The organism is Dactylosporangium sp. NPDC049742 (assembly GCF_040674675.1).
In the GTDB taxonomy this organism is placed as follows: Bacteria; Actinomycetota; Actinomycetes; order Mycobacteriales; family Micromonosporaceae; genus Dactylosporangium; species Dactylosporangium maewongense.
This window is the reverse complement of the sequence record NZ_JBFANF010000009.1, coordinates 186,107-242,639: the sequence shown is the minus strand read 5'-3', so window position 1 is coordinate 242,639 and position 56,533 is coordinate 186,107. Positions and strand designations below refer to the sequence as shown.

Annotated in this window: 53 protein-coding genes (2 of these 53 cut by a window edge); 35 read left to right on the top strand and 18 right to left on the bottom strand. The window is 74.2% G+C overall.

What is annotated here, in order from left to right:
- Positions 1-1,195: the 5' portion of an ATP-binding protein gene (locus AB0J72_RS15150; RefSeq protein ID WP_363398937.1), read on the bottom strand. 83 nt of this gene lie to the left of the window's left edge; 1,195 of the gene's 1,278 nt are visible here — the first part of the coding sequence; the start codon lies at positions 1,193-1,195; its stop codon lies off the left edge, out of view.
- 140 nt (positions 1,196-1,335) lie between these two features.
- On the opposite strand from AB0J72_RS15150, the gene uraD reads away from it, so the two are divergent.
- The 11 genes from uraD (at position 1,336) to AB0J72_RS15095 (ending at position 11,983) form a co-directional block, all read left to right on the top strand.
- Complete coding sequence (gene uraD / locus AB0J72_RS15145) at positions 1,336-1,812, top strand: 2-oxo-4-hydroxy-4-carboxy-5-ureidoimidazoline decarboxylase (RefSeq protein WP_363398935.1); 477 nt, start codon at positions 1,336-1,338, stop codon at positions 1,810-1,812.
- Positions 1,809-2,099, top strand: a complete 291-nt coding sequence (locus AB0J72_RS15140) for a hydroxyisourate hydrolase (RefSeq protein WP_363398933.1) — start codon at positions 1,809-1,811, stop codon at positions 2,097-2,099. Before uraD ends, AB0J72_RS15140 begins: the two co-directional genes overlap by 4 nt.
- A gap of 3 nt (positions 2,100-2,102) precedes the next feature.
- The gene (gene pucL, locus AB0J72_RS15135; RefSeq protein WP_363398931.1) at positions 2,103-2,954 is read left to right on the top strand and encodes a factor-independent urate hydroxylase; all 852 of its coding nucleotides are present in this window, start codon (positions 2,103-2,105) and stop codon (positions 2,952-2,954) included.
- The gene (locus AB0J72_RS15130) at positions 2,942-3,793 is read left to right on the top strand and encodes a xanthine dehydrogenase family protein subunit M (protein ID WP_363398929.1); all 852 of its coding nucleotides are present in this window, start codon (positions 2,942-2,944) and stop codon (positions 3,791-3,793) included. The genes pucL and AB0J72_RS15130 overlap by 13 nt, the downstream gene beginning before the upstream one ends.
- Positions 3,784-4,242, top strand: a complete 459-nt coding sequence (locus tag AB0J72_RS15125; RefSeq protein ID WP_363398927.1) for a (2Fe-2S)-binding protein — start codon at positions 3,784-3,786, stop codon at positions 4,240-4,242. Before AB0J72_RS15130 ends, AB0J72_RS15125 begins: the two co-directional genes overlap by 10 nt.
- The gene (locus AB0J72_RS15120; protein WP_363398926.1) at positions 4,239-5,585 is read left to right on the top strand and encodes an 8-oxoguanine deaminase; all 1,347 of its coding nucleotides are present in this window, start codon (positions 4,239-4,241) and stop codon (positions 5,583-5,585) included. Before AB0J72_RS15125 ends, AB0J72_RS15120 begins: the two co-directional genes overlap by 4 nt.
- Before the next feature lie 126 nt (positions 5,586-5,711).
- Positions 5,712-7,964, top strand: coding sequence for a xanthine dehydrogenase subunit D (gene pucD, locus AB0J72_RS15115; RefSeq protein ID WP_363398924.1), 2,253 nt, complete (start codon positions 5,712-5,714; stop codon positions 7,962-7,964).
- Between the two features lie 2 nt (positions 7,965-7,966).
- Positions 7,967-9,118: a hypothetical protein gene (locus tag AB0J72_RS15110; protein WP_363398922.1), complete on the top strand. Its 1,152-nt coding sequence runs from the start codon at positions 7,967-7,969 to the stop codon at positions 9,116-9,118.
- Complete coding sequence (allB, locus tag AB0J72_RS15105) at positions 9,115-10,413, top strand: allantoinase AllB (protein WP_363398920.1); 1,299 nt, start codon at positions 9,115-9,117, stop codon at positions 10,411-10,413. The genes AB0J72_RS15110 and allB overlap by 4 nt, the downstream gene beginning before the upstream one ends.
- Positions 10,410-11,378 carry an allantoicase gene (alc, locus tag AB0J72_RS15100; protein ID WP_363398918.1) on the top strand — a complete coding sequence of 323 codons (969 nt, stop codon included), beginning with the start codon at positions 10,410-10,412 and terminating at the stop codon, positions 11,376-11,378. The genes allB and alc overlap by 4 nt, the downstream gene beginning before the upstream one ends.
- A gap of 101 nt (positions 11,379-11,479) precedes the next feature.
- On the top strand, positions 11,480-11,983 hold the full coding sequence (locus AB0J72_RS15095; RefSeq protein WP_363398916.1) for a flavin reductase family protein: 504 nt from the start codon (positions 11,480-11,482) through the stop codon (positions 11,981-11,983).
- A 55-nt stretch (positions 11,984-12,038) separates the two neighbouring features.
- Here AB0J72_RS15095 and AB0J72_RS15090 read toward each other — a convergent pair whose 3' ends face one another.
- Entirely contained in the window at positions 12,039-13,004 is a 966-nt protein-coding gene (locus AB0J72_RS15090; RefSeq protein WP_363398914.1) for a membrane dipeptidase, read from the bottom strand.
- Positions 13,005-13,062: 58 nt separating this feature from the next.
- Between AB0J72_RS15090 and AB0J72_RS15085 the strand changes: the two genes are divergently transcribed.
- Positions 13,063-13,725 (top strand): SDR family NAD(P)-dependent oxidoreductase, encoded by a 663-nt coding sequence (locus AB0J72_RS15085; RefSeq protein ID WP_363398912.1) that lies wholly within the window; start codon positions 13,063-13,065, stop codon positions 13,723-13,725.
- 38 nt (positions 13,726-13,763) lie between these two features.
- Here AB0J72_RS15085 and AB0J72_RS15080 read toward each other — a convergent pair whose 3' ends face one another.
- Both AB0J72_RS15080 and AB0J72_RS15075 read right to left on the bottom strand, forming a co-directional pair.
- Positions 13,764-14,807, bottom strand: a complete 1,044-nt coding sequence (locus AB0J72_RS15080; protein ID WP_363398910.1) for a hypothetical protein — start codon at positions 14,805-14,807, stop codon at positions 13,764-13,766.
- 244 nt (positions 14,808-15,051) lie between these two features.
- Positions 15,052-15,570 (bottom strand): type 1 glutamine amidotransferase domain-containing protein, encoded by a 519-nt coding sequence (locus tag AB0J72_RS15075; protein WP_363398908.1) that lies wholly within the window; start codon positions 15,568-15,570, stop codon positions 15,052-15,054.
- Between the two features lie 128 nt (positions 15,571-15,698).
- Here AB0J72_RS15075 and AB0J72_RS15070 point away from each other — a divergent pair, with 128 nt between their 5' ends.
- Positions 15,699-17,630, top strand: coding sequence for an ABC transporter ATP-binding protein (locus tag AB0J72_RS15070; protein ID WP_363398906.1), 1,932 nt, complete (start codon positions 15,699-15,701; stop codon positions 17,628-17,630).
- A gap of 12 nt (positions 17,631-17,642) precedes the next feature.
- On the top strand, positions 17,643-18,122 hold the full coding sequence (locus AB0J72_RS15065) for a GNAT family N-acetyltransferase (RefSeq protein WP_363398904.1): 480 nt from the start codon (positions 17,643-17,645) through the stop codon (positions 18,120-18,122).
- Positions 18,123-18,126: 4 nt separating this feature from the next.
- Here the strand turns inward: AB0J72_RS15065 and AB0J72_RS15060 are convergent, their stop codons facing one another.
- The 3 genes from AB0J72_RS15060 to AB0J72_RS15050 form a co-directional block, all read right to left on the bottom strand.
- Entirely contained in the window at positions 18,127-18,612 is a 486-nt protein-coding gene (locus tag AB0J72_RS15060) for an FMN-binding protein (RefSeq protein ID WP_363398902.1), read from the bottom strand.
- The gene (locus AB0J72_RS15055) at positions 18,612-19,988 is read right to left on the bottom strand and encodes a ferric reductase-like transmembrane domain-containing protein (protein WP_363398900.1); all 1,377 of its coding nucleotides are present in this window, start codon (positions 19,986-19,988) and stop codon (positions 18,612-18,614) included. The genes AB0J72_RS15060 and AB0J72_RS15055 overlap by 1 nt, the downstream gene beginning before the upstream one ends.
- Positions 19,989-20,109: 121 nt before the next feature.
- A complete protein-coding gene (locus AB0J72_RS15050) occupies positions 20,110-21,174 on the bottom strand; it encodes a class I SAM-dependent methyltransferase (protein WP_363398898.1) in 1,065 nt (354 codons plus the stop codon).
- A gap of 126 nt (positions 21,175-21,300) precedes the next feature.
- Here AB0J72_RS15050 and AB0J72_RS15045 point away from each other — a divergent pair, with 126 nt between their 5' ends.
- Positions 21,301-24,099, top strand: coding sequence for a BTAD domain-containing putative transcriptional regulator (locus tag AB0J72_RS15045; protein WP_363398896.1), 2,799 nt, complete (start codon positions 21,301-21,303; stop codon positions 24,097-24,099).
- Positions 24,100-24,159: 60 nt separating this feature from the next.
- Here the strand turns inward: AB0J72_RS15045 and secA2 are convergent, their stop codons facing one another.
- Complete coding sequence (gene secA2, locus AB0J72_RS15040) at positions 24,160-26,487, bottom strand: accessory Sec system translocase SecA2 (RefSeq protein ID WP_363398895.1); 2,328 nt, start codon at positions 26,485-26,487, stop codon at positions 24,160-24,162.
- A gap of 91 nt (positions 26,488-26,578) precedes the next feature.
- Between secA2 and AB0J72_RS15035 the strand changes: the two genes are divergently transcribed.
- Positions 26,579-27,388: an NAD-dependent protein deacetylase gene (locus AB0J72_RS15035; protein ID WP_363398893.1), complete on the top strand. Its 810-nt coding sequence runs from the start codon at positions 26,579-26,581 to the stop codon at positions 27,386-27,388.
- 24 nt (positions 27,389-27,412) lie between these two features.
- Here the strand turns inward: AB0J72_RS15035 and AB0J72_RS15030 are convergent, their stop codons facing one another.
- Both AB0J72_RS15030 and AB0J72_RS15025 read right to left on the bottom strand, forming a co-directional pair.
- Positions 27,413-28,141: a 3-keto-5-aminohexanoate cleavage protein gene (locus AB0J72_RS15030; RefSeq protein WP_363398891.1), complete on the bottom strand. Its 729-nt coding sequence runs from the start codon at positions 28,139-28,141 to the stop codon at positions 27,413-27,415.
- A 79-nt stretch (positions 28,142-28,220) separates the two neighbouring features.
- Entirely contained in the window at positions 28,221-28,502 is a 282-nt protein-coding gene (locus tag AB0J72_RS15025) for a DUF3040 domain-containing protein (protein ID WP_363398889.1), read from the bottom strand.
- A gap of 237 nt (positions 28,503-28,739) precedes the next feature.
- On the opposite strand from AB0J72_RS15025, the gene AB0J72_RS15020 reads away from it, so the two are divergent.
- From AB0J72_RS15020 to AB0J72_RS15005, 4 genes are read left to right on the top strand one after another with little or no spacing between them, the layout of a single operon-like run.
- Complete coding sequence (locus AB0J72_RS15020; protein ID WP_363398887.1) at positions 28,740-29,669, top strand: hypothetical protein; 930 nt, start codon at positions 28,740-28,742, stop codon at positions 29,667-29,669.
- A gap of 59 nt (positions 29,670-29,728) precedes the next feature.
- On the top strand, positions 29,729-31,060 hold the full coding sequence (locus tag AB0J72_RS15015) for an AI-2E family transporter (protein ID WP_363398885.1): 1,332 nt from the start codon (positions 29,729-29,731) through the stop codon (positions 31,058-31,060).
- Positions 31,061-31,095: 35 nt separating this feature from the next.
- Entirely contained in the window at positions 31,096-31,533 is a 438-nt protein-coding gene (locus AB0J72_RS15010; protein ID WP_363398883.1) for a nitroreductase family deazaflavin-dependent oxidoreductase, read from the top strand.
- A gap of 1 nt (position 31,534) precedes the next feature.
- Positions 31,535-32,566 (top strand): glycoside hydrolase family 88 protein, encoded by a 1,032-nt coding sequence (locus tag AB0J72_RS15005; protein ID WP_363398881.1) that lies wholly within the window; start codon positions 31,535-31,537, stop codon positions 32,564-32,566.
- A gap of 22 nt (positions 32,567-32,588) precedes the next feature.
- Here AB0J72_RS15005 and AB0J72_RS15000 read toward each other — a convergent pair whose 3' ends face one another.
- Positions 32,589-33,086, bottom strand: a complete 498-nt coding sequence (locus AB0J72_RS15000; protein ID WP_363398879.1) for a MarR family transcriptional regulator — start codon at positions 33,084-33,086, stop codon at positions 32,589-32,591.
- 81 nt (positions 33,087-33,167) lie between these two features.
- Between AB0J72_RS15000 and AB0J72_RS14995 the strand changes: the two genes are divergently transcribed.
- Together AB0J72_RS14995 and AB0J72_RS14990 are read left to right on the top strand one after the other, a co-directional pair.
- Entirely contained in the window at positions 33,168-33,986 is an 819-nt protein-coding gene (locus tag AB0J72_RS14995) for an NAD(P)H-binding protein (protein WP_363398877.1), read from the top strand.
- A 1-nt stretch (position 33,987) separates the two neighbouring features.
- On the top strand, positions 33,988-34,353 hold the full coding sequence (locus AB0J72_RS14990; protein ID WP_363398875.1) for a DoxX family protein: 366 nt from the start codon (positions 33,988-33,990) through the stop codon (positions 34,351-34,353).
- Between the two features lie 137 nt (positions 34,354-34,490).
- Here the strand turns inward: AB0J72_RS14990 and AB0J72_RS14985 are convergent, their stop codons facing one another.
- Positions 34,491-34,730: a hypothetical protein gene (locus tag AB0J72_RS14985; protein ID WP_344502670.1), complete on the bottom strand. Its 240-nt coding sequence runs from the start codon at positions 34,728-34,730 to the stop codon at positions 34,491-34,493.
- A 52-nt stretch (positions 34,731-34,782) separates the two neighbouring features.
- Complete coding sequence (locus AB0J72_RS14980) at positions 34,783-36,570, bottom strand: ABC transporter ATP-binding protein (protein ID WP_363398873.1); 1,788 nt, start codon at positions 36,568-36,570, stop codon at positions 34,783-34,785.
- A 154-nt stretch (positions 36,571-36,724) separates the two neighbouring features.
- On the opposite strand from AB0J72_RS14980, the gene AB0J72_RS14975 reads away from it, so the two are divergent.
- Positions 36,725-37,075: a MarR family transcriptional regulator gene (locus AB0J72_RS14975; protein WP_344502806.1), complete on the top strand. Its 351-nt coding sequence runs from the start codon at positions 36,725-36,727 to the stop codon at positions 37,073-37,075.
- On the opposite strand, the gene AB0J72_RS14970 is transcribed toward AB0J72_RS14975, so the two are convergent.
- Together AB0J72_RS14970 and AB0J72_RS14965 are read right to left on the bottom strand one after the other, a co-directional pair.
- On the bottom strand, positions 37,056-38,270 hold the full coding sequence (locus tag AB0J72_RS14970) for a sigma-70 family RNA polymerase sigma factor (protein WP_363398871.1): 1,215 nt from the start codon (positions 38,268-38,270) through the stop codon (positions 37,056-37,058). The two genes, AB0J72_RS14975 and AB0J72_RS14970, sit on opposite strands and share 20 nt — an antisense overlap.
- A gap of 9 nt (positions 38,271-38,279) precedes the next feature.
- Positions 38,280-39,764 carry a GGDEF domain-containing protein gene (locus AB0J72_RS14965; protein ID WP_363398869.1) on the bottom strand — a complete coding sequence of 495 codons (1,485 nt, stop codon included), beginning with the start codon at positions 39,762-39,764 and terminating at the stop codon, positions 38,280-38,282.
- 253 nt (positions 39,765-40,017) lie between these two features.
- On the opposite strand from AB0J72_RS14965, the gene AB0J72_RS14960 reads away from it, so the two are divergent.
- The 3 genes from AB0J72_RS14960 to AB0J72_RS14950 are packed head-to-tail and all read left to right on the top strand — an operon-like array spanning position 40,018 to position 43,421.
- The gene (locus AB0J72_RS14960; protein WP_363398867.1) at positions 40,018-41,280 is read left to right on the top strand and encodes a glycosyltransferase 87 family protein; all 1,263 of its coding nucleotides are present in this window, start codon (positions 40,018-40,020) and stop codon (positions 41,278-41,280) included.
- Positions 41,277-42,101 carry a methyltransferase gene (locus tag AB0J72_RS14955; RefSeq protein ID WP_363398865.1) on the top strand — a complete coding sequence of 275 codons (825 nt, stop codon included), beginning with the start codon at positions 41,277-41,279 and terminating at the stop codon, positions 42,099-42,101. The genes AB0J72_RS14960 and AB0J72_RS14955 overlap by 4 nt, the downstream gene beginning before the upstream one ends.
- A 48-nt stretch (positions 42,102-42,149) precedes the next feature.
- Positions 42,150-43,421, top strand: a complete 1,272-nt coding sequence (locus AB0J72_RS14950; protein ID WP_363398863.1) for an aldehyde dehydrogenase family protein — start codon at positions 42,150-42,152, stop codon at positions 43,419-43,421.
- Positions 43,422-43,470: 49 nt separating this feature from the next.
- Here the strand turns inward: AB0J72_RS14950 and AB0J72_RS14945 are convergent, their stop codons facing one another.
- Entirely contained in the window at positions 43,471-44,337 is an 867-nt protein-coding gene (locus tag AB0J72_RS14945; protein ID WP_363398861.1) for an aldo/keto reductase, read from the bottom strand.
- Positions 44,338-44,488: 151 nt separating this feature from the next.
- Here AB0J72_RS14945 and AB0J72_RS14940 point away from each other — a divergent pair, with 151 nt between their 5' ends.
- Positions 44,489-44,692, top strand: a complete 204-nt coding sequence (locus AB0J72_RS14940; protein ID WP_363398859.1) for a hypothetical protein — start codon at positions 44,489-44,491, stop codon at positions 44,690-44,692.
- Here the strand turns inward: AB0J72_RS14940 and AB0J72_RS14935 are convergent.
- Together AB0J72_RS14935 and AB0J72_RS14930 are read right to left on the bottom strand one after the other, a co-directional pair.
- Entirely contained in the window at positions 44,671-46,503 is a 1,833-nt protein-coding gene (locus AB0J72_RS14935) for a diguanylate cyclase (RefSeq protein ID WP_363398857.1), read from the bottom strand. The genes AB0J72_RS14940 and AB0J72_RS14935 overlap by 22 nt on opposite strands.
- The gene (locus AB0J72_RS14930; RefSeq protein WP_363398854.1) at positions 46,500-48,830 is read right to left on the bottom strand and encodes a bifunctional diguanylate cyclase/phosphodiesterase; all 2,331 of its coding nucleotides are present in this window, start codon (positions 48,828-48,830) and stop codon (positions 46,500-46,502) included. Before AB0J72_RS14930 ends, AB0J72_RS14935 begins: the two co-directional genes overlap by 4 nt.
- 122 nt (positions 48,831-48,952) lie before the next feature.
- Here AB0J72_RS14930 and AB0J72_RS14925 point away from each other — a divergent pair, with 122 nt between their 5' ends.
- The 8 genes from AB0J72_RS14925 to AB0J72_RS14890 all read left to right on the top strand — a co-directional run.
- Positions 48,953-49,837, top strand: a complete 885-nt coding sequence (locus AB0J72_RS14925) for a serine/threonine-protein kinase (protein WP_363398852.1) — start codon at positions 48,953-48,955, stop codon at positions 49,835-49,837.
- A 75-nt stretch (positions 49,838-49,912) separates the two neighbouring features.
- Entirely contained in the window at positions 49,913-50,668 is a 756-nt protein-coding gene (locus tag AB0J72_RS14920) for an SDR family oxidoreductase (protein WP_363398850.1), read from the top strand.
- Positions 50,665-51,591 carry an aldo/keto reductase gene (locus tag AB0J72_RS14915; protein WP_363398848.1) on the top strand — a complete coding sequence of 309 codons (927 nt, stop codon included), beginning with the start codon at positions 50,665-50,667 and terminating at the stop codon, positions 51,589-51,591. The genes AB0J72_RS14920 and AB0J72_RS14915 overlap by 4 nt, the downstream gene beginning before the upstream one ends.
- Positions 51,588-52,457 carry an amidohydrolase family protein gene (locus AB0J72_RS14910; RefSeq protein ID WP_363398846.1) on the top strand — a complete coding sequence of 290 codons (870 nt, stop codon included), beginning with the start codon at positions 51,588-51,590 and terminating at the stop codon, positions 52,455-52,457. The genes AB0J72_RS14915 and AB0J72_RS14910 overlap by 4 nt, the downstream gene beginning before the upstream one ends.
- A 7-nt stretch (positions 52,458-52,464) precedes the next feature.
- Positions 52,465-53,136 (top strand): FadR/GntR family transcriptional regulator, encoded by a 672-nt coding sequence (locus tag AB0J72_RS14905; RefSeq protein WP_344502654.1) that lies wholly within the window; start codon positions 52,465-52,467, stop codon positions 53,134-53,136.
- 72 nt (positions 53,137-53,208) lie between these two features.
- Positions 53,209-54,828, top strand: a complete 1,620-nt coding sequence (locus AB0J72_RS14900; protein ID WP_363398844.1) for a methyl-accepting chemotaxis protein — start codon at positions 53,209-53,211, stop codon at positions 54,826-54,828.
- Between the two features lie 7 nt (positions 54,829-54,835).
- The gene (locus AB0J72_RS14895) at positions 54,836-55,912 is read left to right on the top strand and encodes a substrate-binding domain-containing protein (RefSeq protein WP_363398842.1); all 1,077 of its coding nucleotides are present in this window, start codon (positions 54,836-54,838) and stop codon (positions 55,910-55,912) included.
- 47 nt (positions 55,913-55,959) lie between these two features.
- Positions 55,960-56,533, top strand: partial view of an alpha/beta hydrolase gene (locus AB0J72_RS14890; RefSeq protein WP_363398840.1) — the 5' portion only. Its footprint extends 230 nt past the window's final position; only the first 574 of its 804 coding nucleotides appear in the window; its start codon is at positions 55,960-55,962; its stop codon lies off the right edge, out of view.

The window sequence follows — 56,533 nt, the reverse complement described above, 5'->3', positions numbered from 1 at the left end:
CGTCCATGGCCTTGTCGAGCTGGGCGCGGCGCAGGGCCTCCTTGAAGTCCGCGCCGGTCAGTCCGGTCGCCGCGGCGGCCAGAGCCGGCACGTCGACGTCGTCGGCGAAGAGGCGGAAGCCGCCGACCTCGTGCCGGGCGATGAGGCGGCGCAGCAGCTTCCCGAGGATGTCGGCGCGGGCGGCGGGGCCGGGCGGCGGCACCGCGAGCTTCAGGTCGAAGCGGCCCGAGCGGATCAGCGAGGCGTCGACGCGGTCGGGGAAGTTGGTGGTGGCCACGACGATGACGTTGGGGTTGTGCTCGATGAGGGTGTTCATCTCCTGCTTGAAGATGCCGGCCACCGCGTTGATCATCTGGCCGGCGGCGTCGAAGGCGGCCCCGGTGTAGCTGATGATCGAGTCGAACTCGTCGAAGAGCAGGACGGTCGGGTGGTCGAGGCGGCGGGCGTCGGCGAAGATCCGCTGGATGTTCTTCTCGGAGTTGCCGACCCACTTGTCGAGGATCTCCGGGGTGCGGATCTCGCGCAGCTCGCCGCCGATCTCGTTGGCCAGGGCGCGGGCGAGCATCGTCTTGCCGGTGCCGGGCGGGCCGTAGAGCAGGATGCCCTGCGGCCTGGTCGCGCCCCAGCGGGCCATGACCTCGGGGTGGCGGAAGGACACGGCCACGTCGCGGAACTGCGCCACGACCTCGTCGAGCCCGCCGACGTCGTCGAGGCGCACGGCCTCGGAGTCGGTCAGCGAGAGCTGCTGCAACGCGGGGCTCACGGTCACGGGGCCGGTCGCGCCGGTCAGCTCCATCACGGCGAACACCAGCGACGCCAGGTCGGCCGAGCGCAGCACCAGGTCGGGGCCCTCCTCGACGACGGTGACGGTCGGGTCGGGCACCGTCGTGGGGCGCTCCCTGGCGGTGCGGGCCAGGCCGACCGCGATGACCGCCCCGAGCACCGCGCCGGGCAGGCCGAGCAGCCGGAAGAGGGCCCCGCCCGTGGCGCCGCCGACGAAGGCCCGGGCCAGGCCGGGCAGGTTCACGAAGCCGCGGGACCAGCGGGCCGTGTACCCGTCGGGGCCGGCGGTCAGGACGATGCCGCGGTCCGGCAGGTCGTGCCCGATCGGGCCGTCGGTGATCAGGTGCGCGTCGACGATGCGCAGCGACCGGCCCGACACCTCGACGAGCTCGATCTCCGGCCGCAACTGCATTCTTCGAGTCTGCCACGCAGCCGGACAGGCGGCACCGCGACGGAGAAGGCGTGGCTTGGGCAGACAAAAAGGGGATACTGGACAGGCCTAGACATGAAACATCTCCGGAGTATGGTGCCGGAGATAGTGAGAGGGGGGCCATGCTCGCCCACTTCAACGATCTGCCGCCGGCCGCGGCGCAGGAGGCCCTGCTGGCCTGCTGCGCGTCGCCCGGCTGGGCCGCCAGGGTGGCCGGCCACCGCCCGTACCCGACCTCCGCCGACCTCATCGTCACCGGCGTCGCCGAGTTCGACACGCTGAGCTGGCCGGACCTCGCCAACGCCCTCGCCGCCCACCCCCGCATCGGCGAACGCCCCGAGGGCGACAGCGAGGAGGCCGCCTGGTCACGCCGCGAGCAGTCCGAGGTCCAGGGTTCCGCCGAGCTCGCCGAGGCCAACCGGGCCTACGAGGAGCGCTTCGGCTACCTGTTCCTGATCTTCGCCAGCGGCAAGAGCGGGCCGGAGATCCTCGCCGAGGCCCGCGGCCGGCTCGGCAACGACGAGGAGACCGAGCGCCGGGTCGTCCGGGGCGAGCTGCGCAAGATTGTGGAGCTGCGCCTGGAACGGCTCGTGGCATGAGCTTCTCGACCCACGTGCTGGACACCTCCAGAGGGCTTCCGGTGGCCGGTGTACCGGTGTGCCTCGAAACTCCTTCGGGACCGCACGACGGGGTGACCGACACGGACGGTCGATGGCGGCTGGACGCGCCGCTCGAGGCGGGCCGGCACCGGCTCGTCCTGCGGACGGAGTTCGCGTCCGACTTCTTCCCCGAGGTCACGATCGTCTTCACGGTCGCCGACGAGCGGCACCACCACGTGCCGCTGCTGCTGAGCCCGTACGGGTACTCGACCTATCGGGGGAGCTGAGCCGTGCCGACCTTCGCCCTCGGACCCAACCAGTACGGCAAGGCCGAGACCCGCATCGTGCGCGTCGCCCGCAGGCCCGGCGGCGACGAGCTCATGGACCTCAACGTCAGCGTCTCCCTGCGCGGCGACCTCGCCGCCAGCCACCTCACCGGCGACAACGGCGCCGTGCTGCCGACCGACACGCAGAAGAACACCGTCTACGCGTTCGCCCGCCAGCACGGCATCGACGACATCGAATCATTCGCGGCGCGGCTGGCCCGGCACTTCGTCGGCTCCCAGCCGAGCATCAACGGCGCGCGGGTCCACGTCGAGCAGTACCCGTGGCGGCCCGTCGACGGCAAGCACACGTTCCGCCGCGACGGCGGCGAGGTGCGCACCGCCACCGTCCACCACGACGCGGAGCACACCCAGGTCGTGTCCGGCGTCCGCGACCTGGTGCTGCTCAAGACGACCGACTCCGAGTTCCACGGCTTCGTCAAGGACGCCTGGACCACCCTGCCCGAGACCCGCGACCGGATCCTCGCCACCAGCGTGAACGCCACCTGGCGGCACACCGGCTCGGCGGACCACGGCGCTGCCCGGGCCGCGCTGGTCGAGGCGTTCGCCGCCACCTACAGCCTGGCGCTGCAGCAGACCCTGTTCGCGATGGGTTCGTCGGTACTGGCGGCGTGCCCGGACGTCGTGGAGGTGAAGCTGTCGCTGCCCAACCGGCACCACTTCCTCGTCGACCTGGCCCCGTTCGGGCTCGACAACCCCGACGAGGTGTACTACGCCGCCGACCGGCCGTACGGGCTGATCGAAGGGACCGTCAGGCGCGACGACGATGTCGCCGAGGAGGTCACGTGGAGTTTCTGAGACCGTCCACCTGGGACGAGGCGCTGGCCGCGAAGGCCGAGCACCCCGGCGCGGTGCCGATCGCCGGCGGCACCGACGTCATGGTCGAGCTCAACTTCGACCGCCGCCGGCCGCCCGCGCTGCTCGACCTGACCCGGGTCGCGGCGCTCACCGACTGGGCCACCGACGGCGACCGGCTGCGGATCGGCGCCGGCGTCACGTACCGGCGCATCATCGACGAGCTCGGCCCGCGCCTGCCCGGGCTGGCCATGGCGGCCAGGACCGTCGGCTCACCCCAGATCCGCAACCGCGGCACCGTCGGCGGCAACCTCGGCTCCGCCTCACCCGCCGGCGACGCGCACCCGCCGCTGCTCGCGGCCGGCGCCGAGGTCGAGGTCGCCTCGGTCCGCGGCGCCCGCACCGTCGCCGTCACCGACTTCTTCCAGGGCCCCAAACGCAGCGTCCTGGCCCCCGACGAGCTGATCGCCGCGTTCCTCGTGCCGGCGGCGAAGGGGCCGCAGCAGTTCGCGAAGGTCGGCACCCGCAACGCGATGGTCATCGCGGTCTGCTCGTTCGCCCTCGCGCTCGACCCGTCCCGGCGCAGCGTCGGCACGGGCATCGGCTCCGCCGGGCCGACCCCGCTGCGTGCCACGGACGCCGAGGCCCTGTCCGCCGAGCTGCCCTGGGAGGACCGCGCGCCGCTGCCGGAGTCGCTCGCGCGGCGGTTCGGCGAGCTCGTCGGCGCCGCCGCCCGGCCGATCGACGACGTGCGCGGCAGCGCGGCGTACCGGCGGCACGCGCTGGCCGTCCTCGGCCGCCGCACCCTGCGCTGGGCCTGGGAGGAGCACCGATGCGCGTGAACCTGACCGTCAACGGGGAGGACCGGCAGGCCGACGACGTCTGGCCGGGGGAGAGCCTGCTGTACGTGCTGCGCGAACGCCTCGGGCTGCCCGGCGCGAAGAACGCCTGCGAGCAGGGCGAGTGCGGGTCGTGCACCGTCTACCTCGACGGGACCCCGGTCTGCGCCTGCCTCGTCGCCGCCGGCCAGGCCGAGCACCGCGACGTCCGCACCGTCGAAGGGCTGCCGGACGCGGACGGTCTCGACCCGGTCCAGAAGGCGTTCCTCACCGCCGGCGCGGTCCAATGTGGATTCTGTACCCCCGGCCTCGTCGTCGCCGTCCACGACCTGCTCGCGCGCAACCCGGTGCCCAGCGACCCCGACATCCGCGAGGCCCTCGCCGGGAACCTGTGCCGCTGCACCGGCTACGAGAACATCGTCGCCGCGGTGAAGCTGGCGGCCGGCGCATGATCGTGATCGAGCACTGCGCGGTGTCCACGGTGGACGGCGCCGGCACCGAGCACGCCGACGGCCACGTCGCCGTCGAGGGCGACCGGATCGTCGCCGTGGGTCCCGGCCGCTACGAGGGCGCGCCGGACGCGACCCGGGTCGACGGCACCGGCTGCCTCGCCACGCCCGGGCTCGTCAACACCCACCACCACCTGTACCAGTCGGCGACCCGCGGCTACGCCCAGCAGGAGATCCTCTTCGGCTGGCTCAAGGAGCTGTACCCGGTGTGGGCCCGCATCGACGCGGGGACCGTGCACGCCGCCGCCACCGCCGGCCTCGCCCAGCTGGCGCTGTCCGGGTGCACCACCAGCACCGACCACCACTACGTGTTCCCCCGCGACGGCGGCGACGTCCTCGCCGCGGAGATCGAGGCGGCCGCGGCCGTCGGCCTGCGCTTCCACCCGTGCCGGGGGTCGATGGACCTGTCCGTCAAGGACGGCGGCCTGCCACCGGACAGCGTCGTGGAGGACACCGACGCGGCCCTCGCCGCGACCAAGGACGCGATCGACCGCTTCCACGACCCGTCGCCGGGCGCGATGGTGCGGATCGCGGTCGCGCCCTGCAGCCCGTTCTCCGTCACGCCGCGGCTCATGCGCGAGGCCGCGGACCTGGCCCGCTCCGAAGGGGTCCGGCTGCACACGCACCTCGCCGAGACCGTGGAGGAGGAGGCGTACTGCCGGGAGGTCCACGGCTGCACGCCCGTCGACCACGCCGAGTCGCTCGGCTGGCTCGGCGACGACGTGTGGCTGGCCCACGCCGTGCACCTGGATCCCGGCGCGATCGCGAAGCTCGGCGCCACCGGCACCGGCGTCGCGCACTGCCCGAGCTCCAACGGGCGGCTCGGCGCCGGCCTCGCCCCCGTCCGCGACCTGCTCGACGCGCGGGTGCCGGTCGGTCTCGGCGTCGACGGCGCCGCGTCGCAGGAGGCCGGGCAGCTCGGCCCGGAGCTGCGCCAGGCCCTGTACCTGGCCCGCCTGCGGGGCGGGCCGGCCGCGCTCACCGCCCGCGAGTCCCTGGCGCTGGGCACGATCGGCGGCGCCCGCTGCCTCGGCCGCGCCGACGAGCTCGGCTCCCTGGAGGTCGGCAAGCTCGCCGACGTCGCCCTGTGGCGGCTCGACGGAATCGGCCACGCCGGCATCGACGACCCGGTCGCCGCGCTCGTGTTCGGCCCGCCGGCGCCGCTGCGCCTGCTGCTCGTCGGCGGCCGCGCCGTCGTCCAGGACGGCGCGCTGTCCACGGTGGACGAGGCCATGGCGGCCGCGGCGCTCACCCGGGCGGCCCGCAAGCTCCGGGAGGCGCGATGACCACACCTCCAGCGCCCGGCCCACGCACAGGTGCCGGCGCTCGCACGGTCTTGGAGGCGCGATGACCACACCTCCAGCGCCCGGCCCACGCACGGGCGCCGGCGCTCGCACGGTCTTGGAGGCGCGATGACGACCGCGGCGCTGGGCACGCAGCAGGGCATCGGCACCTCGCCGCAGCGGCCCGACGGCACCCTGAAGGTGACCGGCGAGTTCGCGTTCTCCTCCGACCTGTGGGCCGACCGCATGCTGTGGGGCGCCACGCTCCGCAGCCCCCACCCGCGCGCCAGGATCGTCCGCGTCGACATCACGGGCGCCGTCGCCACCACGGGCGTGCACGCGGTGCTCACCGCCGCCGACGTGCCGGGCGCCAAGCGGTACGGCCTCGAGGACCGCGACCAGCCCGTCCTCGCCATCGACCAGGTCCGCTACGCGGGCGAGCCGGTCGCCATCGTCGCCGCCGACCACCCCGAGACCGCCCGCCGCGCGTGCGCCGCGATCGTCGTGGAGTACGAGCCGCTCCCGCCGATCACCGATCCGGTCGCCGCCATCGACTCCGCGGACACCGTCCACGACCGGGGAAACCTGCTGCGGCACGTGCCGATCCGCAAGGGCGACCCGTCCGTCACCGCCCCGGTCGTCGTCACCGGCGAGTACGAGGTCGGCATGCAGGACCAGGCGTTCCTCGGCCCGGAGTCGGGTCTCGCGATCCCCGCCGAGGACGGCGGCGTCGACCTCTTCATCGCCACCCAGTGGCTGCACGGCGACCTCGACCAGGTCGCCGACTGCCTCGGCCTGCCGGCTTCGAAGGTGCGGCTCAGCCTCGCCGGCGTCGGCGGGGCGTTCGGCGGCCGCGAGGACGTCAGCATGCAGGTCCACGCGTGCATGCTCGCGCTGCACACCGGCCGCCCCGTGAAGATGGTCTACTCGCGCGAGGAGTCCTTCCACGGGCACGTCCACCGGCATCCGGCGCGCATGTGGTACGAGCACGGCGCCGACACCGACGGCAGGCTCGTCTACGTGAAGGCGCGCATCGTGCTCGACGGCGGCGCGTACGCCTCCACGTCCAAGGCCGTCGTCGCGAACGCGACCACGCTGGGCATCGGACCGTACACAGTGGACAACGTGCTCGTCGACGGATACGCCGTCTACACGAACAACCCGCCGTGCGGCGCCATGCGGGGGTTCGGCGCCGTGCAGGCGTGCTTCGCCTACGAGTCGCAGATGGACAAGCTCGCCGCCGCGCTCGGCATGGACCCCGTCGACGTCAGGACCCGCAACGCCATCGCGCCCGGCGACACCATGCCGACCGGCCAGGTGGTGCGTGGGCCCGCCCCCGTCGCCGACCTCCTCGACCGGGTCCGTGCCGCGCCGCCGCCCCCGGACCGCGGCGGCGACCTGCGCGAGCTGCCCGGCGGCGTCGCCAACACCACCCACGGCGAAGGCGTCCGCCGCGGCGTCGGGTACGGCGTCGGCATCAAGAACGTCGGCTTCTCCGAAGGGTTCGACGACTACTCCACCGCCCGCGTCCGGCTCGAAGTCGTCGGCGGGGAGCCGGCCGCCGTCGTGCACACCGCCGCCGCCGAGGTCGGCCAGGGGCTCGTCACCGTCCAGGCCCAGATCGTGCGCACCGAGCTCGGCGTCGACCAGGTCACCGTCGCCACCGCCGACACCACCATCGGCAGCGCCGGCTCCAGCTCGGCGTCGCGGCAGACGTACGTCACCGGCGGCGCCGTCAAGGCCGCCTGCGCCGCCGTCCACCGGGAGCTCGGCCGCCGCATCGGCAGGGACGACTTCGTCCTGCAGGGCGGCAAGCTCGTCACCGGGGAAGGGGAGCTGATCGCGGACCTCGCCGAGGTGCTCGGCGACACGCCCGTCGAGGAGACGGTCGAGTGGCGGCACCGGCCGACGGCGCCCCTCGACCCGCTGACCGGCCAGGGCGACGCGCACGTGCAGTACGCGTTCGCCGCGCACCGCGCGACCGTCGACGTCGACGTCGAGCTCGGCCTCGTGCGGGTCGTCGAGATCGTCACCGCGCAGGACGTCGGCCGGGCCCTGCACCCGCAGTCGGTGCGCGGCCAGATCGCCGGCGGCACCGCGCAGGGCCTCGGCCTCGCCGTGATGGAGGAGATCCAGGTCGCCGGCGGACTCATCCGCAACCCGTCGTTCACCGACTACCTGATCCCCACCATCCTCGACGTCCCGCCGATGCGCATCGACGTGCTCGAGCTCGGCGACCCCGACGCGCCCTACGGCCTGCGCGGCATCGGCGAGCCGCCGACGATCTCGTCCACCCCGGCGATCGTCGCCGCGATCCGCGCCGCGACCGGGCTCGCGCTCAACCGCGTCCCGGTCCGGCCCGAACATCTCACCGGGACCTGAGCATGGGACTCACCGACCTCGATCTCGAAGAGCTGCTCGCGAGCGCCGAGCACGCCGGCGACACACCGCCGCCCGCGCCGGTCGCCCGCCGCCCCGTGCACACCTGCTACGTGCCCGCCGACCGGTTCGGCTCCACCACGGTCCGCGACTGGGGAGCGCTCGCGCTGGCCGCCCTGGACGAGCACGGGCTCCCCGGCTTCTCCGAGTCCATTGTGGACATGGTACGGACGAAGCTCGCCGGCGAACCGGTCGAGGACCTGCGCGTCGACTTCGAGGACGGCTACGGCGTGCGCCCATCCGCCGTCGAGGACGAGCACGCCCTCGCGGCGGGCGCCGCCCTGCGCGCCTGTGCCGTGCCGTTCAGCGGGCTGCGGGTGAAGAGCCTCGAACCGGCGACCGTCCGGCGCGCCGCCCGCACCCTGGACCTGTTCCTGTCCGCGCTCGGCCCGCCGCCGCCGGAGTTCGTCGTCACCGTCCCGAAACCCACCTCGGTCGCGAACGTCGACACCGCGGTCCTGCTGTGCCGCCAGCTGGAGCACGCGCACGGGCTGGAGGAGGGGCGGCTGCGCTTCGAGCTGCAGGTCGAGACCCCGCAGGCGGTCCTCGGCCCGGACGGCACGTCGCCACTGCCGCGGATGATCCTCGCCGCGCGCGGGCGGCTCACCGGGCTGCACTACGGCACGTACGACTACAGCACCGCCCTCGGTGTCGCGCCCGCGCAGCAGGCTCTCGACCACCCGGTCGCCGACCACGCGAAGGCGGTCATGCAGGTGGCGGCGGCCGCTGCCGGCGTCCACGTCGCCGACGGCTCCACCAACATCCTCCCCGTCGGCGACACCGCCGCCGTGCACGCCGCGTGGCAGGTGCACGCCCGTCTGGTGCGCCGCGGCCTCGAACGCGGCATCCACCAGGGCTGGGACCTGCACCCGGCGCAGCTGCCGACCCGCTACGCGGCCACGTTCGCCTTCTACCTCGACGGCCTGCCCGAGGCCCGCCGGCGCCTCGACGCCTACCTGTCCCGCCGGGACAGCGGCATCCTCGACGAGCCCGCCACGGCCCGGGCCATCGCCCGTTTCCTGCTCCGCGGTGTCCACTGCGGAGCCCTGTCGGCGCCCTCCGTCGGGCGGACGATCGAGGAGTTGGTGGCCCTGTGACGTTCACGCTGCGCTCGCGGCAGGTGTATCTCCCGGACGGCCCGCGCCCGGCGACCGTCACCGTCCACGACGGACGGATCGCCGCCCTCGGCCCCGTGGACGCCGACTGCGACGAGGACCTCGGCGACCTCGTCCTCCTGCCGGGCCTCGTCGACACCCACGTGCACGTCAACGAGCCCGGCCGCACCGAATGGGAAGGGTTCGCCACCGCCACCCGCGCCGCGGCCGCCGGCGGCGTCACCACCATCATCGACATGCCCCTCAACTCGCTGCCCCCGACGACGACCGTCGCCGCGCTGCGCGAGAAGCAGGCCGCCGCGACCGGCAAGTGCTGGGTCGACGTCGGCTTCTGGGGCGGCGCGATCCCCGGCAACGCCGGCGACCTGCCCGCGCTGCACGACGCCGGGGTCTTCGGCTTCAAGAGCTTCCTCGCCGACTCGGGCGTCCCCGAGTTCCCGCCCCTGGACCGCGACGGCCTCGCCGCCGCGTTCGCGAGCGTCGACGCGCTCTTCGTCGTGCACGCCGAGGACCCCGGGCACCTGCGTGACACCCTCGCATCCCGCGCCTACCCCGACTTCCTCGCCTCCCGGCCACCGGCGGCCGAGGTCGCCGCCGTCGGCACCGCCCTGTCCGCCGCTGCCGCCGCGGGCGTGCGGGTGCACATCCTGCACCTGTCGGCCGCCGACGCGCTGCCGCTGCTGCGCGAGGCCGCCGCCGGCGGGGTCCGGGTCACCGCCGAGACCTGCCCGCACTACCTCACCCTCGACGCGCACGCCGTCCCCGACGGGGCGACCGAGTTCAAGTGCTGCCCGCCGATCCGCGACGCCATGAACCAGGACGGGCTGTGGGCGGGCCTCGCGGACGGCACCATCACGGTCGTCGTGTCCGACCACTCACCCAGTACACCGGACCTCAAACGCCGGGAGAGCGGTGACTTCGCGGCCGCCTGGGGCGGTATCGCCTCGCTGCAGGTCGGCCTCAGCGCCGTCTGGACAGAGGCGCAGGACCGCGGCTTCACCCTCGCCGACGTGGTGCGCTGGATGGCGCTGGGGCCGGCCGACCTCGTGGGCCTGACCCGCAAGGGACGCATCGAGGTGGGCGCCGACGCCGACCTGGTCGCCTTCGCCCCCGACGAGCCGTTCGTCGTCGACGCGACCGCCCTGCACCACCGGCACCCCGTGACGCCCTACGCCGGCGCCGCGCTGCGCGGGGTCGTCCGCACGACCTGGCTGCGCGGCGTGCCGGTCGGCGACACCCCACACGGAACGCTGCTGCGGCGCTCGGAGGATCGATGACCTTCACGGACCTGCCGGACCTGGCGTCCCGGCCGCTCGGCGGCGGCGTGGTCGACGCCAACGACGAGTTCTTCGCCGCCCGCGACAACCTCGTCAACCCGGAGCCGTCCACGTTCGAGACGTGGACGTTCGGCCCCAAAGGGAAGGTCTACGACGGCTGGGAGACCCGCCGGCGCCGCACCCTGGGGCCGGACCTGCACGACTGGGCCGTGGTGCGGCTCGGCGCCCCCGGCGCGGTGCACGGCGTCGTCGTCGACACCGCCCACTTCACCGGCAACTACCCGCCGCACGTCTCGGTCGAGGGCTGCGACGTCCCCGGGCATCCCGCGCCCGCCGCGCTGACCGGCTGGTTCCCCCTCGTCGGCCGATCGGCCGTGCGGGGCGACACGCGCAACCTCTTCGAGGTCACCGACCACCGCCGGGTCACCCACGTGCGGCTCAACATCTTCCCCGACGGCGGCGTCGCCCGCCTCCGCGTGCACGGCGTCGTCGACCCCGACCCGGCGCTGCTGCACGGCATGACCGTCGACCTCGCGGCCCTGGAGCTCGGCGGTCTCGTCGTGGACTGCAGCAACCGCTTCTACGGCTCCGCCAACAACCTCATCCTGCCGGGCCACGCGCGTGTCATGGGGGACGGCTGGGAGACCGCCCGCCGCCGCGACGACGGCAACGACTGGGTCCTCGTCCGCCTGGCCGCGCGGGGCACCATCCGTCTGGCCGAGCTCGACACCACCCACTTCAAGGGCAACGCCCCCGCCGCCGCCACGCTCCGCGGCACCCTGGACCCCTCGTCGGACCCCTCATCGGACTCGGCCTGGTTCGACCTGCTGCCCCGGGTCGACCTGCAACCCGACACCAGGCACCGGTTCCGCCTCGACAGCACCGTCCCCGCCACCCACGTCCGCCTCGACGTCTTCCCCGACGGCGGCATGGCCCGCCTCCGCCTGTTCGGCGAGGCCCTCTGACGCCCGATGGTTGCATCTGGTACCCACGGGTAAGGTTCCCCTGACTTCCGGGCAGCGCCTTCGGGGCAGCCTTCCGGGCGGCGGATGTGACAGGGGGACGGGTGACCGCTACCGCGATCGACTCCGGGCTGTTCCGCCGTGTCCTGCGCCGCCACGCGGCCGCGGTGGTCGTCGTCACCGCGCCGGGCTCCCCGCCGACCGGTTTCACGGCGACGTCCTTCACGTCCGTCTCGCTGGACCCGCCGCTGGTCTCCTTCTGCGTCGCCAAGGCCGCCTCGGCGTGGCCGATCGTCCGGGGCGCGGGTCTGGTCGGCGTGCACGTCCTCACCGCCGGGCAGGAGCCCGTGGCCCGCACGTTCGCCGCCAGGGGCGTCGACCGCTACGCGACGTACGCCACGGCCGGCGGCACCTGGACCTCAGGCCCCGACGGCGTCCCCCTGCTGGACGGCGTGCTGGCGGTCCTCATCTGCGAGGTCGTCAACCACGTCGAGGCCGGCGACCACGTGATCGTCGTGGCGTCCCCGGTCCACGCCGCCCACCACTCCGACGCCACCGCGACGCCGCTCGTGTACCACGACGGCAGCTACCTGGCCCTCGACCGCTGACCCGTGGCGCGGTCGCCCGCCTGACCTCACCCTTCCGACCCAGCCGGCCGGCTGGTCACGGTGCGGACCAGACCTCGGTGGCGACGCGGCGGAAGTTGCCGCCCAGGATGGCGGTCACGGCGTCCGCCGGGTAGCCCCTCGCCTCCAGGGCCGCCTCGACCTGGAGCAGGCCCTCCGGCGGCATGAGCTCGATCGGGCCCCATCGCGTGTAGCTCTCCGGGAACAGCTCCGGGTTGGTCGTCATCTCCTGGACGAGGTCCTCGTGATCGAACGCGAAGTCGCTCGCGACGCCGACGTGGTCGGGTCCCACCAGCTCCACGGCGTAGTCGATGTGCCGGACGAGCGCTTCGACGGACGCGTCGTTCGGTCCGAGGAAGATCCCGACGCCGGTGATGCCGATGACCCCGCCGGTCGCGGCGCACGCCCTGGCCTGCTCGTCGGTCACGTTGCGGGGGTGGTCCCACACAGCCCGCATGGACGAGTGGCTGTACACCATCGGCCGCTGCGTCACCTCCGCCAGGTCGAGGCCCGTCCGGGTGCTGCAGTGCGACCCGTCCACGACCATGCCGACGGCGTTCATCTCCCGGACGAGGTCGCGGCCGTACGCGGTCAGCCCCTCGTCCACCTCGTCGAGACAGCCCGACCCGGCCGCGTTGCGCAGGTTGTAGGTCGGCAGCATGGTCCGCACGCCCAGGTCGAAGAACTCCCGGACGCGCCCGAGGTCCCCTTCGAGCGGCCCCGAGTCCTCCAGGTCGAACGCGACGGCGATCCCGCCGTCCCGGTGTACCAGGTCGATGTCGGCGACCGACTCGCCCAGCACCATGTCCTCCTCGAGTGCCACCCCGGCCCGGAACGCCGCAAGGAACGTGCGGACCTCGTCGGCGCTGTGCGGTGCGTACCCGACGTTGACCGACGCGAACGTCCCGCCCGGCCTCCGGTAGCGCCGCAGGTCGCCGACCCGCGCCCGCACCGACAGCGGCAGGCAGGTGTGCTGCTCCCACAGCAGCCGATCAACCGTCATACGGGGCACGCTACCTGCACGTCTGGTCGCCGGCGAGGGGCGTCGCTACGCTCGTCGGGTGAAGCGTGCCCTCGTGGTCGGCAACAGTGACGGGATCGGACTCGCGCTCACGCAGCGCCTCGTCGCCGAGGGGTGGAGCGTCACCGGCGTGTCACGCAGCCCGCGGGACGGCGTCGTGCAGCACGTCGTGGACGTCACCTCGGACGGGTTCCCCGCGGTGCTCGCCGGGATCGGCCCGGTGGACCTGTGCGTGTACGCGGCAGGCGTCGGCGAGATGTTCGACCCCGCCGACCTCGCGGCGCAGACGAGGGCGCTGCAGGTGAACCTGATCGGCGCGGCCCGGACCGTCGAGGCGGTCGTGCCGGGCATGCTCGCCGCCGGGCGCGGTCACGTCATCGGGCTGTCGAGCCTCGCCGACGTGCTCATCTCCGCCGACGCGCCCGGGTACGCCGCCTCGAAGGCCGGCCTGACCTCCTACCTGCTCGGCCTGTCGGCGGCGCTGCGCCCGCGCGGCGTGGCGGTCACCGCGGTCAGGTTCGGGTTCGTCGACACGAAGATGGCCAAGGGCGCCGCGAAGCCGATGCTGGTCAGCGTCGACCGTGCGGTGGACGTGCTCATGCAGGCCGTTCGCACCCGCCGGCCCGTGGTGTCCTACCCGAGGAGGATGTCCGTCGCCGCCCGGGCCCTGCGGATGATCACGCGGAGCACCCTGAAGCGATGACCGTGCCGCACCGCCCATGACGGCGCCGCGCGGTGGCGTCAGGGGGTCCGGGTCCGGGCGTCGAGGTCCGCCTCGTGGTGGACGGCGTCTTCGAGGCGGCGGCGCAGGTCGTACACCTGCCGCAGGACGAACTGGAGCGGCAGTCCCGGCTCGACCTCGGTGCGGCCGCCGCCCCGGGCCTCGTCGACCAGCCGCTCGGCGAGGCGGTCCAGCGCCGGTCCGCCCTCGAACAGCAGCCGGAACGCCTGTTCCCACGTCTCCGGCGGTTCCACGGCCGCGCGCAGGCCGGTCCACTCGCCGTCGAGCCAGCGGTCCAGGACGCCGGTGAGGACGAGGACGGCGTTGGTGCGGTCGGCGGGGTCGGTCGCGGCGGTGACGTGCGCGTCGAAGCGGGACCGCAGTCCGGCGACGCCCCACCCGGCGGCGAGGACGCCGCGCGCCGCCCAGCGGACCGTCCCCGTCGAGCCCGACCACGTCTCCCACGCGGGGCTCCACAGCGCCAGGTCGAACGCGTCCCGGCCGGCGGCGCCGAGCAGCGCCAGGCCGAGGAGCAGCCCGCCGTTGCAGTCGGTCGAGGCGCCGGTCGTCCCCCAGCCGAGGAGCCGCCGCGCCCACGACGGGTCGCCGGTCTTCACGGCGAGGGCGGGCAGCAGCTCGGGGAACAGCCCGCGGCCCTCGTGCCGGCGCAGCTCCGCGGCCACGTCGATGCCGTCGCACCCGAGGTGGAGGAGGCCGAGCACCGCGCTGCACTGCGCTTCCCAGTCCCCGTGCAGCGCGTGGTCCCAGAGGATGAGGGTCGCCGGCTCGTGGCCGAGCCAGCCGACCACGTGCAGCACCTCGGGGTTGCGGTCGTGCACGGCGAGCAGCGCCGCCGCGGTGGAGCGGTCGCCATGGCACGCGAGCACCGGCAGCAGCGCGCCGCGCGCCTCGGGGTCGTCGAGGAAGCAGGGCAGCAACGCCGCGGCGTCGTGGGCGTCGCCGGCCCGCCTGATCGCCCGCGCCGCGGCGCGGACCCAGACGTCGTGCCGGACGGCGGCCCCGCGCTCGTGCCGGCGGATCAGTTCCCGGGTGAGGTCCAGCATCGCCCGCCGACTCTAGTACCCGGGGCGGGCACGACCGGGCCGCGCGGTCGCGCGGACCCGGCCCGGTCGTGGTCGTTTCAGAGCCCCGGCCCGGTCGTGGTCGTGCCAGAACCCCGGCCCGGTCGTGGTCGTGCCAGAGCCCCGGCCCGGTGGTGGCCATGCCAAGGCCCGGTCGGTGGCGGTCATGCCGATGCGCGGTCGGGTGGTGGTCATGCCCACGGCCAGCACGGCTCGCCGGTGGGGGTCAGGCCAGGGCCTCGACCAGTTCCTTGCAGAACGCCGGCAGGTCGTTGGGCTTGCGGCTGCTGATGAGCGGGCCGTCCACGACGACCTCCTCGTCGACCCACGTGGCGCCGGCGTTGCGGAAGTCGGTCTGCATCGACGGCCACGACGTCACGCGGCGGCCGCCGACGCCGCCGGCCTCGATGAGGACCCAGCCACCGTGGCAGATCACGGCGACGGGCTTGCCCGAGGCGACGAAGTCCTTCACGAGGTTGACGGCGGGCCGCTGCCAGCGCAACAGATCACCGTTGCCGACGCCGCCGGGTAGGACGAGGGCGGCGTAGTCGTCGGCGCGGGCGTCGGCGGCGGTCACGTCGACGTCGAACGCGTCGGCCTTGTCCAGGTGGTGGTATGCCTGCACCCGGCCCGGCTCGGGCGAGACCAGGCGCGGCGTGTGACCCGCGTGTTCGACGGCCTTCCACGGCTCCGTGAGCTCGACCTGCTCGATGCCCTCCTTGGCAACCAGAAATGCGACATTCATCGTCGATGTCCTCCTTCTGTGTCGCGTTCCCCTGTTGCCTACCCGCTGCGCGACCACCCAAGCGTGTGACGGCTCACCCGCGGTGCCGGGACGCCGCTATCCTCGAACCGCGACGTCGAGGAGGGTCTATGGCCAAGGCGGCGGTCACCGGGGCTTCACGCCCTTCCGGCAGCTCCCGGGTGTCACGCCCTTCCGGCACCTCCCAGCTGCCGGAGCTCAAGGCATCGTGGTGGGAGTCGCACAGCGTGGCCCTGGCCAGCGTGCGGTTCAGCGCGATGGCGCGGCGTCTTCCGGCGGTCCTCCGGCAGGCGGTCGCGATCGCGTGGCAGGCCAGCCGCCGCGACACCGTGGCCGCGCTGGCGCTCAACCTGCTCGCCGGGGTCGCGACCGCGTTCGGGCTGCTCGCGACGAGAGGGGTCCTGCAGGCGCTGTTCGCCGCGGGTCCGACCCTGGACCGGGTCCGGGCGGCGGTGCCGTCGCTGGTCGTCGTCGCCGCCGCGACCTTCGTGCGGAGCGGACTGTCGATCATCGCCGGCTGGGCGCAGGCGCGCCTCGAGCCGCAGGTGCTCACGACCGCGGAGCGGCGGCTGTTCGAGCTGACGACACAGGTCAAGCTGGCCGCGTTCGACGACGCCGGGTTCTCCGACGAGATGGAGCGCGCCCGCAACCGCGGGTCGCTCGCGGTGCAGTTCCTGACCCGCGGTGCGATCGACCTCACCGCCGGCCTCGCCGGGCTCGCCGCGACCGCGGTCACCCTCGCGCTGCTGCACCCCGTGCTGCTCGGCGCGCTGCTGCTGGCCAGCGTCCCGGCCGCGTGGGCGGCGGTGCGGGCGGCCCGCCTCGCCTACCTCAGCAACCACGCGCGCACCAGCCGCCGGCGCCGGCTGTGGATGCTGTCCGACCTGATGGCGAACCGGGCCACGGCCGCGGAGCTGCGCGCGTTCACGATGCGGCCGTTCCTCCTGCGCGAGTACGACATCATGGTCGGCGCGGAGACGAGGACGGAGCTGGAGGTCGTCCGGCGCCAGACGATGACCCGGCTCGTCGGCGGCGTGTTCTCCGGAGTCGCGACGTTCGGGGTGTACGTGGCGCTCGGCGTGCTCCTCGTCGACCACCGGCTGCCGCTCGCCGCGGCAGGCACCGCGGTGCTCGCGCTGCAGGCGGCCCGCAACGCGCTCGCGCTCGCCGTCACCAACGTCAACCGCGTCTACGAGGAAGGGCTGTACTTCAACGACTACACCGACTTCCTGGCCCGCGCCGGCGAGCGGATGCCGCCCGTGACCAGGGAGGCGACGGTGCGGGCACCGGCGAGCATCGAGGTCCGCGACGCCACCCTGCACTACGCGGAGACCGACGCGGCCGCGGTCCTCGGCGCGAACCTGACCGTCCACCGCGGGCAGACGATCGCGCTCGTCGGGGAGAACGGCTCCGGCAAGACCAGCCTCGCACGGCTGATCGCCGGGCTGTACCACCCGGACAGCGGCACCGTGTCGTGGGACGGCACGCCACTGTCCACCGTGGACCCCGAGGACGTGTGGCGGCACGTGGCGATGGTCAGCCAGGAGTACTGGCACTGGCCGTTCACCGCGGAACGCAACATCCTGCTCGGCACGAACGACGGCCCGCGCGACGGGCTGGTCGAGGCCGCCGCGCGCAAGGCCGGCGCCCACGACATGATCGCCGGGCTGCCGGCCGGCTACGACACGCTGCTGTCGCGCAACTTCGCCGGCGGGCAGGACCTGTCCGGCGGCCAGTGGCAGCGCCTCGCCGCCGCGCGGGCGTTCTACCGCGACGCCCCGGTGCTCATCTGCGACGAGCCGTCCGCGGCGCTGGACGCGAGAGCCGAGCATGCGCTGTTCGCGGCGCTGCGGGCCGGCGCGCCCGACCGGATCACGGTGCTCATCACGCACCGCCTCGCCAACGTCCGCCACGCCGACCACATCTACGTCCTGCACGAGGGGCGCGTCGTCGAGCACGGCGCCCACCTCGACCTGCTTGCCGCCGGCGGCACGTACGCGGAGCTGTTCGCATTGCAGGCGACGGGGTACACGGCCGCTTGATACCTTCGCGGCGTGATCGAGGTGCAGGCCCGCAGGGCCACCGCGGCCGACGCCGGTGAGCTGGTCCGGCTGCGGATGGTGATGTTCCAGGCGATGGACGGTGTGGTGCCCGAGGCGGGGGAGTGGGCCGAGCAGGCCGCAAGCTCGTTGCGGCGGCGGCTGCCGGGGGACGACGCCCGGACCGCGGCGTTCGTGGTCGACCGGCCCGGCGAGCCGGGACGGCTGGCGGCGTGCGCGGTCGGCGTCATCGACGAGCGGCTCGGCTCCCCGTCGAACCCGGCCGGCCTGAGCGGCTACGTCTTCAACGTCTCCACCGACGACGGGTACCGGCGCCGCGGCTTCTCCAAGGCGTGCGTGGCGGCCCTGCTCGGCTGGTTCCGGGACAACGGGGTCGTCCGGGCGCAGCTGCACGCCTCCGAGGAGGGCTACGACCTCTACCGCGGGTTCGGCTTCCGCGACGTGGACCACCCGTCGATGGTGATCGCCCTCTGACCGGTCAGGCGGCGGGCCGGCCGGTGCGGGCGGCGTCGAGGGCGGACTGCAGGGAGCGCCGGTAGCCGTCGCTGGTGTAGGTGGCGCCCGAGACCGTGTCGAGGTCGGCGCTCTGGCGTTCGAGGGCCTGCTCACGCAGTACCGGTGCCGCGCGCATGCCGATCTCGATCCCGCGGGCCGCGGCCGTCGGGAGGCGCACCGTGACCACGTCGACGAGGCGGCCGCCGCGGACGTCGGCGCGGACCTGGACAGGCCCGAACGGGTTGGTGAAGACCGCGCCGAGGTGGGAGCCGTCCATCATCCGGGACGGGTCCACGACGCGGACCCCCGGCGCGGGCTGGGAGGCGACGGCGGGGGCGTGGGCCGTGGAAGGGCCGGACGGGCGGGTGGCGGCGGACGGCGGGACCGCGGCCGGGAGCTGGGACTTCACCGCGACCAGGAGCGCGGTGACCACGCCCGTGCCGAGGACGGCGATGCCGATGCGTCGCATCAGAACTCGAACGGGTCGAGGTGGATCTGGCGGGCCGGCACCCCGGCCCGGCGCAGCGCCACCACGGACGCGTCGACGAGACCGGCCGAGCCGCACAGGTACACGTCGCGGCGGGTCAGGTCCGGCACCAGCTCGAGCAGCCCGCGCGGGCTGAACGCGCGCCGCGGGCCGGGGTCGTCGCGGCCGCCGGTGACGTACCAGACCTGCGCGTCGCGCGCCTCGGCGAGCAGCGACAGCTCCTCCCGGAAGACCAGCTCGCCGGCGTTGCGCGCCCGGTACAGCACGACCGTCCGCGGCGGGAGCTCCTCCAGCAGCGCCCTGATCGGGCCGATGCCGCTGCCACCGGCGATGAGCAGCGCACGGGCCTGCCGGCGGCGGTCGGCGGTGAAGTCGCCGCTGGGGCCCTCCACGAAGACGCGCGTGCCGGGGCGCAGCCGGCGCAGGCCCGCGGTGTGGTCGCCGACGACCTTCACGGTCAGCCGCAGCCAGTCGTCGTTCGGGGCCGCCGACATCGAGAACGGGTGCGCCTGCCACCAGTTGCGGTCGTCGAGGAACCGCCAGCGGAAGAACTGGCCGGCGCGGACCCGCAGCTCCGGCAGCCGGTCGCCGCCGATGTAGATGGAGATCATGTCGGGGCCTTCGAGCACGACGGACCGCACCCGGAAGCGGTGCCGCAGGTTCATCCGTACGGGAGCGAACAACCGCCCCCAGAGGACCGCGCCGACGACCGCGCACCACAGCGCCAGCGAGAAGACGCGCGAGAAGCCGGGCGCCGACATCTCCTGCCCGACCGCGAACTGGTGCCCGACCGAGAGCACCAGCACCAGGTAGGACGTGAGGTGCAGCAGGTGCCAGACCTCGTAGGACATGCGGCGGCGCAGCAGCGGCAGCGCCAGGACCGCGAGCGCCACGAGCAGCCCGGTGCCGACGAACGCGCCGAGCATCCCGGTGTACTTGTCGACCGTGAGCAACCGGACGACCTCGCGGGCGGGCCCGACGCGTTCGAGCTTCGCGTACCCCAGGACGGTGAACGCGGCGTGGGCGAGCACCGCGGCCACGACGAACACGCCGAGGTCGCGGTGCCAGTGCAGCAGGTCCCGGGCGCCCAGCCAGCGGTCCAGCCAGGCGACCCGGGACATCAGCAGCACCTGCACCAGCAGGGCATAGCCCGCGACGAGCCCGGTGATCCGCCCCACCGCGGTCAGCGACGTCGCCGGGTCGCGCAGGAACCCGGCGGGCGTGTTCCACCACCACGGCAGCAGCGTCGCCACCAGCCCCAGCCAGAACGCGGCGATCGTCACCGCCCGCCACGCGTCGACGGAACGCCGGCGCCGGTACGGCCGGCGGAACTCACGCGGGATGACCGCACTCTGCACCGGCCCTGAGACTGCCCCTTGAATGTCCACCGGGGACGGTCTTACCAACCGCGCGGGCCGGCGACCAAACCCTTCAGGTGCTTTTAAAGCGGCCCTAATCCAAGGGCCGTCCACACTGGACTCAGTCCAGAACGGACAGCCGGTAGAAGCGCCAGAAGTCGTGCTCGATCGGCAGCACCGTGCACGACAGGCCGGCCTGCGCCGCCCACCGGGCCACCGTCGGCGCGCGCAGCGCGGTCCCGGCCGCCTCCACCGGATCCTCCGCCATCGTCGCCGGCAGGCAGTGCAGGACGCTGAACGCGTACTGCAGCCGCTCGATCTCACCGGCCGGCGCGATGAACTCGTCGGCCACCCGCTCGTCGGCGACGAGCACCGCACCGCCCGGCGCGAGCAGCCCCCGCACGGTCCGCAGCACCCCCGCCGGGTCGCCCATGTCGTGCAGCGCCTCGAAGATCGTGACGAGGGCGTAGTCGCCCGCCGCGGCCGTCGCGTCCTGCCGCAGGAACGACACCCGGTCCGCGAGCCCCGCATCCGCCGCGGCCCGCCGGGCCGCCGCGATCGACGCATCGTCCAGGTCGATGCCGGTGACCGCCGCCCGCGGGAACGCCTCGGCGAGCGCGAGCGTCGACGCGCCGGCGCCGCACCCGAGGTCCAGCACCCCGGCCGCGGGCGCCTGCGCCAGCCGCTCCACCACGTCGGGCAGCGCCGGCAGCCACTCCTGCGCGAGGCTGTGCCGGAAGCCGGGCAGGTTCATCGCCGCGATGCCGTCACGGGTGAACGGGCCGTAGTCGGCGTACGGGACGCCGTTGCCGGTCCGGTACGCCTCGGCCAGCGCCGGCACCGCCTGCGCCACCCCGGCGAACACGGTCACGAGCCCCACCCCGGACGCGGGATGCGCCGGGTCCAGCAGCACGTCGGCGGCGCCGTCCGGCAGCCGGAACGTCCGGTCCGCAAGCGACGTGCACTCCAGGTACCCGGCCGCGGCCTGCTGCTCCAGCCACTCGCGGGCGTACCGCTCGGCGATCCCGGCCTGCTTGGCGAGGACCGCGTCGGTGGCGCCGGGATGCTCGTGCAGCACCTGGTACAACCCGAGTTGGATGCCCAGGTGCACGCTGAACAGCTCGGTGCCGGCCAGCAGCTGCGCGAGGAGGCGCTCGGTCAGGTTCGGGCTCTCGGTGTCAGTCATGCCCTCAAGGCTGAGCCCTCCGGCTGTCGAACCGAGTACAACCGGAGTACGTGAACTGTACGAGACCCGTGAACCATTCCTGGAAGGTGACCGCATGACGCCGGGCGCCGACTACCGCCTCCGGTCGTGAGCCTGCGCATCGGAGTCCTCGGACCGCTGGAGGTCACCGTCGACGGCCGCCCCGTCGACATCGCCGGCGGGCGGCAGCGTGCCGTGCTCGCCGCGCTGGTCCTGAGCCGCCCCGCGGTCCTCGCCGTCGACCGGCTCGGCGCGCTCGTCGTGCCCGGCGCGACCGGCCCCGACGCCCGCAACGCCGCCCAGACGTACGTCGCCAGGCTGCGCCGGTCGCTCGGCACGGCGGCGGTGCACCTGAGGACGAGGCCGCCCGGGTACGTCCTGCACGTCCCTTCCGGCAGCGTCGACGCGGAGGAGTTCGTGGCGCTGACGGCGCCGCGGCCGGGGGAGCCGGCCGTCGACGCGCTCGTCCGGCTCGACACCGCGCTCGGGCTGTGGCGGGGCGCGGCGTACGCGGAGTTCCCCGACCTCGCCAGGGCCGAGGCCGCCCGCCTCACGCAGCTGCGCCGCGACGCCGAGGAGACCCGCGTCGAGCTGCTCGCCGGCCTCGGGCGCACCGCGGAGGCCGTCGCCGACGCGTCCGCGCTCGTCGCCGCCGACCCGGGCCGCGACCGGGCGGTGCGGGCGCTCGCGTCGGCGCTGGCCGCCGCGGGCCGGACCGCCGAGGCCCTCGACGCGGTGCGGGCGCACCGGGACTGGCTGCGGGACGAGACCGGCCTCGACCCGTCGGCGGCGGTGCTCGCGCTGCAACGCCGGCTCCTGAGCGGCCGGGCTTCCCCGGTACCGACGCCGAGAACGCCGACGCGAAGGACCGCCGGGCTCATCGGGCGGGACGCCGACCTCGGCGCCGTCGCCGCGCTCGTCGAGGCCGGCGCCGGTGGGGTCGTGACGCTGGTCGGACCCGGCGGGGTCGGCAAGACCAGCCTCGCGCGGGCGTGCGGGCCGGCGTGGTGGGTCGACCTGGCCGCGGTCGGCGACCCCGCCGCCGTCGCGCCGGCGGTCGCCGCGGCCGCCGGGCTCGTCGTCGAGGGGCGGCTCGCCGGCACCCTCGCCGCGTGGGCGCGCGGCGCCGAAGGGCTCCTGGTCGTCGACAACTGCGAGCATCTCGTCGACACCGTCCACGACGTCCTCCTCGGACTGTCGCTCGAGGACTGCCCGGCCCTTCGGGTCCTGACGACCAGCCGGGAGCGCATCGGGCTGCCGGGCGAGCGCGTGTACGTCGTCGACCCGCTCACCGCCCCCGACGCGGTGAGGCTGTTCACGGCGCGCGCGTCCGCCGCCGACCCGGGCTTCCCGGCGCCGGCGGACCCGGGGTTCGCGGCCCGGGTCGGCGCGCTGTGCGAGGCACTCGACCGGCTGCCGCTGGCGATCGAGCTGGCGGCCGCCCGCGCCGGCACGCTCACCGTCGACGACCTGAGCCGGCGGCTCGACGCGCGGCTGGTCCTGCTGGACGCGGGCCCGCGCGGCCGGCCGGCCCGGCACCAGACGCTGCGGGCGGTCGTCGACTGGTCGTGGCGGCTGCTCGGCGAGCAGGAGCGGATCGCGTTCGCGCGGCTGCACGTGTTCGCCGCCGGGATCGACCTCGACGCGGCGGAGGCCGTCATCGGCTACGGCCCGCTGCCGGCCGCCTCGGTCGCCCACGTCGTCGCGCTGCTCGCCGAACGGTCGCTGCTGACCCGGCCCGGCAGCGCGGGCGTCGGGCGGTACCGGATGCTGGCGAGCCTGCGCGTCTACGCCGCCGAACTGCTCGACCCGGCCGGCGACCGGGAGCTGCGGCGGCGGCACGCCACCCACTTCGCCGGCCTCCTCGAGGCGGCCGACCGGGGTCTTTCGGGCCCGGACGAGGCCGCGTGGGTGGCCGTCGTCGAAGGCGCGCTGGACGACGCCCGGCAGGCGTGGCACTGGTCGCGCGCGCACGAGCCGGCGCTCGCGGCCCGGATCGCCGGGGCGGTCGCGTTCGTCGGGTTCTGGCACCTGCGGGCCGACCTGCTCGCCTGGTCGACGCTGACGCTGCCGCTGCGTGCCGCCCGGCCGGCGCCCGGGGTGCTGACCGGCGCGGCGTACGCCGCCTGGCTCGACGGCGACTTCACCACCGCCGCGCGGATCGCCCGCGAGGCCCTCGACGCGGGCCACGCCGGCGCCGCGGACCTGCTCGGCGACATCGCCCTCATCCAGGGCGACCTCGACGGGGCCGTCACGCAGTACGAGCGGGCGGTCGCCGCGCTTCCCGCGGGCGGTGCGGCGCAGGCGATCGCGGCGGCCAACCTCGCGCTGCCGCTGGCGTACCGGCAGGACCCGGCCGCGCTGCCCGCCGCCGAGGCGGGGCTCGCGGCCGCCCGCGCCACCGGCAACCCGTCCGCGACGGCGTTCGCGCTCTTCGCCCTCGCCGAGGCCCACGGCGACGGCAACCCCGCGGCCGCGATCGCCGCGCTCGACGAGTCGCTGCGGCTCGCGACGGCGGTCGGCGGCCGGTTCGTCATGGGTGTCGCCCGCACCGCCATGGTCGCGCTGCGCGGCCGGCACGGGCCGCCGGAGCCGGCGCTCGCCCTGTTCGCCGGTGCGATCAGGCACTGGCGGACGACCGGCGGCCGGCCGTTGCTGATCATCGCGCTGCGCAACCTGGTGGTGTTGTTCGCGCGTACGGGCCGCGACGTGCCCGCGGTCGAGCTCGCCGGGGCGCTGGACGTGCCGTCGGGGGTGTACGGCGCGGAGGCTTCCCGGCTCGCCCAGGCGCTCGCGGCGGTGCGGCTCCGGCTGCCGGCGGACACCGCCGAGGAGGCGTGGCAGCGGGGGCGCCTGCGGACCGCGGACGAGGCCGCCGCGGAAGCCCTGCGCCACCTGCCGGCCTGAAACGGTGGCGGCCGCCACCGGGAAGGAACCGGTGGCGGCCGCGGGGAACGGAAACGCGGGTCAGCTCTTCTTGATGCCCTTGCCGCTGCGGAAGAGCTTGACCATGCCGGCGAAGAAGCGCTCCATCTCGGAGCCGAAGGGGTTGTCGCTGACGACGTAGGTCCAGGTGGCGCTGGGGCGGACGAGGCCGGCGTCGGCGGGCTGCCAGTCGGGGCCGTCGATCTCCAGCTCCTCGAACTCCTTGACGGTGCGGTCGTCGATCTCGGCGAGCAGGCCCCGGAAGGCGGGGATCGCCTCGCGGTGGAACTCGTCGAGCGGGTCCTGGGCGCCGAGGACGCGCAGGTGGATGCCCTCGCGGAGCTCGCTCATGTCGGCGAGGTGCTCCGACCAGGCGGAGTCGGCGTGGAAGAGGGCGATCGTGCGGGCGATGCGGAGCACCGCCTCCTCGCCCAGCTCCTCGGCCAGCTCGTTGTAGCGGTCGGGGGCGCGCTCGGCGAGGAGCTCGCCGGCGGCGTCGGTCGTGAGGAGCTCCTCGCGGCGCTTCGCGTGCAGCTGGCGGTGCTGGTCCAGCAGGTAGTTGTAGCGCCAGGTGTTGCGGTGGATCTCCAGGTTGACGGTCTCCGCGACCCGCTGCGCCGAGCCGATCGCCCAGCGGACGTCCTCGTCGTCGATGGCGCCGTCGGCGTCGGCCTTGCCCATCGGCATGGGCTCGGGGCCGTAGCGCTCGATCAGCTCGTCCTCGAGGCTGACGAAGAACATGGACTCGCCGGGGTCGCCCTGGCGGCCGGCGCGGCCACGGAGCTGGTCGTCGATGCGGCGGCTGTCGTTGCGGGCGGTGCCGATGACGAAGAGGCCGCCGAGGCCCTCGACCCGCTCGCGGTCCTTCTCGTCGCTGCCGCCGAGGCGGATGTCGACGCCGCGGCCGGTCATCTGGGTGGAGACGGTGACGGCGTTGTACGAGCCGGCCTCCGCGACGATGCCGGCCTCCTTCTCGTCGTTCTTGGCGTTGAGCACGACGCACTCGACGCCTTCCTCGGCGAGGGTGGCGGCGAGCTGCTCGGACTCCGCGACGCTGAGGGTGCCGACGAGGACGGGGCGGCCGGTGGCGTGCATCGCGACGATCTCGTTGACGACGGCGATGTCGCGCTCCTCGGCGGAGGCGTAGACGCGGTCGGGCCAGTCCTTGCGGACGTTGGGCAGGTGCGGCGGGATGACCGCGACCTCCAGCTTGTAGAACTCGCGGAGCTGGTCGCCGACGGGCAGGGCCGTGCCGGTCATGCCGCAGATCTTCTTGTACTGCGTGAGGAACGCCTGGACGGTGATGGTCTGCAGGACGGTGCCGCCACCGCTGCTGCGGATCTTCTCCTTGGCCTCGACGGCGGCCTGGAGGCCGTCGGGCCAGCGCCGCCGCTGGGCGACCCGGCCGCGGAACTCGTCGATGAGCTCGACCTTCTCGTCGCGGACGATGTAGTCGACGTCGCGGACCAGCAGCGCCTCGGCGTGCAGCGCCAGGTTGACGGCGGTGAGCGAGTCCATGTGCTCGGCGGCGTAGAGGTCCAGGTCGAGCAGCGCCTCGACCTTCGCCAGGCCGGACGTTGAAAGATGCACGGTCCGGCCCTCGTCGACGACCTCGTAGTCGTGGTCGCGGCGCAGTCCGCTGACGATCTCGGCGATCGCGACCGGCGAGTCCTTCTCGTCGATGGTCGAGCCGGCCAGGACCAGCGGGACCTTCGCCTCGTCGATGAGGATCGAGTCGGCCTCGTCGATGATGACGGTGCCGAACTCGCGGTGCACCCGGTCCTCGGTGTCGGTCACGATGCTGTCGCGGAGCAGGTCGAAGCCGGCCTCGCTGACGGAGACGTACGTGATGTCGCACGCATACGCCGCCCGGCGCTCCTCGGGGGTCGAGGACTCGTTGACCCAGCCGACGGTCAGGTCGAGCAGCTCGTAGACCGGGCGCATCCACTCGGCGTCGCGGCGGGCGAGGTAGTCGTTGACCGTGATGACGTGGACCGCGCCCTGCGCGGCATAGCCGGCGGCGGCGATCGCGGCGGTCAGGGTCTTGCCCTCACCGGTGGCCATCTCGACGACGTGCCCGGCCAGGAGCACCTGGGCGCCGAGCAGCTGCACGTCGTAGGGGCGCTCGTCGAGGGCCCGCTTCGCGGCCTCCCGGCCGAGGGCGCACGCCTCGACGAAGTCCTGCGGGTCCTCCCGCTGGTGCAGCGCCGTGGCGGCGGCGCGGAGCTCGTCGTCGGTGAGCTCGGACAGCTCGGCCTCGCGCTCCTCGATCTCCGGCAGGAGGGCCCGCATCGGCTCGAGGTCGATCGTGGTGCCGGGCTGCTCCTGCAGCTTGCGACGCCACGCGTTGAATTTGCTCACCAAACCCATGGCCCCCACGATACGTCCCCGCGCGCCGGACATGTGCGCCCCATCACCGTCACTTGGCGCCGCCCCCGGGAAGCCGAGCGACAATCGGTGAGTGGAACAGTTGATCAGGCTCGTCGAAGGCGGTGGCGTGGTCGTCCTCAGCGGCGCCGGGCTGTCGACGGAGTCGGGCATTCCGGACTATCGCGGTCCGAGCGGGCTGCAGCGCAACGCGTCGCCGATGACGTTCCAGACGTTCACCGGCGACCCAATAGCCCGGCGGCGCTACTGGGCGCGCAGCTACCTGGGCTGGCGCACGATCGCGGAGGCGTCGCCCAACGACGGGCACCGCGCGGTCGCCCGGCTGCAGCGCGGCGGCCTGGTCGCGGGGATCGTCACGCAGAACGTCGACGGCCTGCACCAGGCCGGCGGCGCGGACCCGGTCATCGAGCTGCACGGCGGCCTGGACCGGGTGGTCTGCCTCGACTGCGGCGACGTGACCGCCCGCACGGCCCTCGACGGGCGGCTGCGCCGCGCGAACCCGGCCTATGCGCAGGCCGGCGGGGACATCAACCCCGACGGCGACGTCGACCTGACCGACGAGCAGGCGGCGGACTTCGTCACGGTCGGCTGCGAGGACTGCGGCGGCATGCTCAAGCCCGACGTCGTGTTCTTCGGCGAGCAGGTGCCGATGCCGCGGGTGGAGGCGGCGTTCGCGCTCGTGGAGCGGGCGGCGGCGCTGCTGGTGCTCGGCTCGTCGCTCACCGTCCTGTCCGGGCGGCGCTTCGTGATCCGGGCCGCGAAGCTGGGCGTGCCGATCGCCATCGTCAACCAGGGGCCGACGAAGAGCGACGACCTGGCAGCTGTACTGGTGGACGCCCCGCTCGGCAAGACCCTGACGCACCTGGCCGAGCTGGCCGCCTGACCCCTCGTACCGGCGCGGCGACGATCAGGAGGACGACCACACCGACAGTGCGTGCCGCACCAGGTCCGCGTTGCCGGTGACCGGGCCGCCGTCCGGCGCGGTGAGCGTGTCCTCCAGGCCGATGCGGGTCGGCAGGCCGAGCCGTCCCGCCAGGGCGACCATCGGCCAGCACAGCTCGCCGTCGCCGTGCAGGAGCCGCTGGCCGCGCGCGCCGACCTCGTCGAGGCGGGCCAGGACGGCCAGGGCGTCGGTCGCCGGCGACATGACCTCGACCAGGATCCGGGGCACGTCGACGATGGCCAGGGCCGCGGCGTCGTCGACGGACCAGACCCCGGCCTCGACCGCGACGCCGAGGGCCCGCAGCGTGGCGAGGAGCTCGGTGAGACCGGGTTCGGCGACGTTCACCGAGGCGAAGTCCGGCCGCTGTACGGGTGGCAGGGCGGACCAGGCGTCGACGGCGCGCTGCCGGGCGGCGACGTCCCGGCCGGTGACCCACAGGCCGGTGGTGACGCCGACGGGCGTGGAGGGGCAGGTCTCGCGGACCGCGGCCACGGCGGCGCCCACGTCGGCCGCGTCGAGCGACTCGCGCCGGCCGGCGTCCCGCGGGTGCAGGTGCACGGCCTCCGCGCCGGCGGCGACCGCCTCCCGGGCCGCCGCGGCGAGCTCGGCGGGCGTGCAGGGCAGCGCGGGGTGCGCACCGGGTCGCCGGCCGCCGTTCAGCGCCACCTTGATCCGGGCGATCGGGTGCAACACCGGACAAAGTCTACGCGCGGTGCACTGACCCCCGACGGCCGGTGGGCCTTCGGGGGTCGATGTGAGCGTGCGGAGACGGTTATGGGGTGACGGGGGGATCCGACCGGTGTGGCGGGCGCCAGGTCCACACGCCTCCGGCGACGCCGACGGCGCAGATCGCCAGGACGGTGCCCGCGACGCTGGTGGCGGCCAGGCCCACGACGACGCCGAGGACTCCGGCGACGGCGATGGCGACCGCGGTGATGCGACGGGGTGTGACGCGGCGGGTCATCGCCCGGTTGAACCCGTTGACGAACCGCGTGTCATTGCGCAGTGCGGCTTCGATGTCCGCGAGCCGCTGCTGCTCGCTCTCGCTGAGCATGATGCTCAACCTCCTCCGACGGGCCTGCCCGGTGCGCGACGTGTACCCGCTCCGCTCGATGGTCACACACTTCGGCGGGTTTAGGGTCGGTCGATCGGCGCCAGTGAGAAACTCCCAGCCTGCGGGGTTGCTGCCTGAACAGGCAAATGCCCCATTTGTCACTTCTGGCGACCTGCGAGCTGATGGCCGGTGTGCGATTCTCTACGGCGAACACGTCAGGCATCGGGGAGGACGATCGTGGATCCGTCGCAGCAGTGGCAGCACCCGCAGCAGGGGCAGCAGCCGCAGTACCCGCAGCCGGGTCCGCAGTACCCGCCGCAGGGGCAGCAGCCGCAGCAACCGCAGTACCCGCAGCAGCAGTACCCGCAACACACGACGCAGTTCCCGCAGCAGCCTCAGCAGCCGCAGCAGCCGTCGTACCCGCAGCAGCAGCCGCAGTACCCGAACCAGCCGTACTCGGCGCAGCCGTACAACATCGCACCCAACTCCGCCGCGCCGTACAGCGGGCCGCCCGCCAACCCGTACGCGGCGCCCGGCCCGTACGTGACGCCGCAGCCCGTCCCGCCGCGGTCGCGCAACCGGCTCGTGCCGATCCTCGCGATCGGCGGGGTCCTGGTCGTCGTGCTCGTGGTCGCGATCGTCGTCGTCGCGCTGAACCAGAACAAGGAGCCCGCGGCCGGGCCCACGGTCGCGGCGTCGGCGTCGGCGTCCCAGTCCGGGCCGGTCGACGCCTGCCTGGTCGGCAAGTGGAACCAGACCAGCTACCAGAAGATCGTCGACATGGCCGGCACCGACATCGACAAGCGCGAGGGCATCGGCAAGGTCAAGATGACCGGCGGCGGCAAGCAGTGGACGATCAACGCCGACGGCACCGCGGTCGAGGACGACACCAAGACCGTGTACAGCGGCAAGGACGACAAGGGCCGCACCATCAACGCCACGTTCTCCGGCAAGACCGACTGGCAGATCAAGACGGTCGACCGGAAGATCGAGTTCGCCGGCAAGGAGAGCACGTCGTCGGTCGTCATCTCGGTCGACGGCCGCAAGGCCGGCACGATCAACCTCGAGCCCAACCTCGACCCCGTGACGTACACCTGCGTCTCCGACGTGTGGCGCACGCAGGGCGAGTCCGACGACACGTTCGCCCGCTACGACAAGGTCAAGTGATCTGACACCTGGCTGAGACCCCTCGATTGGCGATGCCCGTCGAGGGGTACAGCGACGGCATGACCTGGATCGCGCAAGTGTCCGACCGTGCCCGGGCACGCCTGACGACGGCCCGCCGCACCGGCGTGGTCCCCGAGTTCCGCCGCGAGGTCCCGGACCGCGACGTCCTGGTCGTCGACCAGCGTTCCACAGTGGACGACGGCATCCCGCACGGCGTCCGCGTCGCCGGCGCGTGGGCATGGCGGATCGTGCTGTTCATCCTCGCGGCGTACCTCCTGCTGCGGCTGATCGGCGCGCTGCGGCTGATGGTGATCCCGGTCGTCGTCGCCCTGCTGCTCGCGGCCCTGCTCGAGCCCGCCGCCGCCGCGCTGCGCAGGCGTGGCGTGCACCGCTCGCTCGCCGCCGGGATCGTGCTCGTCGCCGGGCTCGTCATCGTCTTCGGCGGGCTCGGCGTCATCGTGCAGACGTTCATCGCCCAGTTCGACAGCCTCTCCGAACAGGTCGCCGGGGGCGTCAACGAGATCCGTGACTGGCTCGCCCGCGGCCCGCTGCACGTGTCGAAGGAGCAGGTCGACAGCGCCATCGCCGGGTTCAGCGACCAGCTGAGGACCAACCGGGGCGCGCTCACCTCCGGGGCGCTGACCACCGCCACCACGCTCGGCGAGGTCCTCACCGGCTTCTTCGTGGTGCTGTTCACGCTGTTCTTCTTCCTGCGCGACGGCGGGCAGATCTGGGAGTTCCTGTGCCGCCTGCTGCCCCGCCCCGCGCGGCTGCCCGCGGCCCGCGCCGGGCACTACTCGTGGTTCACGCTGGTGTCGTACGTGCGGGCGACGGTCCTCGTCGCGTTCGTCGACGCCGTCGGCATCGGGATCGGGCTGGCGATCCTGCGCATCCCCCTCGCGCTGCCGCTCGCGGCGCTGGTGTTCCTCGGCGCGTTCATCCCCGTCGTCGGTGCGACCCTGTCCGGCGCGGTCGCCGTGCTCGTCGCCCTCGTCACCAAGGACCCGCTGCACGCGCTGCTGGTCCTCGCCATCGTCATCGCCGTGCAGCAGCTCGAAGGGCACGTGCTCCAGCCGCTCATCATGGGCCGCGCCGTCTCCCTGCACCCCCTCGCGGTGATCCTCGCGATCACCACCGGGGTGGTCGCCGCCGGCATCGTCGGCGGGCTCGTCGCGGTGCCGCTGCTGGCGGTCGGCAACACCGCCATCCGGTACATCGCCGCCCATCCCGACGGCGAGCCCACACCGGACAGGGAGCCACCGGGCACCGAGCCCTCCGACGAGTCCGACGGCGGCCCCATCGCGTCCGAGCCGGCCGAGCCCACCCCGCCCCCACCCGGCGAGGACCTGCCGGACGCGGAAACGTCCGGGAGCACCAGATCGCGCGAGTAGGGTTGACCCCGCACCGACCACCAGGAGGAGCTGACATGCCGCTGACCGGAGAGTACGCACCGGGCGCCGCGGACTGGGCCAACGAGCAGGCCCAGCTGTTCGAGCGGACCAACGGCGCCGAGGGCAACACGCTGCGCGGCCGGCCGATCATCCTGCTCACCACGCTCGGCGCCAAGACCGGCAAGATCCGCAAGAACCCGCTGATGCGGATCGAGCACGGCGGGGAGTACGCGGTCGTCGCCTCCGCCGGCGGCCAGCCGAAGCACCCCGTCTGGTATCACAACCTCGTCTCCCACCCGCGGGTGGAGCTGCAGGACGGCCCGGTCCGCAGGGACTACACCGCCCGGCTCGTCACCGGCGACGAGCGCGCCGCCTGGTGGAAGCGCGCCAACGAGACCTGGCCCGACTACGACGAGTACCAGACCAAGACCGACCGGGAGATCCCCGTCTTCGTGCTCACCCCCGTGAGCTGACTTGACCGATCCCCCAGTCGCGCCCACCCGGTTGCCTCCGGTCCTGCTCGCGCTGCTGGCCATGCAGCGCCACTCGTGGGAGCAGGGCGTCGCCTCGCACGCCCTGCTCGACCTCGGCCACCCGGACCTGGCGCGGCTGCTCGCCCTCGACGCGGTCGTGCACCAGAGCCCCGACGGCCGCCTCGGCACGGTGGGGGAGGAGTCCGGCTCCGTCAACGGCGCCGCCTGCGGCGAGGCCCTCATCGACCTGCCCGCCCCCGGGCCCACCGCCACGCCACCGCCCGCCGGCGTCCGCGGCCTGGGCGGCGCGCCTGCGTCCGGCGGGTCTGCCTCCGGCGGCTCGCGGGCGGTGGTGGCGCATCCGGCGCTGGCGGCGCAGCTCGACTGGTTGCTGGCGCGGGCGCCGCGGGCCGCGGACGGCACGCTCTTCCACGTGATCGGCTCCCGCGAGGTGTGGGCCGACACGGTCTACATGGTCGTGCCGCTGCTCGCCGCGGCCGGTCACCCCGGCGAGGCCGTCCGGCAGGTCGCCGGCCATCGCGAGCGCCTGTGCGGCGGCGGCCTGTACGCGGCCCGCTGGGACGAGGACACCGCCACCCTCACCGCGCCGGAGCACTGGGGCACCGGCAGCGGCTGGGTCGCCGCCGGCATCGCCCGGGCGCTGCGCCACGACCCGTCGCTGGAGCCGGCTCTGGCCGGCCACGCCCGGGAGATCGTCGACGCGTGCCTGGCGCTGCGCCGCCCCGACGGCCTGTTCGGCAACGTCCTGGACGACCCCGCGTCGTTCCCGGAGGCGAACGTCGCGCAGATGCTCGCGTACACCACCTGCACCGGCGTCGCGGACGGCTGGCTCCCGCCGTCCTACGCGGCCGTGGGCCGGTCGCTGATCGCCGCCGTCGCGCCGCTGGTCACCCCGGACGGCCTGGTCACCGGCGTGTGCGGGGCCCCCATGTTCGACCGCCCCGGCACCTCCGCCGAGGCGCAGTCCTTCTATCTCATGGCCCAGGCCGCCGCGGCCCGCCTTCCCGTCTGACACCCCCGGGCCGGCGGCCCGGTCACCCGTCCGACGGCCGGTCGGCGAGGGCGTCGGTGGCGTGGCGGCCGGCGGCGGTGGCGCGGTCGAGGAACTCGGCGAGCAGCGCCAGCTGTGCCTCGTCGTAGCCGGCGCACAGGTCGTCCATGGCCTCGTTCATCCCGGCGTACAGGCCGAAGATCTCCGCGTTGCGCTCCTTCAGCGCACGGACCTGCACCGCACGGCGGTCGGCGGGGTCGCGTTCGCGGGTGATCCAGCCGGCCCGCTCCAGGCGGTCCAGGACGCCGGTCATCGTCGCCGGGTGCTGGCCGGCGCGGCGGGCGAGGGCGCTGGGGCTCATCGGGCCGTGCCGGTTGATCAGGTCGAGGCAGTCGAAGTCGGCGTCCTTGACCCCGAGCCGCCCGCCGACCTGGTGGTTCAGCAGCGACAGCTGGATCGACAGCTCCCGCAGCGACTCCTTGATCGCGGTCGTGGAGCGCCGCCGCTGCCGGTTGTCACGCGACTGTGATACGGAACTCATACCATCTCGATCCCGGATCCAAATATTATGAGATCCATACGATATTGGTTGTCGATGACACGATACCCGGGAGGGACCCTCATGATCCTCATTACCGGCGCGACCGGCGCCATCGGCCGGCACCTGCTGCGGACGCTGACCGCGGCGGGTGAGCCCGTCCGTGCCGTCACCCGCGGCGCCCCGCTGGCCGGCGCCGACTGCGTCCGCGACGTCCGCGACGGCCTCGCGGGCGCCACCGGACTGTTCCTGCACCCACGGGTCGCCGGTGAGGACGCGCCCGCGATCCTTGCCGCCGCGCGCGCCGCCGGGGTCCGCAGGGTCGTCGCGCTCACCGCGATGAACGTCGGTGACCCCGAGGACCAGCAGCCGTCGCGGTACGCCGGCGACCGCAACAAGGAGCTCGACCTCGCCACCCGGGACAGCGGCCTGGCCTGGACGTGCCTGCGACCCGCCGCGTTCGCCGGCAACACCGCCCGCGCGTTCGGCCCGCAGGTCCGTGCGGGCGCGACGGTGCGGTACCCGTTCCGCGCCTTCGAGGAGTCCCTCGTCGACGAGCGGGACATCGCCGAGGTCGCGGCGCGGGCGCTGCGCGACGACACCCTGGCCGGGCGGGTCCTGGAGCTGACGGGCCCGCAGTCGCTGACGCACGGGGAGCAGGTCGCGACCATCGGCGCGGTCCTGCGCCGCCCGCTGACCTTCGAGGAGGTGCCGGCCCAGGTCGCCGCGTGGCGGCTGACGGTCGCCGGCCTGCCGGAGCGGTTCGCCGGGGCGCTCATGGAGCGCTACGAGCGCCACCTCGCCGCCCCGCAGCACCCGCCGACCGGCGTGGTGGACGAGGTGCTCGGCCGCCCGGCGACCCCGTTCGCGACGTGGGTCGCCGACCACGCGGACGCGTTCTGACATGGGCGCCGCATACGTCACGGTCGCCCTGGTCACGGCCGCGGCGAACCTGTTCTCCGGCACCTGCGCGGTCCTGCGCTTCAGGCCGATCCTGCCGGGCATGGCGGCCGCGGGCGTGCCGGTGTCGTGGCTGGCGTTCCCGATCGGCACGCTGAAGCTCGCCGGCGCCGCGGGGCTGCTCGCCGGCCTCGCCGGTCCCGAGGTGCTGGGCACCGCCGCGGCCGCGGGCCTCGTGCTGTTCTTCGTCTGCGCCGTCTACACGCACCTGCGGGCCGCCGACCTGTCCGCCCAGTTCGCCCTGGCGATCGGCTTCCTGGCGCTCGCCGCGACGACCCTGGCACTCGACCCGACCCTGCACGTCGGCTAGCGACCCGCGCGTCGGCCCGGGCCCTGCGCGTCGACCCAGGCCGTACGTCGGGAGCAGGCGGATGCGGGGCGGCACAAGCCGCGCGTCGGTGAGGGCGCACCGGCAGGGCGGTGGCGCGCACCGGCGTGCGGCGGGTGTCAGCGGATGCGGCCGCGCCGGGTGGCGAGGAAGGCCTCGATGCGGCGCTGGTTGCGGCCGCCGCTGCTCAGGCCGCGGCGGGCCTTGTTGTAGAGCCAGATGCCTCCGCCGACCACGGCCGCGCCGACGATGAGGTAGAACGCGACGCTCATGAGCACCTTGAACAGCCAGATGGCGAGCGCGCCGACGACGAACAGCCCGACGATGACGGCGGCGGCCGCTGCGAGGAATCGACCCATGCATCCAATGTGCGCCCGCCGGGGCGGTGGGCGCATCGGGGATGTCACCGAATTATGCGGCGAGGGCGGCGTAGTGGCCGTCGGCCTGGAGGAGGGTGGTGTGGGTGCCGCGCTCGACGACGCGGCCGTGGTCGACGACGAGGATCTGGTCGGCGTCGCGGACGGTGGAGAGGCGGTGGGCGATGGTGATCGTGGTGCGGCCCTCGGCGAGGGTGTCGAAGGCGCGCTGGACGGCGCGCTCGGTCTCGGTGTCCAGGGCGCTGGTGGCCTCGTCGAGCACGAGGACGCGCGGGTCGCGCAGCAGGGTGCGGGCGATCGCGATGCGCTGCTGCTCGCCGCCGGAGAAGCGGTAGCCGCGGGAGCCGACCATGGTGTCGTAGCCGTCGGGGAGGCGGGTGATGAGGTCGTGGATCTGCGCGGCCTTCGCCGCCTCGACGACCTCGAGGTCGGTGGCGCCGGGCTTCGCGTAGCGCAGGTTCTCGCGGATGGTGGTGTGCAGCAGGTACGTCTCCTGGCTGACGACGCCGACGACCGCCGCGAGGTCGGCGAGGCGGACGTCGCGCAGGTCGACGCCGTCGATGGTGATCCGGCCGCCGGTGGGGTCGTGCAGGCGGGCGATGAGCGACGCGATCGTGCTCTTGCCGGAGCCGGTCTCGCCGACGAGGGCGAGGGAGGTGCCGGCGGGCACGTCGAGGCTGACCCCGGCGACGGCGGCGGCGTCGCTGCCCGGGTACGTGAAGGTGACGTCCTCGAAGCGCAGGTGGCCGCGGGTGGTGGTGCGGGGCAGCGGCACCGGGTCGGCGGGGTCGTCGACCTCGACGGGCAGGTCGAGGTATTCGAAGATCCGCGCGAAGAGCGCCAGGCTGCTGGCGATGGAGACGCTGACCCCGAGCAGGCCCATGAGCGGCCGGAAGAGCGTGGACTGCAGCGCGGTGAACGCGACCAGCGTGCCGATGCTCAGCGAGCCGGCGGTCAGGGGCAGGCCGGCGCTGAGGTAGATGACGGCGGGGATGGCCGCGAAGATGATGTTCATGGACGCCATCCGCCAGCGGCCGGCGAGCTCGGAGCGCAGCTCCAGGTCGATGAGCCGGGTCGAGGAGGCGGTGAACCGGTCCACGACGGCGGCGCCGGCGCCCATGGTCTTGCTGAGGCGCACGCCGCTGACGGAGAGGCCTTCCTCGATGGTGACGTTGAGGTCGGCGAGCTCCCGCTGGCGCTGCGCGGTGATGTCGCGGCGCATCCCGGCGACCTTGCGGGTCACGTAGATCGCGGGGGGCAGCACGACGAGGGAGACCAGCGACAGCCGCCACGACAGCGCGGCCATGGCGACCGCGGTGGCGACGGTGGTGGTCAGGTTGGACGCGACCGAGGTCGCGGTCGAGGTGACGACGCTCTGCATGCCGCCGATGTCGTTGGTGATGCGGGACTGCACCTCGCCGGTGCGGGTGCGGGTGAAGAACCCGACGGACTGGCGCTGCAGGTGGGTGAACACGTCGGTGCGCAGCCGGTGCATGACCTGCTGGCCGACCTTGGTCGAGATCCAGGTCTGCACGACGCCGAGCGCGGAGGTGACGGCGGCGACGCCGACCATGCCGGCGACGAGCCAGGCGAGCAGCGTGGTGTCGCGGTGGGGGAGCGCGACGTCGATGACCTCGCGGAGCAGGAACGGGGTCGCCCCGCCGAGCGCGGAGGAGACGACGATGATGGCGACGACCGTGGCGAGGGGGGCGCGGTGCGCGGTGAAGAGGCGGCCGATGCGGGCCAGGGAGACGTTCTTGGCGCGGGCCTTGTCAGCGGTGCTGATCTCGCGCGGCGGCCGGGTCCGGTGCTGGGGTTCCAAGGGGACTCGCTTTCTTTCGGGTAATGGTGAGGTTACCTCACTATGAGGCAACAACACCAACCCCTGCTACCGTATTCCCGTGAAAGATGCCGACCGGTCCGGTGACGAGAGTCTCGCCGAGGTGTTCTGGAGCGTGGCCCGCCGCCTCCGGCACATGACGCACGAGACCCTCGAGCCGATCGGGATCACGCCCGGGCAGTCCCGCGCGGTGGCGGTGCTCATGCGGCACGGCGTCATGCGCCTGAGCGAGCTGTCCGACCACCTGCGGATCGCGCCGCGCTCGACCACCGAGGTCGTCGACGGGCTGCAGGAGCGCGGCCTGGTCGAGCGGCGCCCCGACCCGGCGGACCGGCGCGCCACCCTGGTCGCGCTCACCGACGCCGGGCAGGCGACCGCCGAGGCGATCCGCGCCGCCCGGCACGCCGAGGCCGAGCGCTTCTTCGCCGGCCTCGACGCCGAGGACCGCGAGACCCTCGGGCGGATCCTCAGGACGCTGAGGCCCTAGCCAGGAACAGGCTCCGCTCGCGCTCGTTGCGGGTCAGGGCCGCCGCCCGGGCGAACTCGGCCCGGGCCTCCTCGTGGCGGCCGAGGCGTTCGAGCAGGTCGCCGCGGGCCGCCGGCAGGTAGGGGTAGCTCGCCAGGGCGCCGTCGAGCTCGTCGAGCAGGGCCAGGCCCGCCGACGGGCCGGAGGCCATGCCGACCGCGACGGCGAGGTTCAGCCGTACCACTGCGGACGGCGCGACGTGAGCGAGCAGCCGGTACAGGGCGACGATGCGGTCCCAGTCGGTGTCCGCGGGGCGCGGCGCTCTGGCGTGGCAGGCGGCGATCGCGGCCTGCAGCCCGTAGGGCCCGAGCGTGCCGAGGGTCTCCGCCGCCGACAGCGCCGCCAGCCCGCGGCGGATCAGCAGCCGGTCCCACCGCCGCCGGTCCTGGTCCATGAGCAGCACCGGTGAGCCGTCCGCCGCCGTCCGCGCCGGGATCCGGGCGGCCTGCAGCTCCATGAGGGCGCACAGCCCGTGCACCTCCGGCTCCGACGGCAGCAGCCCGGCCATGACCCGGCCGAGCCGGATCGCCTCCTCGCACAGCTGCGGGCGGGCCCAGTCGTCGCCGGCGGACGCCGAGTAGCCCTCGTTGAAGATCAGGTAGATCACGCCGAGGGCGGCGGTCAGCCGGGCCGGCAGCTCCGCGGGGGCGGGCAGCTCGAACGCGACGCCGGTGAGGGCCCGCTTGGCCCGCAGGATCCGCTGCGACACGGTCGCCTCGGTGGTCAGGAAGGACCGGGCGATGGCGGCGGTACTGAGCCCGCCCAGCGTCCGCAGGATCAGCGCCACCTGCGACTCGGTGGTCAGCGCCGGGTGGCAGGCGGTCAGGATGAGGCGGAGCAGGTCGTCGCGCACGTGGTCGTCGACGTCGGGCTCCTCGTCGAGGGTCACGTCGGTGACGCCGATGACGGCGAGCTTGCGGTCGTGGTTGGCGCGGCGGCGCAGCGCGTCGACGGCGCGGTGCTTCGCCGTCGCCATCAGCCACGGGCCGGGGTCGTCGGGCACGCCGCGCACCGGCCACTGCTCCAGGGCGATGACCAGCGCGTCCTGGGCGAGCTCCTCGGCGAGGCCGACGTCGCGCACGATCCTGGCCAGCCCGGCGACGAGCCGGGCCGACTCGATCCGGAAGACCGCCTCGACCGTGTCGCGTACGTCCACGACCGTCGATTATGCGGCAGACGCCGTCGTCAGTGGTGCCACCGGTTCGAGCCGCGGCGTGAACGTGACCGCACGGTTGCGGCCGCGGAGCTTCGCCGCGTACATGGCGACGTCCGCGTGGCGCATCAGGTCGCCGGCCCCGGTGCCGCCCACGGCGATCCCCACGCTCGCCCCGACGGTGACCGTGGCGGCCGGATCGGGGCTGCCGTCGCCCGCCGCGGCGGTGACCGTGGCGCCGCGGACGGGGACGGGGACGCCGACGGCGGCGATCACCCGCGCCGCCAGGTCCTCGGCGGCGGCCGGCGGGACGAGCAGCGCGAACTCGTCGCCGCCCATCCTCGCCACGACCGCGTCGCCGGCGCACCCGGCGAGCCGCGCCGCGATCGTGGCCAGGACCCGGTCGCCGGCCTCGTGGCCGTGGGTGTCGTTGACGGGCTTGAAGCCGTCGAGGTCCACGTACAGCAGCGCCACCGGCCGGCCCGTCTCCAGCCGCCGCTCCAGGGTGTCCAGCAGCAGCGCCCGGTTGGGCAGGCCGGTCAGCGGGTCGTGGTAGGCGCGGTGGCGCAGGTCGTCGACGAGCTCCGCGAGGCGCCGGTTGAGCAGCCGGTTGTCGCGCAGCGCGAGGACCTGCCGGACCAGGATCAGCACCGTCATCAGGATCATGAGCAGGAACAGCACGCCGTCGACGCGGCCGCCGCCCAGCGCGAGCTCGCCGACGCCGACGCACAGTGCCGCCCCGAACGGCAGGTACGGCAGGTGGTCCCAGGTCCGCTCCTCGGTGACCATGGAGACGGTGCCGTCGATCTCGTCGGCCCGGGGCGCGCCGATTCCGACGATCGCGAAGCCGAGGAACCAGCCGAGGTCGGTGATGCCCCCGGGCCGGTACGTGCCGGCGAACACCTGCGAGGCGTAGGCGGTGTCGGCGGCGAACACGGTCAGCAGCCCGGCCGCCGCGATCGCCACCGAACGGCGGCGGGGTCCGCGGGTCTCGTACAGCATCAGCAGGGTGATGCTGCCGATGAGCACGTCGCCGAGCGGGTACGTGGCGGCGCCGTACGCGGCCGTCCCGCCGTCGCTCGCCCGGTACAGCGGCCCGAGCGCGACGGCCCAGCTGATGAAGCACAGGCTGGTGGCCATGATGAGCCCGTCGAGGACGGCGCGGACCGAGCCGAGACGGCGGGTCGCCGCCATCCCCGCCGCGCCGGCCGCCATGAGCAGCATCGCCGAGTTGAACGTCGCCGTCGCCAGCTGCGGCGCGTCGGCCAGCCACGCCAGCTGCCCGCCGGACCAGACCATGAACCCGGCGGCGAGCAGCCGCAGCCCGATCCGCATCCGCCCGCGCGCCGGCCCCGCCGACTGGAGCCAGCGCAGCCCGACACCGAAGGTCATCACGCACGTCGCCCAGCCGGTGTACGAGGCACCGGGGTGCTGGAGCACGACGACGAGCAGGGCGGCGGTGAGGACGGCGACGACCACGGTCTCACGCGAACGCATGCGCCACACCTCCCGTCGCGTCGCCGGTCCGACGCTGTCCTATCGGCGCGGCGGGCCGGAACCGCGCGAAACGTGGCACGGTTCATATCCGTACCATCGACCGGGGTGAGCGGGACGGATGATCCACCACCCGGACGCCGGGAAGGGTGACGCCGGCACCGGCCGGACGGCTGGCGGCGGACGCCCGGCCGACCCGCGGATCCCGTCCGTTGGGCGGCGTCGCGGCGGCACCCCGGTGTGTCACGCTGCGGCCGTGCAGCGCAACGTTCCGAACTGGCTGGCCCTGCCGGGGGCCCTGGCGTTCGTCGTGTCGCTGGCCAGCTACCTGCAGGTGGCCAGGATCGAGGGCGCGCAGCTGGACGACCGCGACATCGAGGTCTACGTGCAGGCCGGCGCCGCGTTCCGGCACCACGCGCACGTCTACGACCTGGCGTTCACCGCCGGGCACTGGCCGTTCACCTACCCGCCGGTGACCCTGCTCGCCTTCGACGCGCTGTCCCGGCTCGGCAGCGCCCACGCCCTCGTCGCGCTCAACGCGCTGACCGTCGCCTCGCTCGTCGGCGTCTGCCTGCTCAGCCTCCGGATGGCCGGGCTGCGCGGCGGGCCCGGCGTCGCCGGCGCCGCGCTCGCCCTCGCCGCCGGCGCCCTGTGGCTGGAGCCCGTCCAGGCGAACCTCAACGACGGCCAGATCAACATGATCCTGGTGCTGCTCGTCCTCGCCGACTTCGCGCTGCCGGACGGGCACCGGCTGCGGGGCGCGGCCGTCGGGGTGGCGACCGCGGCCAAGCTCGTGCCCGGGATCTTCATCGTGTACCTGCTGATCACCCGCCGGTTCCGGGCCGCCGCGACGGCGGCCGGGACGTTCGCCGCGCTGACGCTGCTCGGCTTCGCCACCGACCGGCGGGACTCGGCCGAGTACTGGTTCACCGGCATGTTCGCCAGCTCCGGCCGGGTCACTCAGGACAGCGCGCTCGGGGGGTCGCTGGACCAGTCGCTGCACACCCTCGCCGAACGCTGGACCGGCTCGGCCGCCGTCTACTACGCCCTGGCCGCCGCCGTCGGGGTCCTCGGGTTCGCCGTCGCCCGCACCGCCCACCTCCGCGGCGAGGAACTGGCCGGCGTCGCCTGCACCGCGCTCACCGGGCTGCTCGTCTCGCCGGTGTCGTGGACGTACCACTACGCCTGGATCGTGCCGGTGCTCGTGGCGACCGCCGCCGTCGTGGCGCAGGTCCCCGCCCGGCTGCGGTGGCTCGCCGCGGGGCTGCCCGGGCTGCTCGCGATGGCCTTCCTCGCCTGGCCGATGCAAGGGCGCGGCGACCGGGTCGCCGCCCCGCGCGGCCTGCTGTGGCACCTTCCCGACATCGAGGACCCCGCCACCTGGCACGGCGTGCAACGACTGGTCGGTGACACGTACACCCTGGTCAGCGTCGCTCTGCTGGTCCTCGCGGCGGTGTGGTTGCGGCCGGGGAAAACCGCTGTCCGGGCGCCGGCGGGCGTGGCAGGTTCGACCGTGTGACCGACTACCTGCACCTGAACCGCGCCCAATGGGACGAGCGGGCCCCCGCCCACGCCGCGTCGCCCGGCTACTCCCGGCAGCGGTTCCTCGACGACCCCGCCTTCCTGAGCGACGTCGTCCGCTTCGACCTGCCGCGGCTCGGCGACATCCGCGGCCTGCGCGCCGTGCACCTGCAGTGCCACATCGGCACCGACACGCTGTCGCTGCACCGCCTCGGCGCGGCGGTCACCGGCCTCGACTTCTCCGGCGCGTCCCTGGCGGAGGCCCGCGCGCTGGCCGCCGCGACCGGGGCGGAGGTCGGCTACGTCGAGGCCGACGTGTACGACGCGCCGAAGGTGCTCGAACCGGGCGCCTTCGACCTCGTGTACACCGGCATCGGCGCGCTCTGCTGGCTCCCGGACGTCCGCCGCTGGGCCGGGGTCGTCGCCGCGCTGCTGAAGCCCGGCGGCCGGCTGTTCATCCGCGAGGGCCACCCGATGCTGTGGGCCGTCGACGAGACCCGGCCCGACGGTCTCCTCGCGATCGACCAGGCGTACTTCGAACGGGATGAGCCCCTCGTGTGGGACGAGGACGGCACGTACGTCGAGACCGACACCGTCTTCCAGAACACGACCACCCACCAGTGGAACCACGGCCTCGGCGAGATCGTCACCGCCGTCATGGACGCCGGCCTGGACCTCACCATGCTGCGGGAGCACGACAGCGCGCCGTGGGACGCCCTGCCCGGCCGCACCACCGCCGACGAGCACGGCGAACACCGCCTCACCGACCGGCCGTGGCGGCTGCCGCAGACGTACACCCTCCAGGCCCGGAAACGGTGACGCTCTAGAATCTGGGCTTCACCAGTCGTCGTTCCCCGGGAGTGCCGCGTGTCCGCTTCGCCGTCGTCCGAGGCCGTTTCCGAGGCTGCCCGCGCCGCCCGGGCCGCCGCGCCGTCACTCGCCGCGGCGCCGGCCAAGACGATCGACGAGGCGCTGCGCGGCATGGCCCGCCGCCTCGGCGGCGGCGCCCGCGACGCGATCCTCGCCGCCAACCAGGAGGACCAGGCGGCGGCGCGGGCCGGCGGGATGAGCGGCGGGCTGCTGGACCGGCTGAAGCTCGACGAGGCCCGGCTGACCGCGATGGCGGCCCAGCTCGACATCCTCGCCGAGGTCGAGGCCGAGCCGGCGCAGCGCACCATCCGCACCCTCGACGGCGGCCTGGTCCTGCAGGAGTGGCGCCGGCCCGTCGGGGTCATCGGCGCCAACTACGAGGCCCGCCCCAACGTGACCGTCGACGTCGCGTCGCAGCTGGTCAAGTCGCAGAACGCGGGGGTGCTGCGGACCGGCTCCGCGGCCCTCGCGTCCGCGGTCGCGCTCATGGACGCCGTCGTCGCGCCCGCCCTCGCCGACGCCGGCCTCGACCCCGCCGCCGTGCAGCTGGTGCGGGCGAAGGGCCGCGACAGCGCCGAGGCGCTCGTGTCGCAGCCCGGCCTCATCCCGCTCGTCATCCTCCGCGGCAGCGGCGACAGCACCCGCAGCCTCGCCGAACGCGCCGCCCTGCACGGCGTGCGCACCCTCGCCCACGCCGACGGCGGCGGCGTCCTCTACCTCGACGAGGCCGCCGACCCGGCCAAGGCGGCCGCGCTCATCGACGCGGGCCTCGACCGGCTCGGCGTGTGCAACCGGCTCAACCTGCTGCTGGTGCACCAGGCGATCTGGGACGCGACCGTCCCCGGCGTCGTCGACACGCTCGCCGCCCGCACCCCGGCGATCGCCGCGTCGCTGCCGCCGCACAGCCACGCCCTCGGCTACGAGTGGGCCCTCGACTCCGCCGGCGAGGCGACCGTCACGATCGCCCCGGTCTCCGGCGTCCAGGAGGCGGCCCGCATCGCCAACGACGAGACGTCCGGGCTGGCGGCGGGGATCGTCACCGAGTCCACCGCCGCCGCCCGGGAGTTCCTCGCCGCCTACGCCGGCACCGGCGCCTTCTGGAACGCGACCACCCGCCTCCTCGACGGGTTCAAGCTCCTCGCGCTGCCGGAGACGGGCATCAACATCGACCGGGTGCCGGGGCCGCGCGGTCCGGTGACCTTCCGCGACCTGTCGCTGCGCCAGTACGTGGTCGTGCCCGCCGACCGGGCAGCCGACCTGGGCGCGTGAGCGGCCAGCGGAGCGTCCTGGGCCGCGAACCGGGATTGCAGGGTGAGCCTCAGGACGTGGCGGCGGTGATCGTCGCGACCTCGGCCGGGGTCAGCGCGACCGACGCCGCCGCCACGTTCGACTCCAGGTGCGCCACCGACCCCGTCCCCGGGATCGGCAGCATCGCCGGCGACCGGGCGAGCAGCCACGCGAGCACGAGCTGCCGGGTCGTGATGCCGTACCGCGCGGCGATCTCCTCGACCGCCGTCACCCCGTCGAGGTTCTGGATCGGCGCCCACGGCAGGAACACGATGCTCTCCTGCTCGCACAGGTCGACGAGCGACTCGGAGCCGCGGTCGTCGACGTTGTAGCGGTTCTGGATCGAGACGACGGGGGTCAGCCGCTGCGCGACCCGCAGCTGCTCCTCCGTCACGTTCGACAGGCCGATGTGGCGGATCTTGCCGGCGTCCTTGAGCTCGACCAGCGCGCCGACCGACTCCTCCAACGGCACATTCGGGTCCGGCCGGTGGAACTGGTACAGCGGGATCTGCTCCAGCCGGAGCTTCCGGAGGCTCCCGTCGAGCGCGCGGCGCAGGTGCGCGGGGTCGCCGTTCGACGTCCACTCGCCGGGCCCCGGCCGCTCCAGGCCGCCCTTCGTGGCGATCACGAGGTCGTCGGCGTAGGGATGCAGCGCCTCCGCGATCAGCTCCTCGCTCACGTCGGGCCCGTAGGAGTCGGCGGTGTCGATGAAGTTGACGCCGAGCTCCACGGCGCGGCGCAGCACCGCCACCGCGTCGGCTCGGCTCGGCGGGTCGCCCCAGATGCCGGTGCCGGTGACGCGCATGGCGCCGAAGCCGAGCCGGTTGACGGTCAGGTCACCGCCGAGGTCGATGGTCCCGGCCGCCGCCGCGGCGTGCACGCTGGTCTGCTCTGACATGCGGTTGGCTCTCCTCAGAACGGTATGGCAGGCAACCGTCCAAACGTAGCGCTGTGGCGAAGTACGGCTGGATTAGCGCGGAGAGGTATGGGTAAGGTGACCCTCCTCACGCCAACCGCTGGGAGTCACGCCGACCGCTGGGAGTGATGTCATGAACGCACAGGACCCGACCGGGGTGGACCCCGACAGCGCAGAGGGCCAGGCCAGGGCGGCCGCGCGGCGCGAGTACGAACAGGCGCAGAGCCGCGCCGTGCACGAGCAGCGCGGCGGGCGCATCGACGACGGTGCGGTCGACTCGACCGGCCAGCTGGTCCGCGAGCCGCGCCGGGCGACTCAGCTCGACGAGGACATCTGAGCCAGGCGGGTCTCGCGCTTCACCGCGTACATGCGGGCGTCGGCACGCCGCAGCAGCGCCTCCGCGGCCTCCGGGTCGCCGTCGACGACGCCGACGCTCGCCCGCACCAGCAGCCGGTGGCCCTGCACGGGCACCGGCACGTCCAGCAGGTCCAGGAACCTGCGGGCGACGGCCTCGGCGGCCCGCGCGCCGGACCCCGGCAGCAGCACCGCGAACTCGTCGCCGCCGATGCGGGCCGCCGTCCCGCCGGCCGGCACGCTGGCGGCGAGCCGCTCCGCGACCGCCACGAGCACCGCGTCCCCGGCGTGGTGCCCGTGCGTGTCGTTGATCATCTTGAAGTCGTCGAGGTCGACGAGGAGCACCGCCGCGACCGTGTTGCCGGCCTTGTGACCGGCCGTGTCGCCAGCCGGGGGCGCCGCCGCGGCGGCGAGCCGCGCGTCGAACAGCGCCCGGTTCGCCAGGCCCGTCAGCCCGTCGTGGGTCGCCTGGTGCCGCAGCTCGTCCTGCAGCAGCCGCGCCTGCGTGGCGTCGCGGGCGTTGCTGACGTAGCCGCCGACGCTCGGCAGGTGCAGCAGGTTGCGGCTCACGACGTCCAGCCACCGCCACGAGCCGTCGGCGTGCGCGTACCGCACCTGGTAGCTCACCGACGCGTTCGGGGCGGCCCGCAGCGTGTCCATCGCCGCCGCGAACACCGGCAGGTCGTCGGGGTGCACGTGCGACATGACGGTCGTGCCGAGCACCGCCGCGGGTGACTTGCCCAGCAGCCGCTCCGTCGCGGGCGTCACGTAGGTGAGCGCGCCGGCGGCGTCGACGACCGAGGTGATGTCGGTCGAGTGGGCCAGCAGCGACCGGAAGCGTTCCTGCTGCGCGCCGAGCTCCGCGAGCAGCGCCGCGTTCTCCCGGAACGCCAGCAGCTGCCGGGTCACCACCAGGACGGTGGTCGCGGCGAGACCGCCGAGCAGCAGCCACACGTCGGGGCCGAGCCCGTCGCGCAGCACGACCGGCAGCGCCGCGAAGAGCCCGGCGAGGGTCGTGTACGGCAGCAGGCTGTAGGGCCGCCGGGTCCGCTGCGTGGACCGCCGCTGGTCCAGCCGCACCGAGTGCTCCTGCAGCCGCGGCGCGACGGCGAGCAGCAGCGCCGGCAGCACCTGCGCGGCCAGCAGCAGCCGCAGGTGCCGGCCGTCGGCGGGGACGAGCGACCCGACGAACCCCTGGATGACGGCCGCGGCCACCATCGGCGCCGCCGCCAGCACGCTCAGCGGCGCGTTGCCGCTGAGCACCAGCTTCACCGCCGCGAACGCGGCGAACGCGATGATCACGGTGCCGAGCAGCAGCGCGACCGGGGAGCCGCCGGCCTGCGGCAGGAGCAGCAGCCAGATGAGCACCACCGCGCCGATCATCACCGACCCGGCGTCCAGCCAGAACCGCGGCGTCGTCAGGGGCGCCGGGTGGCTGAGCATGACCCAGATGAGCCAGCCGGCGCCGGCGAGGATCGCCACCGCCTGGAACGAGTTCGGCACCGCCGCCGCCGGCCCCGGATGCGTCCACGCGACGACGGTCTGGCTGAGGTCGCCGGCGACGAAGAACACCGCGGCGTTCGACGCCTGCCGCCAGAACCGGCGCGCCTCCCCCGGCAGCTGCGGCATCGCCGCGACCCGCCGCGCGAACACCCAGATCAGCAGGTCGGACACCGGCAGCACGGTCCAGAACAGCCGGACCCCGCCGGCGCCGGTCAGCAGGCAGCCGACGACGACCACCGCGGCCGCGGCGATCGCGAGCAGCGCACGGTCGCGCCGCAGGTGCCCGATCACGGGGTCAGCGCCGGGTTGAGGCGCAGGAACGCGGCCTCGACCTGCGCGACCGGCCCCGGCTTGGCGAAGTGGTAGCCCTGCGCGAGCCGGCAGCCGAGGTCGTGCAGCAGCCGCGCCTGCTCCTGGGTCTCGATGCCCTCCGCGATCGCGGGCAGCTGCCGGCTGGTGCCCAGCTGCAGCACCGCACGGGTGAACGCGTGGTCGCCGCCCGCGGCGTCGGCGGGGTCCGCCGGCACGAACGACCGGTCGATCTTCAGGATGTCGACGGGCAGCTGGGTGAGGTACGACAGCGACGAGTACCCGGTGCCGAAGTCGTCGATCGCGACCCGGATCCCGTGCTCGCGCAGCCCGTCGAGGGCGGCGAGCAGCGGCGCCGCGTCGTCGGCGACCCCGACGAACACCGACTCGGTGATCTCCAGGACGAGCGCGGACGCCGGCAGCCCGGTCCGGGCGAGGGTCCGCAGCACCTGCTCGGCGAAGCCGGGCTCGGCGAGCTGCCGCACCGACACGTTCACCGTCAGCGACGTGCCGTGCCGGTCGTGCCACGCCTTCGCGTCCCGGCACGCCTGCTCCAGGACCCACGCGCCGATCGGCACGATCATCCCGGTCTCCTCGGCGACGGGGATGAAATCCAGCGGCGGCACCGGCCCGCCCGCCGGCGTCCAGCGCAGCAGCGCCTCGACCGCCACGATCCGCGCCGACGGCAGCTCCACCACCGGCTGGTAGTGCACGGCCAGCTCGCCGCGGTCGATCGCGTGCCGCAGCCCGGCGCTGATGCGGGTGAACGTCTCGCGGGCCGTGCGCAGCTCCGGCCGGTACACGCTGACCCGGTCCCGCCCGGCGCGCTTCGCCGCCCGCAGCGCCAGCTCGGCGTCGGCGACCGCGTCGCGGGGCGCGGCCTTCGCCGCGAGGTGCACCAGCCCGAGGCTCGCCGTCAGGTGCACCGCCCGCCCGCCGACGGTGAGCGGCGCCTTGAGCTCCGCCCGCAGGTGCTCGGCGAGGTGCGCGGCCCGCAGCTGCTCGACGTCCTCGACGAACAGCGCGAACTCGTCGCCGCCGAGCCGCGCGAGCGTGTCCGAGGGCGCGGCGAGCCGCCGTAGGAGGGCGGTGACGGCGACGAGGACCTCGTCGCCGAAGGCGTGCCCGTGCGCGTCGTTGACGTCGGTGAACCGGTCCAGGTCCAGCAGGATCAGCGCGTGCCGGCCCTGCTCGGCCCGGGTCAGCGCCCACTCCATCCGCTGGGTCAGCAGCGCCCGGTTGGCCAGGCCGGTCGTCGGGTCGTGCAGGGCGCCGTGCCGCAGCTGGTGCTCCAGCGCCTCGCGCTCCACCAGCGCGTCGGACAGCTCCCGCCCGCGCCGCTCCAGCTCGCCCGCGTGCGCGTCGAGCTCGCCGGAGCGCCGCTGCGCGACCCTGGCCAGGCCGCCGAGGCGCAGCACCAGCAGCAGCGACAGGGCGGCGGACAGCAGCGCCGGCACGTACAGGTGGTCGTTGCCGGCGGTGCCCCGCTGCACGACGAACGCGACCGGCCCGATCACCGCGGCGCCGGCGAACATGAGGATCCGCGGGTGGGCGGCCACCTCGGCGTCCACCTGCGGCTGCCGCTCCCGCGGTTGCGTGGCCGGCCGCCGTCGCGGCAGGGCGGCGAGGCCCAGCGCCAGGTACGACAGCAGCCACAGCACGTTGTCCAGCAGCGCCACCGACCGGGTCGCGCCGGTCGCGGCATGCGCGAAGAAGATGAAGTTCGCCGCCAGTAGCAGGCCCAGGGCCAGCAGCACGAGCCGGTTCGCCGGTTCGCGCATCGCACCGGCGAACAGCACCCGCACCCCGGCCGCGAACAGCACCAGGTCGCACACCGGGTACAGCAGCGCCAGCGCCGTCGCGACCGGCCCGCCCGGGTCGGCGTGGTGCAGGTACGGGTGCAGCAGCATCATCCAGTCGACGAGCGCCAGCCCCGCCGCGATGATCGACGCGTCCAGCAGGGCGGTGCGGGCCCGCCCGCCGGCCGCCCGGATCAGGCCGGCGATCAGCAGCCCGTAGGACGCCAGGTAGCCGATGTCGTTCCAGGACGGGAACGGCACCGTGCCCTTGCCCAGCCCCTCGGCGCCCCACGCCAGGTCGGCGCCGAGCCGGACCGCGAACCCGGCCGCGACCAGCCGCCACGGCCCGCGGTCCCGGCCGCGCTCCCGCCACATGCGCGCGAGCAGGGGCGACCCGCACACGAGCGCCGTGAGCAGCCAGATCACCCGCCCGAGCCGGCCGTCGGTCACCGCCGACGCGGTGATCCCGGCCGCACCGGCGGTGAGCAGCACCCATCTCGTCGTGTGCACGCGCGCCTCCGCTCGGTGATCGGGTTACGTTCGAGTGCACCCGCGGGCGGTTGCGGCGCGGTTGCCCAGGTCGTTGCCGTGTGGTTCGCCGGTGAAGCGGGCATGGAATACACATGCGGTGCTTGAGCGGGCGATACCACCTCGGCGCGAAACTCGGCGAGGGCGGCATGGCGAGTGTCTGGCGGGCGCACGACGACGTCCTCGACCGGGACGTCGCGGTCAAGCTGCTCACCCCCGAGCACGCCGCCGACCCCGAGGCGTTCGACCGCGCCCGCAACGAGGCCCGCTCCGGCGCCCGCTTCGCCCACCCCAACGTGGTGGCCGTCTACGACTTCGGCACGTCCCGCCGCGGCGGCCGGGGCACCGCGTACCTGGTGATGGAGCTCGTCGAGGGCCCGCTGCTCGTCGACGCGATGCGCGCCGGCCCCCTCGACTGGCAGGTCGCGGTCAGGATCTGCGCCGAGGTCGGCGCGGGCCTCGCCGCCGCGCACGGGCACGGCATCGTCCACCGCGACGTGAAGCCGGCGAACGTCGTGCTGACCCCCGCCGGCGCGAAGATCCTCGACTTCGGGGTCGCCGCCCCCGTCGGCCACCCGTCGGAGCGGATCGTGTTCGGCACTCCCGCGTACCTGGCCCCGGAGCGCCTCGACACCGGGCCCGCCAGCACCGCCACCGACGTCTACGCCCTCGGCGTCCTGCTCTACCAGTGCCTGACCGGCCGCATCCCGTGGCCGGCCAGCACCGACGAGCAGGTCCTGCGCGCGCACCGGTTCACCCCGCCGGAGGCGCTGCCGCCGATCCCGGGCATGCCCCCGGAGATCGCCGAACTGTGCGCGTTGTGCCTGTCGAAGGTCCCCGAGTGCCGGCCGACGGCGATCGCCCTCGCCCTGATCCTGGCCGCCGCCGTCGACGTGTCGGTCCACGTCCCGCCGGTTTTGACGCACCGTCCGCGCCCGCTGCCCGACGCGCTGGACGCCCCGACCCTCGCTACCGATGTCATCGGATGAATCTCGAAACGCCAGCCCTTGTGTTTCGTGGCTTGTGCCTGATACACATCAGACCTCCGATGTATTGGGGGTCTTGTGCGAGGAGAATTCGACGGGCTCGCCGCCGTCGTCACTGGGGGCGCGTCCGGGATCGGGCTCGCCACGGCGCTGCACCTGGCTGAGCGCGGCGCCCGCGTCGCCTGCCTCGACCTGCGCCCCGGCGGGCTGCCCGAGCCGCTGATCGGCATCGCCGCCGACGTGTCCGACGACGCGACCGTGCGGGCCGGGATCGCCGCCGCCGCCGAACGCCTCGGCGGCATCGACATCCTGGTCAACAACGCGGGCATCGGGGCCATCGGCACCGTGGAGAGCAACCCCGACGACGAATGGCACCAGGTCCTCGACGTCAACGTCGTCGGCCTGGTCCGGGTGAGCCGGGCGGCGCTGCCGCACCTGCGCCGCTCCGCGCACGCCGCGATCGTCAACACCTGCTCGATCGCCGCCCACGCCGGCCTGCCCGACCGGGCCCTCTACAGCGCCAGCAAGGGCGCCGTGCAGGCGCTGACCGCGGCGATGGCCGCCGACCACGTGCGCGAAGGCATCCGGGTCTGCTGCGTCAACCCCGGCACCGCCGACACGCCCTGGGTGCGCCGGCTGCTCGACCAGGCCGCGGACCCCGCCGCGGAGCTCGCGGCGCTCAAGGCCCGCCAGCCGACCGGCCGCCTGGTCAGCGCCGAGGAGGTCGCGCACGCCATCGCCTACCTCGCCAGCCCCCTCGCCGGGGCGACCACCGGCACCGTGCTGTCCGTCGACGGCGGCATGCACGGCCTGCGACTGCGACCCCCGGCGTGAGGCTCGGGCTCGGCTGCGCCCAGCTGGGCAACCTGTACCACGAGATCGACGACGAGCGGGCGCACGCGACCGTCGACGCCGCCTGGGACGCCGGGGTGCGGCTCTTCGACACCGCGCCGCACTACGGGCTCGGCCTGTCGGAGCGGCGGCTCGGCGAGGCGCTGCGGGGGCGCCCCCGCGACCAGTACACCGTCAGCACCAAGGTCGGCAGGCTCCTCGTCGGCGACCCGTCCTACGCCGGCGGCATGGACACCGAAGGGTTCGTGGTGCCCGCCACCCACCGGCGGGTCTGGGACTTCAGCCGCGACGGGATCCGCCGCTCCCTGGAGGCCAGCCTGGCCCGGCTCGGCCTCGACCGGATCGACGTGGCGCTGCTGCACGACCCCGAGCAGCACCCGGAGGTCGCGCTGCGCACCGGCTTCCCGGCCCTCGCCGAGCTGCGCGCGGAAGGCGTCGTCGGCGCCATCGGCGCGGGGTCGAAGGACGCCGCGGTGCTGACCCGCGTCGTCGTCGAGTGCACCCCCGACGTCGTCCTCGTCGCCGGCCGCCACACGCTGCTCGACCAGACCGCCGAGGAGCGGCTGCTGCCGGCGTGCAAGGCGGCGGGGGTCCAGGTGTACAACGCGGGCGTGTTCAACAGCGGGCTCCTGGCGCTGCCCGACCCGCGCGCCGACCTGCCCTACGAGTACGCCACCGCACCCGCCGCGCTCGTCGCGAAGGCCCGCGAGCTCGCCGCCGCCTGCGACCGGCACGGCACGACGCTGCCGGCCGCGGCGCTCGCGTTCGCCGCCACGGACCCGGCCGTCACCGCCGTCGTCGTCGGCGCCGACTCCCCGGACCAGGTGCGCCGCAACGCCGCGCTCGCCGGCACCCCGCCGCCCGCGTCGCTGTGGCCGGCGCTGCGGGAGGCCGGGCTGCTGTGACGGTCATCGACGCGCACCACCACCTGTGGGACCTCGACGGCGGGTACACCTGGCTCGACGACCCCTCGCTCGCCCCGATCCGCCGCACGTTCACCCCCGCGGACCTGGAGGCCGAGCTGGCCGCGGCGGGGGTGTCGCGCACCGTCCTCGTCGAGGGCGGCCGCTGCGCCGCCGACGAGGCCGCGGTACTGCTCAGGCACGCCCTCGACACGCCGTCGATCGCCGGCGTGGTCGCCTGGGCCGACCCCGTGGACCTGCCCCTGGGGCGGTACCGGGAACTGCCGGGCGCGCAGCACCTGGTGGGGCTGCGCGCCCAGGTGCAGGCCGAACCGGCCGGCTACCTGGACCGGCCGGACGTCCGCGACGGGCTGCTGGCGATCGGCGCCGCCGGCCTCGCCTTCGACCTGGTCGTCCGGCACGACCAGCTCGCGGAGGCGGCCCGCCTCGCCCGGGACCTGCCCGACGTCCGGTTCGTGCTGGACCACCTCGGGAAGCCCGCGATCAGCTCCGGCGGGCTCGACCCGTGGCGGCGTGACCTGGCGCTCCTGGCCGGGTGCCCGAACGTCACGGCGAAGCTGTCGGGGCTGGTCACCGAGGCCGACCGGACCGCCTGGACCGCGGCGGACCTGGCCCCCTACGTGCGGGCCGCCGTCGAACTGTTCGGACCCGCACGGCTCATGTTCGGGTCGGACTGGCCCGTCTGCCTGCTCGCCGCCTCGTACCGGCGCGTCCTCGACACCATGCGAGACCTGCTGCTGGACACGGACGACGCCGGCCGCGCGGCCATCTTCGCCGGGACCGCCGCCGCGGTCTACCGGCTGGACACCGGCACGGCGGGCGTACAGTCGCCCCGGAGGAATCCATGAGGGAAACATGGCACTGACCGACGAGGCGATCGACAAGATCAAGGGCATGATCACCTCTGGTGAGCTCGGCCCCGGCGACCGGCTGCCGAAGGAGGCCGACCTCGCCGAGCGGCTCGGCCTGTCCCGCAACTCGCTGCGCGAGGCGGTCAAGGCGCTGTCGATGATCCGCGTCCTGGACGTCCGGCAGGGCGACGGCACCTACGTCACCAGCCTCGCCCCGGACCTGCTCCTCGACGCGCTGAGCTTCGTCGTCGACTTCCACCGCGACGACACCGTCCTGCAGTTCCTCGAGGTCCGCCGGATCCTGGAGCCCGCCGCGACCGCCCTCGCCACCGAGCGGATGACCCCCGCCGACGTCGCGAAGCTGCAGACGGTGCTCGACCAGCTCGGTGACGACCCGACGATCGAGGCGCTCGTCGCCAACGACCTGGAGTTTCACCGGCAGATCGCGGCCGGCTCCGGCAACGCCGTGCTGTGCTCCCTCATCGACGGGCTGTCCGGCCCCACGACCAGGGCCAGGATCTGGCGCGGCCTCACCCAGGAGGGCGCCGCCGAACGGACCCGCGAGCAGCACCAGGCGATCGTCGACGCGATCGGCGCCCGCCAGCCGGAGCTCGCCCGCTCCTGGGCGACGATCCACGTCGCGGGCGTGGAGGAGTGGCTGCGCCGCGCGCTGTGAGGCGTTCTTCGGCTGCCTTGGTCGTGACCGGTTTCGCTCAGGTGGGACGTATGGCCGCCGATCGGTGAACCCGTGGAGCGTGCAGAGGCGCAGCGTTCGAAACGGCAGTGGCTGGCCGACCAGCCGGTGGCCAGGAAACTCCTGCTGCTGGTGCTGGTGTGCTGCGCCGTCGGGGCCGTCGTCCTCGGCGTCGGGGTCAGCAGCCTCGGCGAGGTCAACGCCAAGGCCGGCGACCTGTACCGGAACAACCTCGTGCCCTCGTCGCACCTCGCGGCGATGAGCCAGTCGGCGATGAAGGTCCAGGGCGACGTCGCGAACCTCGCACTGTCCAACGGGCCCGTGGCCAGCAAGGCGTTCCAGGACGGCATCGCCGCCTCCGACGCCGCCGTCGACAAGGAACTCGCCGCGTACCGGTCGACGGTCACGACGACGAAGCAGCGGCAGCTGCTCGCCCGCTTCGAGATCTGGTGGGGCGCGTTCCGCAACATCCGCGACCACCGGCTGCTGCCGCTCGTCTCCGCCGGTGACATCCCCGGCTTCCAGGCCGCGTACCTCGGCGACGGCGCCACCGTCTCCGCGAACGCGATGGCGGCCCTCACCGACCTGCTCGCCTACGAGCAGGCCGGCGGCCGGTCCGGCGCCGGTCACGCCGCCGACGCCTACAACCGGGCGCGGATCGCCATGATCGTCGCGCTGCTCGCCGGGCTCGCCGCGGCGATGCTGCTCAGCCGCTACCTGACCGGGCTCATCGTCCGGCCGATCCGCCGCGTCCACGCCGTGCTGACCGCCGTCGCCGCCGGCGACCTGACCGCCGAGGCCGACATCCCGCAGCGCGACGAGGTCGGCGACATGGCCCGCGCGCTGAACGCGGCGACCGCCAGCACCCGCGAGGCGGTCAGCAGCCTCGGCGACAACTCCGCGACGCTGTCCGCCGCCGCGGAGGAGCTCACCGCGATCAGCCGGCAGATCGACACCAGCGCCACCGACGCCAACTCCCGCGCCTCACTCGTCGCCCGCGCCGCCGGCGAGGTCAGCGAGCACGTCGCCGCCGTGGCCAACGGCGCCATGGAGATGAGCACCGCGATCGAGGAGATCTCCCGCAGCACCGCGCACGCCGCGACCGTCACCGCCACCGCCGTCTCGATCGCCGCCACGACCAACGAGACCATCGGCAAGCTCGGCGCCTCCTCCGGCGAGATCGGTGAGGTCATCAAGGTCATCACGTCGATCGCCGGGCAGACGAACCTCCTCGCGCTCAACGCGACGATCGAGGCGGCCCGCGCCGGCGACTTCGGCAAGGGCTTCGCCGTCGTCGCCCAGGAGGTCAAGGACCTCGCCCGCGAGACCGCCCGGGCCACCGACGACATCGGCAAGCGCGTCCAGGCGATCCAGCTCGACACCGAGGACGCCGTCAACGCGATCAGCCAGATCGGCGAGGTCATCGCGCAGATGAGCGAGTACCAGCACTCGATCGCCGCCGCCGTCGAGGAGCAGGCGGTCACCGCCCGCACCATGGGCCACAGCGTCGACGAGGCCGCCGGCGGGTCCGTCGACATCGCCACCAACATCTCCGGCGTCGCCGACGCCACCAGGTCCACCAACGAGGGCGTCACCAGCACCGGCGAGGCCGTCGACCAGCTGGCCCGGATGGCCTCCGACATGCGCGGCCTCGTGTCGCGCTTCACGTACTGAGGACGTCATGCGGCGCTTTGTTCTCCTCGCGGTTCTTGTCGCTCTGCTGCCGGGTCTTGTTGCCTCGCTGTCGGGATGCACGGAAGCGCTGAAGACCGGCGACGGCGGCCCGTCGGCGCGGGTGGCGCTGCTGCTGCCGGAGCGCAAGGCCAGCCGGTACGAGGCCGGCGACCAGCCCTACTTCGCGCAGAAGCTGTCGGAGCTGTGCCCGGCCTGCGAGGTCGACTACCGCAACGCCGAGCAGGACGCCGCGACCCAGCTCCAGCAGGCGCAGGACGCGCTCGCCAAGGGCGCCAAGGTCCTCGTGCTCACCCCCGTCGACAGCGTCGCCGCCGGCCAGATCGTCTCCGCGGCGGCCGCGAAGGGCGTGCCGGTCATCTCGTACGACCGCCTGGTGCTCAAGACCGCGGTCGACTACTACATCTCCTTCGACAACGCGAAGGTCGGCTCGCTGCAGGCGGCGGCGCTGCTGGAGGCCCTCGGCCCGAAGGCGGCGGCGGGGGAGATCCTGTGGATCAACGGCTCACCCACCGACAACAACGCCACCCTGTTCAAGCAGGGCGCCCACGCCGGTCTCGACGGCAAGGTCCGCGTCGCCGCCGAGTCCGACACCGCCGAGTGGAACCCCGACAACGCGAAGGCGTGGACGGCCCGCACCCTGCCGACCCTCCGGGGCCGCACGATCGTCGGCGTGTACGCCGCGAACGACGGCACCGCGGGCGCCGCGATCGCCGCGATGAAGGCCGCGGGCCTGCCGCAGGTGCCGGTGACCGGCCAGGACGCGGAGACGGCGGCGCTGCAGCGGATCCTCGTCGGCGACCAGTACATGACCGTCTACAAGGCGATCCGCACCGAGGCCGAGACCGCGGCGGCGCTCGCGAACGACCTGGTGCGCGGCAGGCGGCCGTCCGTGCCGGCGAGCGTCGACAACGGCGCCGGCCAGGTCCCGTCGATCCTGCTCGACCCGGTGACCGTCACCAGGGACACGATCGCGTCCACGGTGGTGAAGGACGGCTTCGTCACGCCTTCGGCGCTGTGCGCGGGCGCCTACGCGGAGGCGTGCAAGGCGGCGGGGATCGCCTGAGCCCCGGGGTCTTGCGCTTGTTGGCTAATGGCATTAGCTTTAAAGCTATGGAACTTAGCTTCGCTGTTGAGGGTGGCCGCATCGGGTACGACGACAGCGGCAACGACGGGCCGCTTCTGCTGTGCCTGCCCGGGATGGGCGTCACGCGGATGACGTACGAGCTGATCCGGCCGCTGTTCGTCGACGCCGGCTACCGCGTCGTCACGATGGACCTGCGCGGCGCTGGCTCCTCCGACGCCGTCTGGTCCGACTACTCACCGGAGGCGATCGCCCGCGACGCCGTCGCGCTCCTGCGCCACCTCGACGCCGGCCCTGCCGTGCTGCTCACCAACTCCTACACCGGCGCCAGCGCGGTCTGGGCCGCCGCCGAGGCCCCTTCGCTCTTCCGCGCGATCGTGCTCTGCGCCCCGTTCGCCAGGGTCATGCCCGCACCGAACCCCGTGATGCGCCTGGCGATCGCCGCCGTCGGCCGCTTCCGTCCACTGTGGATGCTGTACTGGTCGAGCCTGTTCAAGACCCGCAAACCCGCGAACCACAAGGCGGAGCGCGCCGCCCTCTCCGCGAACCTCGCCGAGCCCGGCCGTATGGCAGCATTGCGGTCGATGTTCGCCGCCGACGTGT

Bases quoted from the DNA above. Each gene is read 5' to 3' on its own strand.
- AB0J72_RS15015 (WP_363398885.1), top strand. From the start codon at position 29,729: ATGACCTGGATCGCGCAAGTGTCCGACCGTGCCCGGGCACGCCTGACG.
- AB0J72_RS15050 (WP_363398898.1), bottom strand. From the start codon at position 21,174: ATGACTGACACCGAGAGCCCGAACCTGACCGAGCGCCTCCTCGCGCAG.
- AB0J72_RS14895 (WP_363398842.1), top strand. From the start codon at position 54,836: ATGCGGCGCTTTGTTCTCCTCGCGGTTCTTGTCGCTCTGCTGCCGGGT.
- AB0J72_RS14965 (WP_363398869.1), bottom strand. From the start codon at position 39,764: ATGCGTTCGCGTGAGACCGTGGTCGTCGCCGTCCTCACCGCCGCCCTG.
- AB0J72_RS14990 (WP_363398875.1), top strand. From the start codon at position 33,988: ATGGGCGCCGCATACGTCACGGTCGCCCTGGTCACGGCCGCGGCGAAC.
- AB0J72_RS15000 (WP_363398879.1), bottom strand. From the start codon at position 33,086: ATGAGTTCCGTATCACAGTCGCGTGACAACCGGCAGCGGCGGCGCTCC.
- AB0J72_RS15075 (WP_363398908.1), bottom strand. From the start codon at position 15,570: ATGAATGTCGCATTTCTGGTTGCCAAGGAGGGCATCGAGCAGGTCGAG.
- AB0J72_RS14985 (WP_344502670.1), bottom strand. From the start codon at position 34,730: ATGGGTCGATTCCTCGCAGCGGCCGCCGCCGTCATCGTCGGGCTGTTC.
- AB0J72_RS15110 (WP_363398922.1), top strand. From the start codon at position 7,967: ATGGGACTCACCGACCTCGATCTCGAAGAGCTGCTCGCGAGCGCCGAG.
- alc (WP_363398918.1), top strand. From the start codon at position 10,410: ATGACCTTCACGGACCTGCCGGACCTGGCGTCCCGGCCGCTCGGCGGC.
- secA2 (WP_363398895.1), bottom strand. From the start codon at position 26,487: ATGGGTTTGGTGAGCAAATTCAACGCGTGGCGTCGCAAGCTGCAGGAG.
- AB0J72_RS14975 (WP_344502806.1), top strand. From the start codon at position 36,725: ATGACGCACGAGACCCTCGAGCCGATCGGGATCACGCCCGGGCAGTCC.
- AB0J72_RS15070 (WP_363398906.1), top strand. From the start codon at position 15,699: ATGGCCAAGGCGGCGGTCACCGGGGCTTCACGCCCTTCCGGCAGCTCC.
- uraD (WP_363398935.1), top strand. From the start codon at position 1,336: ATGCTCGCCCACTTCAACGATCTGCCGCCGGCCGCGGCGCAGGAGGCC.
- AB0J72_RS15090 (WP_363398914.1), bottom strand. From the start codon at position 13,004: ATGACGGTTGATCGGCTGCTGTGGGAGCAGCACACCTGCCTGCCGCTG.
- AB0J72_RS15120 (WP_363398926.1), top strand. From the start codon at position 4,239: ATGATCGTGATCGAGCACTGCGCGGTGTCCACGGTGGACGGCGCCGGC.
- AB0J72_RS14905 (WP_344502654.1), top strand. From the start codon at position 52,465: ATGGCACTGACCGACGAGGCGATCGACAAGATCAAGGGCATGATCACC.
- AB0J72_RS15010 (WP_363398883.1), top strand. From the start codon at position 31,096: ATGCCGCTGACCGGAGAGTACGCACCGGGCGCCGCGGACTGGGCCAAC.
- AB0J72_RS15025 (WP_363398889.1), bottom strand. From the start codon at position 28,502: ATGCTCAGCGAGAGCGAGCAGCAGCGGCTCGCGGACATCGAAGCCGCA.
- AB0J72_RS14945 (WP_363398861.1), bottom strand. From the start codon at position 44,337: ATGTCAGAGCAGACCAGCGTGCACGCCGCGGCGGCGGCCGGGACCATC.
- AB0J72_RS14940 (WP_363398859.1), top strand. From the start codon at position 44,489: ATGAACGCACAGGACCCGACCGGGGTGGACCCCGACAGCGCAGAGGGC.
- AB0J72_RS14995 (WP_363398877.1), top strand. From the start codon at position 33,168: ATGATCCTCATTACCGGCGCGACCGGCGCCATCGGCCGGCACCTGCTG.
- AB0J72_RS15060 (WP_363398902.1), bottom strand. From the start codon at position 18,612: ATGCGACGCATCGGCATCGCCGTCCTCGGCACGGGCGTGGTCACCGCG.
- AB0J72_RS15125 (WP_363398927.1), top strand. From the start codon at position 3,784: ATGCGCGTGAACCTGACCGTCAACGGGGAGGACCGGCAGGCCGACGAC.
- AB0J72_RS15140 (WP_363398933.1), top strand. From the start codon at position 1,809: ATGAGCTTCTCGACCCACGTGCTGGACACCTCCAGAGGGCTTCCGGTG.
- AB0J72_RS15080 (WP_363398910.1), bottom strand. From the start codon at position 14,807: ATGCTGGACCTCACCCGGGAACTGATCCGCCGGCACGAGCGCGGGGCC.
- pucD (WP_363398924.1), top strand. From the start codon at position 5,712: ATGACGACCGCGGCGCTGGGCACGCAGCAGGGCATCGGCACCTCGCCG.